We start from the raw sequence: 50,206 nt of genomic DNA on the forward strand, positions 1-50,206 counted from the left end.
GTGAGGGGTATTCACCGACGTCATGAGCTTGCGCGCTACCTGAAGGGGGACGCACAATGCGCCGAATGTTGCGCAGTATACTGCCCAACCCCACCGAGTGAGCAATATAGTGCACAAAGATTCCACGCCGCGGGCTTCGGTCCTCCAGCACGTCAGCCAGAACGTTCGACGCTTGCGCCACGCCGCCGACATGAGCCAGGCGACGCTGGCGGAAAAATCCGGCGTCAGCCGCCGGATGTTGGTGGCCATCGAGGCCGGCGAGAAGAATGTCAGCCTGACCACCCTCGACCGCGTGGCCGAAGCGCTCGACGTCGCATTCAGCGACCTGATCCAGGCCCCGGATGCCCGCGACCCGAGCCGCATCAACGAAGTGGCCTGGGCCGGGAAGATTCCTGGCAGCAAAGCCGTCTTATTGTCCAAAGCCACCGCCACCCGTGAAGTGGAACAATGGGAATGGTGCCTGCAGCCGGGGGAAATTTACCCGTCGCAACCGGATGCTGAGGGTTGGAGTGAGCAGATCTACGTGTTCGAAGGCTGCCTGACGCTGATGCTGGGTGATACACCCCATGAGATCGCTGCCGGCGAGTTCTACATGTTCGCCAGCAACCAACCCCACGCCTATCGCAACGATGGGGTGGTGGCGGCGCGGTTTGTGCGGAATGTGGTGATTTAGTCCTGATACCACTGGTCGGAAACGGTGTGGTACCTGTTATTTCTGACAGTAGACGTTGGCTGTGAGTCGGTTTTAGATGAAGTGCGAGACGATACCGCCCAAATGAGCCCATCGATTGATGGGCTATTTACAATGTCTACTGAAAGGATTCTTACAATGACAGACGTAAACGCAGCACCACTTAGCATCAAAGAAGCGAAAGACGGGGCAATCAAACTGACGGACGTCCCGACTGAAGGCGCAACGGCCCTTATTCCCGAGCCCTTGGCTCACACGCCGAGAGACCTTATCGACATTTATATCTCGGGTCAGGCAGTCGTGGTGAGACAACCCGTGGGGGAGTTGGTCGGCGGTTTCTTTGAAGTACGGGTGCCAAAAACGGCGTTGCTGGATCACACAGGTCCGAAGAGGGAATTCAAATACGTATGCTATTACGGCGGTGCAAATCCTGGGTTTGGTGACCCAATTGTCTATGACATCCTCCATTCCTGATTGAGTTGCTTAAAGAGAATGCCCAACTTCCCTGAGGAAGTTGGGCATTTTTTTCAGTGATGTCGCTCCTGCTGAGGGTTGGAGTGAGCAGATCTATGTGTTTGAAGGCTGCCTGACCCTGACGTTGGGTGACGAGCCGCAGGAAATTGCTGCCGGCGAGTTCTTTATGTTTGCCAGTAACCAGCCGCATTCCTATCGCAACGATGGGCCGGTGACGGCTCGGTTTGTGCGAAATTTGGTGATCTAACTGTTTGCGGGTCAACACTGGATCGACACTTTGCTGTTTTAAAGCTCCTAGCGTCTCTAGAATTATTAATCAACCTATTGAAATTAAACGAATTTAGTTTCAGGCACGACTCCTGCAAAAGCTCTGGCTATTCACCCGGAACCAAGGAGTCGGCCCATGACAGCCTCAACCCACCCCCCTCGCACCGCCCACGTCATTCACTCTGATGCCGAAGCCATCGCCGTCGCCCACAAGCTCGCTGCACGCTTTGCCATCGAGGCCAGCGTGCGGGATCGCGAGCGACGCCTGCCAATCGCCGAGCTCGATGAGTTTTCCGCCAGCGGCCTCTGGGGCATCACCGTTCCCAAGGAGTACGGCGGCGCTGGCGTTTCCTATGTGACCGTCGCTGAGGTGATCAAGATCATTTCCTCTGCCGATTCGTCCCTGGGTCAGATCCCGCAAAACCACCTCGGCGTGCTCGACATCCTGCTGCAAACCGCCACCGAAGAGCAGAAGCGTTACTACTTTGGCAAAGTCCTGAAGGGCTACCGTTTCGGCAATGCTTTCTCCGAATCCAAAAGCAAAAACGCCGGGGCCTTCGAAACCCGAATCCGTTTCGATAAAGACACCGCGCAAATCAATGGCGAAAAGTTCTACTGCACCGGCGCTCTGTTCGCGCACATCGTGCCAGCGGTGGCGGTCAATGAAGAGAACAAGGCCTTCATCGCCTTCATCGAACGCGACACTCCCGGCTTGACCGTTATCGACAGCTGGGACGGTTTCGGCCAACGCACCACAGCCAGCGGTGGTGTCACCCTGAACGAGGTGAAGGTCCCGCTCAGTGCTGTGATCCCAGCCCACAAGGCTTTTGATGAACCCACCGCCGACGGCCCGATTTCACAAATCATTCAGGCGGCCGTGGACACCGGCATTGCCGTCGGCGCCCTGGAAGAAACCAAACGCTACGCCCGTGAAGCCCGGCCATGGATCGACAGCGGACAGGATCATGGCTGGCAGGACCCATTCAGCATCGCTGCGATCGGCGACCTCGAATGGCGGGTCCACGGCACCGAAGCGATCCTCAAAAAGGCCGGCCGCGCAATCGACCACGCCTTGCTCGACCCCAACGAAGACACGGTGGCCCGCGCTTCGGTGGTGGTCGCCCAGGCCAAAGTGTTGTCTGCCGAGATCGCCTTGCTTGCCAGCAGCAAACTCTTCGAACTGGCCGGTACTCGCTCGGTGCTCGGCAAGTACAACCTCGACCGCCACTGGCGCAACGCCCGGACGCACACCCTGCACGACCCGGCACGCTGGAAATACCACCTGATCGGCAACTACCTGCTCAACGGCGTGAAGCCTGCGCGCCACGCCTGGAACTGAGGAACCCACCATGAACGCTTTGACCCAACCGATTGTTGCCGGGCAGCCCCTGGCCAAAAGTCAGCACGACCTGCACAACGCTCGCAGCGTGCTTGATGCGACGTTGCGTTTCGTCCGCCAGCAGACTCAAGCCACGGATGATCCTTTCGTCATCAGCCGCTTCGGCGACTTGCACATCCGCATCGAAGTCGCCGCTGCGCTGCTCGAACGCGCCGAAGACGTTCTGAACAGCGTTGATGACGACACGGAAATCAGCGTCGCCATCGCCGAATCGCACCTGGCCAGCGCCGACGCGTTAAATGCCGTCAGCAATGCCGAGTTCGAACTCACCGGCCAACGCACCGCGTTGCCCGGATCACTGGATGATCCGCTGCGCTGGAAACTCCACCTCATCGGCAACTTCCGCCTCAACGGCATCCATCCCCCAAGCGTTCGGAGTGTCGTTTGATGGCCCGTGAAATTCGTCTCAACGCCTTTGACATGAACTGCGTCGGTCACCAGTCGCCGGGTCTGTGGGCGCATCCGCGGGATCGCTCCTGGCAGTACAAGGATCTGGAGTACTGGACCGATCTGGCGAAAATCCTCGAGCGCGGCAAGTTCGACGGCTTGTTCATTGCCGATGTACTGGGCATCTACGACGTCTACAACGGCAATGGTGATGCGGCGATCCGTCAGGCGGCGCAGGTGCCGGTCAACGATCCGCTGCAATTGATTCCGCCGATGGCGCTGGTCACCGAGCATTTGGGTTTCGGCCTGACCGCCTCGCTGTCGTTCGAACACCCGTATCCATTCGCCCGACGCCTGTCGACGCTCGACCATCTGACCAAGGGCCGCGCTGGCTGGAACATCGTCACCTCTTATCTGGAAAGCGGTGCGAAAAACCTCGGCCAGAAAAACCAGACCGAACACGACGCCCGTTACGACTTCGCCGAAGAGTACCTGGAGGTTTGCTACAAACTCTGGGAAGGCAGTTGGGAAGAGGGGGCGATTCTGCGGGATCGCGAGCGGCGGATCTTCAGCGACCCGAGCAAAATCCACGAAATCCAGCATGTCGGTAAGCACTTCCAGGTGCCGGGTATTCACCTCTGCGAACCCTCGCCGCAACGCACTCCGGTTCTCTATCAGGCTGGCGCATCGAGTCGCGGCAAGCAGTTTGCCGCTGAGCATGCCGAGTGTGTGTTCGTTGCTGCACCGTCGAAAGTGCTGCTGAAGAAAACCGTTGCCGACATCCGCCGTCGGGCTGCCGAAGCCGGGCGAGATCCGTCGAAGATCCTGATCTTCAACCTGCAAACCGTGATCCTTGGCGAGACCGACGCCAAGGCCAAGGCCAAGTTTGAGGAATACAAAACCTGGGTCAGTTACGAAGGCGCGATGGCGTTAATCTCTGGCTGGACCGGGATTGATTTCAGCCAGTTCAAGCCTGATGAGCCGCTCAAGCATGTGCACACCAATGCTATTCAATCGGCGGTGGAAGCGTTCTCCACGGCGGACCCGAACAAGGTCTGGACCCCCAACGAATTGGCTGACTGGGTGGGCATCGGCGGTTTTGGTCCGTTGTTTGTCGGCAGCCCCGAGACCGTCGCCGACTTGTTGCAGGAGTGGGTCGAGGAGACCGACGTGGACGGCTTTAACCTGGCCTATGCATTGACTCACGAGACCTTCATCGACGCTGTGGAATTGCTGGTGCCGGAGTTGCAGAAGCGCGGGGTGTACAAGACCGAATACGCGCCGGGGACCTTGCGCGAGAAGTTGTTTGGGGAAGGGCCGCGATTGCCGGAGATTCATCCGGGTGCAGGTTATCGAGACCTGGCGGCGTTGCGGCAGCAAGAGAAGAAAGTGGCGTCCGCATAGAAGACTCAAACACCACACAAATCCCCTGTGGGAGCGGGCTTGCTCGCGAAGAGGCCAGAACCTCCAACATCAATGTCACCTGTAAGACCGCTTTCGTCGGAGCGCCGCCCGGAGCAAGCCCGCTCCCACAGAGGGCGGTGCCAACCCTTCAGCCCAGCGGACCACCGCACGCTTTTTGCCCATGGATAGGAGGTATGCCAATGAGCGTGCACGAACTCAAACGTCCACCAATCGCGGACACCACAGAGTGGCGGGTCGATCTGCCCAAGGCTTTGGAGCAATTGCGCCACTGGGCTCAGGTCAGCCCCTTGCAACCGGCCTTGCGGCACAAGCGCCATGGCCAGTGGTTCGTCTGGCGCTGGATCGATGCCTTGCGCGATGTCGAGCGTTTGGCCGACGGCTTGCGACAGCACGGATTCACCGAAGCATCGCGTCTGGCGTTGAACGGCGCCTTCGAGCCGAATCTATTGCTGCTGGCACTGGCTGCGCAGCACATCGGCGGTGAACTGCTGACGCTACCGGACAACCTCGATGCAGAAGCTCTGCACAAAACCCTATGGCGCAGTCGCCCCACTCACGCGTTTGTCCAGGCACGACAGACGCAACAGCTCTGGCTCAGCCAAGGCCAATCGCTGCTGGATTTCCCCGAACTGCTCGGCCCGGTCGAACCTGCGCAACGCCTCAGCCGTTGGTGGCAACGCCCGCAACTGTGGAGCGAAGAGGGCACCCAATGGCAGGCCGGTCTCAGCGTTTTGCTCGAACAATGGCTGACCAGCGGCCACGCCCTGGCGTTCCCGGAAAGCCCTGGCAGCGCCAGCCGCGACCGTCGTGAAGTGGCACCCTCGGGATTGCTGTTATCCGGTGAGCGCCTGCATCTACTGGCCGCAGAAATTGAAAGTCGTCTCGCGCCGCTTGGCACCTGGCGCCGACGCCTCTGCGACTGGGCCATCGCCCACCCGGAAAAAGGCCTGCAACGCCTGATCAAAAACCGCGTTCGTCGACTGCTGGGCTTTCACAACCTGCATTTTATCTGGCAAGCCACGCGCGCCCCCGACGCTCAACCAACGCCTGCCTGGTTATCCGAATTCAAACGAGACATCGCATGAACTCGACCGATTCCATCCTGCAAGTCAGCGGTATTTCCCTGTCCTTCAAAGGCGTAAAGGCGATCCACGAACTCTCGTTCGACGTACGTCGTGGCGAGATCTGCGCACTGATCGGCCCCAACGGCGCGGGCAAGAGTTCGCTGCTCAATGTGCTGAACGGTGTGTACCGCTTCGATGCCGGCTCGATTGTCTTTGAGCAGCAACCGTTTAAACGTATCGATCCGCTGACCGCCGCACGACGCGGCATCGGCCGCACCTTCCAGAACAACGCGCTGTTCAAGAAGATGAGTGTGATCGACAACATCCTCACGGGCCTGTCCCGGCACCTGCGCAGCAGTTTCATCGAACAGGCGCTGGGCTTGCCAAGAGCCCGCCGTGAGGCTGATGACTTTCGCCAACAGGCTCAGGGCATTCTCGAATTCCTCGAACTTCAGGCTCACCGCGATGTGCCGGTGGGCAATCTGTCTTACGGCCTGCAAAAGCGCGTAGAGCTCGGTCGTGCCTTGATCGCGGGGCCGCGCCTGTTGCTGCTGGACGAGCCGATGGCCGGGATGAATGCCGAAGAGAAGCAGGAAATGGCGCGCTTCATTGCCGACGTCAACCGCGACCTCGGTACCACGGTGGTGCTGATCGAGCACGACATGAGCGTGGTGATGGGCCTGTCCGACCACGTGGTCGTGCTCGATTACGGACGCAAAGTCGGCGACGGCACACCGGCCGAAGTGCAGGCCAATCCCGACGTGATCGCGGCGTATCTGGGAGTGGTTCACTGATGACGTTCTTCTTGGAAACTCTGCTCGGCGGCCTGCTCGCCGGGACCATGTATTCGCTGGTCGCGATTGGCTTCGTGCTGATCTACAAGGCCAGCGGGGTGTTCAATTTCGCCCAAGGCGCGATGTTGCTGTTCGCCGCGCTGACCTTCGTCAGCCTGCACGATCAGGGCGTGCCGTTTGCTCTGGCGTTGTTGCTGACGGTGGCGGTGATGATCATCGGCGCGTTGCTGATCGAACGGCTGGTGCTGCGGCCCTTGGTCAATCGCTCGCAGATCACCTTGTTCATGGCCACCCTCGGGCTGTCGTTCATCATCGAAGGCCTGGCTCAGGGTTTGATGGGCTCGCAGGTGCGGGCGCTGGACTTGGGCATCGACGACGTGCCGCTGTTTATCGGCGGGCTGATGGTCAGCCAGTTCGACCTGATCGCTGCCGCCGCGGCCATCGTGTTGGTGACGGTATTGGCGCTGCTGTTCAACAAAACCCGCATCGGCGTGTCCCTGCGCGCCGTGGCCGATGACACCACGGCTGCGTTGTCGATCGGTATCAACCTCAACCGCATCTGGCAGATCGTCTGGGCGGTGGCCGGTGTAGTCGGGTTGGTGGCGGGATTGCTCTGGGGCGCGCGGCAAGGTGTGCAGTTTTCCTTGTCGCTGGTGGTGCTCAAGGCCTTGCCGGTGTTGATCATTGGCGGTTTCACCTCGATTGGCGGGGCGATTGTCGGCGGCCTGATTGTCGGCGCGGCGGAGAACCTCGCCGAGGTTTACATCGGCCCGCTGATCGGCGGCGGCATCACACCGTGGTTCGCTTACGTCCTGGCTTTGGCCTTCTTGTACATCCGTCCCGCCGGCCTGTTCGGCGAACGCGCCATCGAGCGAGTCTGAAACCATGTCAATTTCCCTTACCCGCGAAACCGCACCGTCGGTGTTGATCCAGCGCCGTGTGCCACTTGGACTGCTCGGCCTGTTGTTGATCGCTTTCGTCGTCGTGCCGCTGACCGGTAACGACTACTGGCTGAACGCGATTCTGATCCCGTTTCTGGTGCTGTCCCTGGCCGGGCTCGGCCTGAATTTGCTCACGGGTTACACCGGCCAGACCTCGGTCGGTGCGGCCGGGTTCATGGCGGTCGGGGCGTTTGCCACCTATGGATTTTTGCTCCGGTTGCCTGAACTTGGCCTGCCGGTCGCCTTGCTCGGTGGCGGGCTGATCAGCGCCGTGGTGGGCTTTGTCTTCGGCCTGCCGAGTTCGCGGATCAAAGGCTTCTACTTGATGGTCACCACGCTGGCCGCACAGTTCTTTCTGGAGTGGTTGTTCGTCAAATTCCCCTGGTTTTACAACTACGGATCGTCCGGGACCATTTCCGCACCCAAACTGGCGCTGTTCGGCCATGACCTGAACACGCCGTTGGGGCGTTATCTGCTGACCCTGACCACTGTTCTGCTATTGACCTGGGTCGCGGTGAACCTGGTGAAAAGCCAGATTGGTCGCAACTGGATGGCGATCCGCGACATGGACACCGCCGCCGCTGTGATCGGCATTCCGGTGGTGCGCTACAAGCACCTGGCGTTCGCCGTCAGCTCGTTTTACCTCGGCATCGCCGGGGCACTGTGGGCCTTCGCCTATCTGGGCACCGCCAGCGCCAGCAGCTTCGATATCAATCGATCGTTCCAGATCCTCTTCATCATCATTATTGGTGGCATGGGCAGCATCGCCGGCAACTTCGTGGGCGCTGCGTTTATCAGCCTGCTGCCGATCCTGCTCAGCCACGCCGGGCAAGCGTTGTTCGGCGGTTCGGTGGACGCCGGCCAATTGCAGAACCTGCAAAAAATCATTTTCGGCGTGCTGATCATCCTGTTCCTGATCAAGGAACCGGAAGGCCTGATCCGCCTGTTGAGCAACCTTCGTGAGCGGCTGAGCCACTGGCCGCTGCGCTTCTGAATTCCCCAACGATTAGAGAGACAACATGCGTGCATCCTTGAAACGTTCCCTGGCCGGCGCCGCCCTGACGCTGTCGTTTTTCGGCAGTGCGGTGCCGATGGTTCAGGCTTCGCCGGACCAGCAATTCTTCCCGTTGGCCACTTACCGTGTCGGCGCTTACGCCTCCAGCGGTGTGCAAGTGTGGGCCGGCATGCTCGATTACCTGAACTACATCAACGATGTGGAAGGCGGGATCAACGGCGTGAAACTGGTCTGGCAGGAATGCGAAACCGAGTGGACGGCGGAGAAGGGCATCGAATGCTACGAGCGCTTCAAAAAAGGTTTGGATAGCGCCCCGGTGGCGATCTATTCACCCAACGGCGCGCCGGCAGCCTATGCGCTGAGCGAGCGGGCGGAAGTCGACAAAATCCCGCTGATTACCCTCGGTTACGGTCGCACCGAAGCTACTGACGGCACGGTGTTCCCGTACAACTTCCCGGTGATGCTGACCTTCTATAGCGAGGCCTCCAGCCTGATCAACTACATCGCCCAGCGCGAGGGCGGCTTCGACAAACTCAAGGGCAAGAAGATCGCCACGGTCTATCACGACTCGGCGTATGGGCGTGAAACCCTCGGCCCGCTGAAGCTGCTGGCCGAGAAGTACGGCTTCGAAAACATCCAGATTCCGGTGGCCGATCCGGGCAACGAACAATCGGCGCAATGGCGACAGATTCGCCAGGTCAACCCGGACTGGGTGTTCCTGCGCACCTGGGGCGTGTCGACGCCGGTGGCGGTCAAGACGGCCGCGCGTTTCGGCTTCCCGGTGGACCATATCGTCGGCGACATCTGGGCCAGTTCCAGCGAAGACGTATTGCCCGCAGGCGCCGCTGCCAAAGGTTATCTGGCGCTGACGCCGTACCCGGCCGGCACTGATTTCGAGATCCACAAACGCCTCAAGCAGTCCATCCTCGACAAGGGCAAAAGCGACCTCAAGGACCTGAAGAATTTTGGCAGCGTCTACTACAACTCCGGGCTGGTGAACGCGGCAGTGATGGTGGAAGCGATTCGCACGGCCCAAGGCAAATTCGGCAAGCGTCCTTTGAATGGCGAAGAGGGACGCTGGGGTCTGGAACATCTGAATATCGACGACGCGCGCCTCAAGGACATGGGCTACCTCGGCCTGATGCAGAACCTCAAGCTGTCCTGCCGTGACCACGAAGGTGGCGGTTCAGCGCGGGTGCAGCAATGGCACGGCGCCAACTGGACGTTGATCAGCGACTGGATTGCGGCGGATCGCGCATTGCTGCGTCCCTTGATCGATGAAAAATCCGCGGCCTTCGCCAAGGAAAAAGGCCTGAAGCCACGCACCTGCAACGGGGACGAATAACCCATGAGCCAAGCCGCCAGTGACATTGCTGCCAATGACCTGTTGCAAGTCAGCGACATTGAAGTGATCTACGACGGCGCGATCCTGGCCGTCGCTGGAGTGTCGCTGTCGGTGCCCAAGGGCGGCATCGTCGCGTTGCTCGGCGCCAACGGCGCGGGCAAAAGCACCACGCTCAAGGCGATTTCCGGGTTAGTTCGGGCCGAGCGGGCGGAGGTCAGTCGCGGGACGATCAAGTTTCTCGGGCATGACACGGCTGGCGTCGATCCGAGCCTGCGAGTGCGCCAAGGGATGGTGCATGTGCTGGAAGGTCGGCATGTGTTCCCGCAACTGACGGTCGAGGACAACCTGCGCAGCGGCGGGTTTGTCCGGCGCTTGAGTCGTCAGGACATGGCCCGTGATCTGGAGCGAATCTATGCCTGGTTCCCACGCCTGAAAACCAAGCGTAAAACCCAGGCCGGGCTGACGTCCGGGGGCGAGCAGCAGATGGTCGCCATAGGCCGGGCCTTAATGACGCGTCCTACTTTGGTACTGCTTGATGAGCCTTCCATGGGTTTGGCGCCTATTATCGTCCAGGAGATTTTCGAGATCGTCGCCCAGCTCAATCGCGAGGAGCAGGTGAGCTTCCTGATTGCCGAGCAAAACATTAATGTGGCGCTCAAGTACGCAACGACGGCCTACGTTCTCGACACCGGCCGAGTGGTGCTGTCCGGGGAGAGCGAGGCGCTGTTGGCGCGGGGCGATCTGCATGACTTCTATTTAGGTAAACACTGAGCAGTGAGAACGCCATGACTGAAACCCAAAGCGGACAGGCAACCGACGCCATCCGCCACGCGGACATCCTGATCGTCGGCGGCGGCCTCAGCGGCGCAATGCTGGCGGCGCAGTTGTTGCGCCTGCCGGGCAAACGCCAGGTGCTGGTGATCGAACCCCGCGCCGAATTGGGACGGGGCGAGGCGTACAGCGCGGTCGAACTGGGCCATACGCTCAACGGCAATGCGGCGCGGATGAGCGTCGACCCGGACAACGCCGATGACCTGACCCAATGGCTGACCGAGTACATCGCGGCCGGGGGCTGGCCGGAGTGTGACGAGCAACATGTGCCGGTCAGCGAATTGTTCCCGCCCCGGGGGATTTTCGGCCTGTACGTGCAGCAGCGCCTGGCCGAAGCGCAAGCGGTGGGGGCGTTGAACGGGTCAACGGTCGAGCATGTGCGGGCCGAGGTGGTTGACCTGCAGACTCGGGACGATTCTGTGTTGCTGACGTTGAGCGATGGGCAACACTTGCAGGGCGCTTATGCGGTGTTGGCCACGGGGATGTTTCCCGCGGCGCGTACACCACAGACCGAGTCCAGCGGCTTGAACGCGGCGGCGCTTGATCCGTGGGACGTCGCGGCCATGCAGCAACTCGATCCGCAGTCGACCGTGCTGATCATCGGTTCGGGCCTGACCATGGTCGATGCCGTGGTGTCGCTGGAACAGGCCGGGCATCGCGGGCCGATCGAAGTGTTTTCCCGGCATGGCTTGCTGCCTCATGTGCGTCGTCAGCCACCGGCCTGGGCAGATTTTCTCGCCGAGGATCAGAGCATTCGTACACCGCGACAGTTGATGCGCGAGCTGCGTCGGCATTGCCGGGACGCCATCGCTCAAGGCATCGACTGGCAGGCACCGCTCGACACCGTGCGCGCGCATATTGGCCGTTTGTGGAATCAGGCAACGGATGTGCAGCGTCGACAGTTTGTGCGGTATGTGCGGCCGTGGTGGGAAAGTCATCACCATCGCTCGCCGCCGTTGAGTGCCGAGTTGGTGGAGCGATTGCACAAGGAAGGGCGGTTGCGGATTCAGGCCGCGTCGTTCAAAGGGCTGGAGCCTTCAGCGGACAGCGCAGTGAGTATCCGCATTCGGCGTCGGGGTGAAGCAGAAACCAGCATTGTCAGCGGCGCGGCATTGATCAATTCCAGCGGCATCGAATACGACTGGAGGCGAGTGGCTCGACCGCTGCCACAGCAACTGCTGGCCCGCGGACTTGTCCGGCCGGGGCCGTTGGCGCTGGGGATTGCGGCGGCAGTCGATGGCGCGGTGTTGGGCGCCGATGAGCAAGCCGCCAGCCGTCTGTTCGCCATGGGCCCACCGTTGCGCGGCATGTGGTGGGAAAGCACCGCAGTGACCGACGTCGCGAGCCAGGCCAAGGCACTCGCCGCTCGCCTGACAACAACGCCGCCCCTGTAGCAGCTGTCGGTGATCTGCTACTACGAAGAAACCCCGGGGAGATCGGATCTCCCCGGGGTTTGTTGTTTCAAACGGCGCTGATCAATACCGCTGATACTTCGAACCGAACTCAGGGCGGTTTTCCGCGACAACCACACCACCGCGCAGGGCATTGCTCGGGCTGACCGATGCCACACGTTCGCGCAGTTCTTGCAGACGGTCGGCACCGCCTTCGGCCACGCGATTCTCGATCAGACGATCGGAGCCGCCTTCCACCAACAGTTGTTGAACCTGGCCAGGGGACGCAGCATGGCCGGTGTGGGCCGACGCCAGGCTCGACAGGCCGAGCCCACCAACCAGTGCCAGACCGAGTGCCAGGGACGAGACTTTCGAGAAGTTGAACATGGGTAATTCTCCGTGCGTTTAGTTTGAGTGGGTCGGTAGCGGCTGCTATCCGGTGATCACAGTTAAACGCTCGGGTGTATCGGTGATGTGTGCTCGAACAAGCCGAAATCGGTGTCTGCGTATCTGTCGCGGGTTCTTATACAGACGGATACAAAACCCTATGAAAAAGTCTCCTCAGGTGCTGCTGGGGAAGCGCTTCATGATTCTGCGCCGAGCAATTCCACCGGGTAGGAGAACACGTAGCCTTCGCTGCGCACGGTTTTGATGTAGGTCGAGTCCCGTGAGTCATCCATCAATCGCTGGCGCAGACGGCTCACCAGCAAATCAATCGAGCGGTCGAACAGGTCGGCGTCGCGACCCTGGGTCAGGTTGAGCAACTGGTCACGGCTGAGCACCCGTTGCGGGTGATCGAGGAACACCCGCAGCAGACGGTATTCGGCGCCACTGAGGGCCACCATCGTGCCGTCTTCGTCGAGCAAGTGCCGGGCGGTGGTGTCCAGGCGCCAGCGACCGAAACCCAGCAATCGGCCCGTTTCGGTGATCAGCAGGTTGGGCGGCAGCATCCGCGTACGGCGCAACACGGCATTGATCCGCGCCAACAGTTCGCGGGCGGCGAAGGGTTTGGTCAGGTAGTCGTCGGCACCCATTTCCAGGCCGAGGATGCGATCGGTTTCGTCGTTACGTGCGGTGAGCATCAGGATCGGTGTGGCTTTGTGTTTGCCCGAGCGCAATTCGCGGCACAGCAGCAGGCCGTCATCGCCGGGCATCATGATGTCCAGCACGATCAGGTCCACCTGATTGGCTTCGAGAAAGCTGCGCATTTGCCGGCCATCGGCGACGACGGTGGTGCGCAGCCCGTTCTTTTTCAGGTAATTGCCGACCAGCTCGCGAATCTCCCGGTCGTCGTCGACGATCAGGATGTGGTTCAAATGTTCCATCGCTCAAGCCTCTTGTTGTTCGCTTTGTATCGCACTGTATCGGGTGCCCCCGCAGACACCTTACGCCTTATTAATTCCGGTTCTACGACACATGGCAGATACCTCGGGCCGATTAAATGGGTTCCACCGAGACAAGACGACTTGCCTCACAACCACTGCCCATTGCAACCCTGAGGAAATCACCATGAACTGGAACACACTGATTGCCGCCAGCTTCTTCGCGGTCCTGAACGTTGCAGCGTTTTCGGCCCATGCCGATGTTCAAGCGCCGTCGCAGACAACTTCTCACGGCACCCACCTGGATATCAAGAAAGTGGTTTCCGTCGTCGACAACGGCGACGGCCATTGCGGCATTGTCGATGCCCGCCTGACCTATCTCGATTCCAGCGGCACGCAGAAAGTCCTCGATTACAGCAAATTCGCAGAGTGCGGCAATCAGGGTAGCTGATCTTTCCACTACGCTGATCGCTATCAAAACCGATGAACGCGCAGTCTGCTCATCAACCCGCGATGGCTGACTCACGACGTCCAGAACACCAGGTCAATGACTTCCAGGGAAATCACCATGAAGATGAATGTGTTGAGCAAAAAAAACGACTCACGTCGTCGTTTCTTTGGCCCATCGGTCCTCGCTTTCGCGCTGATGCAGTTAGGTGCCCTTGGTGCTGCCAATGCGCAAACCACGACGCCAGAGCCAGTGGTGGCCAGCGCCGGCACTCTCAAGGCGGACGCCTTCGGCCCTCTGAAGCATGTCAACGCTGGGTTGCTGAACGTGGCCTACGCCGAAGTCGGCCCCGCCGATGGTCCGGTGGTGATTCTTCTGCACGGTTGGCCCTACGACATTCACAGCTATAGCGAAGTGGCGCCCTTGTTGGCGGCCAAGGGTTACCGGGTACTGATCCCGTATGCACGGGGCTACGGCGACACACATTTCCTGTCTGACAAGACGGTTCGCAACGGCCAGCCCGCCGCGTTAGCCAGTGACGTCATCGACTTTATGGATGCGCTCAAGATCAAGAAGGCGGTGCTCGGTGGCTACGACTGGGGCGCGCGCTCGGCGGACATCGTTTCGGCGCTCTGGCCGGAGCGGGTGGAGGCGCTGGTTTCGGTGAGCGGCTACCTCATCGGCAATCAGGCCGCCGGCAAGAATCCGTTGCCGCCCAAGGCCGAGCTGCAATGGTGGTACCAGTTCTACTTCGCTACCGAACGTGGCCAGGCCGGATACGAAAAAAATCGCCACGACTTCGCCAGGTTGATCTGGGAGCTGGCCTCCCCGAAATGGACGTTCGACGACGCGACTTTCGACCGCAGCGCGGTGGCTCTGGACAACCCCGATCATGTGGCTATTACGATCTTCAACTATCGCTGGCGGTTGGGCATGATTCAGGGCGAACCTCAATATGAAGCGCTGGAGCAGCGGCTGGCCAAGGCCCCGGTGATTACGGTGCCGACCATCACCATGGAAGGTGATGCCAACGGGGCGCCACATCCGGCTGCCGAGGATTATGCCAAGCGTTTCACTGGCAAATATGAGTACCGACTCATCAACGGCGGCATCGGCCACAACTTGCCGCAGGAAGATCCGCAGGCCTTTGCCAAGGCAGTGATCGACGCCGATCACCTCTAAATGTGGGAGCGGGCTTGCTCGCGAAGGGGGTGTGTCAGTCGACATTCATAGTGACTGACACACCGCCTTCGTCGGAACGCCGCCCGGAGCAAGCCCGCTCCCACAGGGGGGGATGGCCTGCTACGCGACCACTTGATAACACGGTACATACGCCGCGCCACCCGGCAGTTTCATCCGGTGTTGGGCAACGAAGGCCTTTAGCAGTTGATCCAGCGGTTGCATCACCGCCGCGTCGCCACGGATCTGGTACGGCCCGTGCTCTTCGATCAGGCGGATGCCCTTGTCCTTGACGTTGCCGGCGACGATGCCGGAGAACGCGCGGCGCAGGTTGGCGGCCAGTTCGTGGGCCGGCAGGTTGCGGCTCAGTTTCAGGTTGGCCATGTTTTCGTGGGTTGGATCGAACGGGCGCTGGAAGCCTTCGTCGATCTTCAGCAGCCAGTTGAAATGGAACGCGTCATTGCGCTCGCGGCGGAACTGTTTGACCGCTTTCAGACCTTCAGTCATTTGACGCGCGACTTCAGCCGGGTCGTCGATGATGATCTCGTAGTGTTGCTTCGCAGCTTCACCCAAAGTGGCGCCGACAAACGCATCCAGTTGCTCCAGATACGGCGCGGCATGTTTCGGTCCGGTGAGGACCACCGGGAAGGGCAGGCCTGCGTTGTCCGGGTGCATCAGGATGCCGAGCAGGTACAGGAACTCTTCGGCCGTGCCGGCGCCGCCCGGGAAAATGATGATGCCGTGGCCGACGCGGACGAAGGCTTCCAGACGTTTTTCGATGTCCGGCAGGATCACCAGTTCGTTGACGATCGGGTTGGGCGCTTCGGCGGCGATGATGCCCGGCTCGGTCAGGCCGAGGTAGCGGCCGCCGTGGATTCGCTGTTTGGCGTGGGCGATGGTCGCGCCTTTCATCGGACCTTTCATCACGCCAGGACCGCAACCGGTGCAGATGTCGAGGCTGCGCAGGCCCAGTTCGTGGCCGACTTTCTTGGTGTATTTGTATTCTTCGGTGTTGATCGAGTGGCCGCCCCAGCACACCACGATCTTCGGCTCTACGCCGGGGCGCAGGGTGCGGGCGTTGCGCAGCAGGTGGAACACGTAGTCGCTGATGCCCTGGGAGGTGCTCAGGTCGATGCGTTGGGCGTCGAGTTCGTTTTCGGTGTAGACGATGTCGCGCAGGGCGCTGAAGAGCATTTCCCGGGTGCTGGCGATCATTTCGCCATCGACGAAGGCGTCGGCCGGGGCGTTCAGCAGTTCCAGGCGTACGCCGCGGTCCTGCTGGTGAATGCGGATTTCGAAGTCCTTGTAGGCTTCGAGGATGGTTTTGGCGTTATCGACATGGGCGCCGGTATTGAGGATGGCCAGGGCGCACTGGCGGAACAAGGTGTAGGTGCTGCCGGATCCGGCTTCGCTCAGTTGCTGTACTTCACGTTGAGAAAGGGTTTCCAGGCTGCCTTTTGGGCTGACCGAGGCATTGATTACTTGTCGTTGGGTCATTCAATGATCCTTAAAACGATGCCATTCATACAGGCAAATGGCATCCGAATAGTATGTATCCATGAAAGAAGATGGCACGAACTGCGCTGTATCGCCATTTCCCCGTTTGACGATGAAAAGATGAAAAGGAGCCCCAGCATAGCTAAATCCCCTGCAGAGGCGATAATGCCCCGCAGTCTTTTTACCCATGCCCTGAAGGAACCCCGTCGCGATGTTCGAAATCCAGCCGCAGAACCCCGAACGCTATCGAAGCCAGACGCGACGCAGCACGATAATCATAGCCTTGATTTTCCTGGCCCTGGCGATGGTGTTGTCCACCACGGCGGTGGCGCTGTTCGGCGAACCCGGTGGCGACAATCTGCGATTTAACGTCGGCGGCGTGTTTGTGTCGGTGCTGCTGATGGCAGCGCTGATGCGCGGCATGTTCTGGACCCAGCCATGGATGGCCCCGGCGGTTTACGGTTGGCGGCTCAAGCGCAGCCTGATGAGCATCACCAACGTTATGCATCAGGTGACGGCGGCGGTGGAGAAGGAGGATCCGACGGCCATGAAGCTGCTGCGTTTCTACCATCTGGGCTTGAGCCAGATGCACGAGCTGGACGGCAACTCCAGTGATCACAGCCAATTGACCCGCGAGATGGATCAGCACAAGGCGCGGATGGAAGCGCTGGGCATCGGGACTGATCAGATGCAATTGAATCCGGCCTGGATCGAGGCTGTGAAGCAGACGCCTCGATAAGACCTGTGGGCAGAAACCTGATGCCGATCAGCTAAGCCATTTCGGGCCGGACGATGGTGGTGGTCACCCATGAAATGGCGTTTGCCCGGCAGGTGTCGAACCATGTGATGTTTTTGCATCAGGGGCGGGTTGAAGAACAAGGGGCACCGTCTACTGTTCTGGATAAGCCTGAAAGCGAGCGGTTGCAGCAGTTTCTGTCGGGAAGCCTCAAGTAACGACAAACGCTGAACCGCAGCCTGGGCGAGCCGGAGGTGAGATTAGTCTCGCGCAAATCACCTATCGGGTGTTTGATGAGGCATAGTCGCCTGCCACCAGGCGGCTCATACCCGTCAGGGGTCATAAAAAGGGCGAACGGGAAGATTCGCCCTGTGATCAATATTCAGGGAGCGTCATGGGTCATCCGTCCGTTAACAATCGAATTGAACAATCCCGCCATGGCGTGCCTTGGGTCGCCGAGCAAACCGGGGCCACACTCAAGGTTCGCTCAGCGGTGATTCTGCTGGTCGCGGTGTGCCTGTCCATGACGGCTATCGTGATTTGGGAAGCCTGGAACTCGCGCCAGTACCATCTGCATGACACGGAAGTGGTGATGTCCAACCTGGCGCAGACGTTGGCCTCGCAGGCACAGGCGTCGATCAAGCAGGCCGACACGCTGCTGTTTACCGTGGTGGATCGCCTCGAAAACGACGGCATCGACCAGGCCCGGCTGCCTGAGCTGGAGCGATTGCTCAGGGTCCAGCGCAGCGAGTTGAGCCAGCTCCATGGCTTGTTCGTTTATGACGAAAAAGGTGACTGGGTCGCCAATTCCAATGGCGCCGTCGTGCCCAATGCAAACAATGCCGACCGCGAATATTTCATCTTCCATCGCGATCATCCCGATCGTGGACCTCACATTGGCCCGTCGATCAAGAGCCGTTCGAGCGGCGAATGGATCATGACGGTTTCCCGCCGTATCAATCATCCGGATGGCAGCTTTGCCGGCGTGGCGCTGGCCACGATCTATCTCAACCACTTCCTGGTGCTCTACAACAGCATCGATATGGGCAGTAACGGCGTGATCAACCTGATCGCCGACGACGCCACTATCGTCGTTCGCCGGCCATTCAAAGAAGCGGACATCGGCACCAGCGTCGCCAAGGGACCGCTGTTTACGCAACTGTTGCCCAAGGGTGATTCAGGCACGGCAACGGTCCCGTCCTATGTGGATGGGGTCGAGCGTGTGGTCGGGTTTCGAAGGGTCGCCGGTTATCCTCTGATCATCTTTGCAGCGTTGGATAAAGAAGAAGTCCTGGCAGGCTGGCGTGAGGAGGCACTGCGCAGTGCCGGGATCGTCTCGTTATTCCTGGGGTTCCTGGGCGTCCTCGGTTATCGCCTCATTCGCCTCATGAAGCAGCAAAATCACGTGCAAGGCGTATTGCTGGATGCGCAGGAAAAACTCATCGAGGTCAACCGCAGTCTTGAGTTGCTGGCGCTGGAGGACGCACTGACCGGGCTGTCCAACCGGCGTCAGTTCGATCTGTTTATCCTCGCCGAAATGGGCCGCGCCAGGCGCAACCAGACCCACCTCGCGCTGCTGATGATCGATGTCGATCACTTCAAAAGCTTCAATGATCTTTACGGCCATGTGGCCGGCGATGAGTGTTTACGCAACATCAGCACGATCATCAGGGACAACATCAAGCGCCCCGGCGACCTGGCTGCCCGCTATGGCGGCGAAGAGTTTGCGGTGGTACTGCCGGGGACCGACTACGTGGGAGCGTTTCTGGTGGCGGAAAAAATCCGTCGCGCGGTTCAGCAGGCCGGCATCCTACACAGTGAAGGGGCTGAAGGTACGGTGACGGTCAGCCTGGGGGTCGCCGCTTACAATCCGGCGTCACAAGCCCAGCCCAACGACCTGGTGGGCGCCGCCGACAAGGCGCTCTACGTGGCCAAGGCCAGTGGCCGGAACATGAGCGTCATTGCCAATTGAATTCAAACAAGGCTGCCAACTGCCCGGATGGCTTCCAGCCAGGTGAGACCTTCAATCGTTAACATGGGCGCAATCCTTGAATCGGGTTCAGGTGGCCCGACGTAACTTCCACAGCCTGATCAATCTAAAGTAGACCAGCACGTTGATCGCCAGCACCACGCTGCCCAGTCCCAGCTGAATTGCCGGCGTCAGGCCTGCCGGGTAAATGACCGGCCACACGTAATGTTCGATGAAACCGCCGCTGTAACCGGTTTGCCCGGCCGCGTCGCGCATGAGGTTTTCCCACTGTGTCAGCGGGCAGTTCAGGTGGAAGACTTCCACCGACACGCCCCACACAGCCGCAGGCAGGTGCCACCAGATCAGGGGGCGCCATTTGAGCACCAGCAGCCCGCCGAACAGCACGAACAGAATGAACAACAGGTGGAACAGGACCAGCCCGTCGGCGGCGATTCGGTAAAGCATGTCGACTCCCTGACGCGTTATGCGAATGGCTCCATGGTACTCGGGCGGGCCGCTGGTGCTCTATCGATTGCTGCTGTTCGGCGCTGCGACACGCCTTTCGTCAATCGCGAAAATCAGCGAGCTCCGCACGCATCCTGCCGTTGTGCTTGGCCTTGTAGAGCAACTTGTCCACCTGCTCGACGAATTCCAGCGCCGTCGCGTGCAGCGATGCCGTGGTGGTGCCGACACCCAGGCTCAGGCTCAGCCGCTTCGATACCGCAGAAAACTCGTGGGGGATGTGCTGCTGGCGAACCAGGTGCAGGCATTTATTTGCCACCAGCCTTGCGGATTCGGCGTCGGTTTCCGGCAGCAGCCAGACGAACTCTTCACCGCCGATCCGCGCGATGAAATCCCGTGGCCGGTTGGCCGCCAGGGACAAGGTCTGAGCGACACGCCGCAAGCATTCATCACCCTTGATGTGCCCGTAGTGGTCGTTGAACTGTTTGAAGTAATCAATATCCAGAATCAGCAGCGACAACGGTGATCCCGTGCGTTGAGCGTTGCTCCATTCCCGTTCCAGTACGGTGTCGAACATGCGCCGGTTGGCGATGCCGGTCAGTCCGTCCTGGAACGAATATTCTTCGAGTTGCTTTTGCAGGCGACTCAAGTGTTCTTCGGTTTTCTTGCGCTCGCTGATGTCGAACATGAAACCCACCAGCGCTTCCACTTCACCGTCCTTGCGCACCACGTGCACCACATCGCGAATCCACACGTATTCGCCGTCGCGGGTCAGCGCCCGATAGTCTGCCTCGTGATCCACCCCCGCCCGCGATTGCGAAACGCAGAACTCCACCACGTAGTCGCGATCATCCGGGTGCATGCGCTCGACCCAGTCATTGACCCCCACCCAACTGTCCTGCTTCCAGCCAAGCAAGCGCTCGATCTGCGGACCGATGTAGCTGAAAGTCATGGTCTTCCAGTCGATCCGCCATGGGATTGCTTTGGTCGACTCAAGCAGGGTTTTGTAGACGTCGCTGTCGCTGTCGCTTTCGATTGAGCTCATGAGGGGGGCCGGATCTCAAAGATGAAAAAACTGCGCCATCATGTTGCTACTACTGTAGTGAATCAAGCGTGCAGCCGATGAATGGAACAAGTTCGCGGCATAAGTTCGCGGCACAAGTGCGCAAGATTGTTCAAGCCAGCGGCCGCGACTGCTGGCACAGTCTGAGGTCTTTCCCTGGTTGTAGAGCGTTATGTCCAATTCACTCATGCCGCGCAATGCCTTTCTTCGCGGCGCTGTGGCGATCATGCCGTTGTCCCTGGCGACCGCGCCCTGGGGACTTCTGGCCGGTTCCATGGCCATCGAGGCCAATCTCACGCCCCTGCAAGGCCAGGGGTTGTCGAGCATCGTATTCGCCGGAGCCGCGCAACTGGTGGCGATCGGCATGCTCAAGGGCGGTGCGGGGATCTTTTCGATTCTGCTGACCACGCTGCTGCTGACCTCCCAGCATTTGCTCTACGGGATGAGCATGCGTTCGGTGATTTCGCCTTTGCCGGGGCGCTGGCGTGTGGGTCTCGGTTTTTTGCTCACCGACGAGCTGTTCGCCCTGACCAGTGCGCATGACAAACAACAGTTCAACCGCTGGTACGCGTTGGGTGTCGGCCTGACGTTCTACATCGCCTGGAACCTCTTCACCCTGGCCGGCATCGTGCTGGGCAGCAGCATTCCGGGGCTGGAACATCTGGGACTGGACTTCTCCATTGCGGCGACGTTTATCGCCCTGATCACTCCGGTGGTGCGGAACGTGCCGACCGTGGTGTGCGTGGCGGTCTCGTTGTTCTGTTCGGTGCTGTTCAGCTATTGGCAATGGGGCTCGGCGCTGGTGCTGTCGGGGTTGGCGGGCATGACCGCAGGCTTTATCTGCAACAAATTCTACGGTGGACGCACATGATGGTCTGGGCGGTGATTGTCGGCATGGGGCTATTGGTATTCCTCAACCGTTATGTGTTTCTGGAGCCGCGGCTGCCCGTGCGCTTGAGCAGCAATGCGCGGCAGTTCCTGGGGTTTGCGGTGCCGGGCATGTTGACGGCGATCTGTGGGCCGATCGTGTTCATGCCGGACAAGCAGCTGAATCTGCAGTGGGATAACCCGTACCTGATCAGTTCGCTGGTGGCGGTGGGGCTGGTGCTTTACACCCGTAATACGTTGCTCAGCATGTTGTTGAGCATGGGGTTCTTCTTTTTGCTGCGTTGGTGGCTCTAAGTCGTTCCCGTTGAAATTGTTCTACGCTTAAAGAGGACCCCTACAGGAAGAGAGGTGAGCATGGCTAATGATCCAAAGCGTCCGTACCCGGATGAAGATGTGGATGACGAACCCACGGAAGAAGAGATTGAGCGGCAACGGCGTTCGACGCCGGACTGGAAGCACCCCGACGACGGTAAAGAGCTGTCAGATCGCGACCAGGAACGTCCGCTGAAACCTTGACCGCGCTGCACATACAAAAAGCCCCGCGCTATCAAAGCGGGGCTTTTTCATTGGACGCTTATTAAATCAGATCGCTTCATTCCAGCGAATGTGCGTAATACCCAATTGCTGCGCTTTGATGCGCGCAGTTTCGAGGTTGGCGTGTGCGGCGATTTGACGATCGCAGTCGGGATAGGGGTTCGTTCAGTTATCTGCGACAGGCGCCCGTACATAGGCTGATGCCCTGCTTGAAGCGTTGCTCAGATCTCTGTTCAGGAGGAAACAGTCTGTTCAGTCCCTGTTACCAGGCAAACACTGTTCGCTGCGGGTCATGAGCTTATGCATTAATCGAATTTCAAAAGCTTCTTGTAAGAGCGTTATGGTCTATCGCAATGACCCTCAAGGAGCCTCCGATGAACCTGTCCCGATTCGTGCGTAGTCTGCTGACCAGCGCACTGTTCGCCGCCCCATTGGCGTACGCCGCCGAGCCCGTTGTTTTGCATGTCGGTGATCAGAACTACTACAACGTTCGCGCTTCGGTGGAGGCATCGGGCGTGCTGAAAGACGCGCCGTATACCGTCGACTGGAAGCACTTCCAGGCCGCCGCGCCGCTGGCTGAAGCGCTGAATACCGGTGCGCTGGATCTGGGTTTTCTCGGCGATTCGGGTTTTCTGTTCCTCGCCGCCAAACAGGCGCCGGTGAAACTGATCGGCGTGTCGCGACAGAACCCCAACACCATCGCCTTACTGGTGCCCAAGGATTCGCCGGTCAAAACCATCGCCGATCTGAAGGGTAAGAAAGTCGCTTATTGGCCCGGTGCCTGGAGCCAGCAACTGACCCTGCGCGCCCTGGAAAAAGCCGACCTGCCGGAAGACTATGTCGACTTCATCAAACTGATGCCGATCGATGCCGCCGCCGCGTTGCCGCAGGGCAGCATCGACGCATTCCCGGTCTGGGAACCTTACATCTCCCAGCAGATTCTGTTCTCCGGCGCCCGGCCGATCCTCACCGCCAAGAACCTGATGCCCGGCCTGAGCGCCATCGCGGCCTCGACGCCGTCGATCGACAGCAAACGCGAAGCCATTGCCGACTTTCTGGTGCGCCTGAAAAAGGCCCGGGCCTGGGTCGACAACCACACCGACGAGTACGCCGATCTCTGGGCGAAGAGAGCCAACCTTGACCAGAACGTTTCTCGCCATTGGTTGCGCCAGGCCCACATGACCGTTGGCCCGGTGGATGCGCAGGCAGCAAAGGATCTGCAAAGCACTGCGGACTTCCTGTTCAAGGTAAAAGCGCTGCCGGCCGCGTTGGCGACTGCGCCGATGATCGACAGCTCGTTTCAGCAGGCGTTTGCCCAGTAACCCACGATGCCGGGCAGCACTGGAACCAAACCCTGTGTACCCTGATCCAACCTCGGCCCGCAGCGACCTGCGGGGCCGACGAAGGATAAATGGGCAAAACATGAAACGGCTGGTCAAGGTTCTCTCTGCACTCATCATCGCCACGGGGCTGGTGGGGTGCATCGCTTCTCCCATCGAAATGACGCCGCAGACCGAACAGCGTCTGAGCGCGCAAGCACCGATCCGTTTTCTGCTGACCTTCGACGACGGTCCCAGCGCCTCGAGTTTCTGGAATCCGACGATGACGGTGCTCGACAGTCTGGCGACGAACCCGGTGCAGCCGAACCTCAAGGCGGTGTTCTTCGTGCAGACCCGCGCCTCACGAGCGGGCGGCAGTGAAATAGGGCGCCAGGTCATGCACCGCGAACAGGTCGAAGGTCAGATCCTGGGCTTCCACACGGCCACGCCCGGGCACACCAATCATCGATCCCTGGATCCGCAAGAACTGGAACAGTCCCTCGCCAACGGCAGCGCCGACATCGCTGCGATCACTGGCGAGCCACCGACCTTGGTGCGCCCGCCATTCTGGAACTACGACAAGCGCACCTTCGCGGCCTATCAGCAACACGGTCTGCATGTGCTGCTGACCGACCTGAGCGCCAATGACGGCAAGATCTGGGGCTTCAACGCCAGCCCCCGGCGGCGGGCCCACTTCTTGCGCACAATGTCCGAAGTGCGTGAGCGCATCGCCCGTGGCGAGTTACCGGTGGTGGACGGGGTGATTCCGGTGGTGGTGACGTTCCACGATCTCAATCGCTATACCGCCCGGCATACGCGGGAGTACCTGCAAATCCTTCTCGACAGCGCACAGGCGACCGGTGTGAAAACCGCAGAAAAGCCGTTTTACGACGACACGGCAGCGCTGCAACGGGCCGCCATGGCGCGTACCGTACGCGACAGTTCACAGCCGGTTGAGTTACCGGGGCTCTGGAATTGGATCTGGGGTGCGGATTCTCACTGAAAGGTCGCCAAAGTGAGAAACAGCTAACACTTATTTTGAGCATTGGCAGGCGCAGGATGGGAAAAGCCCATCTATGCTGAGCAAGTTGGATCCGATTACCAGCCACGGAGGCTCCAGTCATGGTTTCAGTTCCTGAGCTTTGCCGCATTGTCGAGTCCGGTTTTCAACCGCTTTCCTGCGCCTGCACAGTGAATCCCGACGGAACGTTACGGATCAAAGTCTACGAACCCGCCACCGGGCGCATTGTTCTGTTGATTACCGGTGTATCACCCGAACGGCTGACCAGCATTCGCGCTATCGCCAATCTGATAGGCGAGTTGCGCATCGAGATGCGCGCTGGTCGCCGGGCCTTTGCCGGCTGAAGCAGGTCACATTGCGGATCAGGCCCGCGGTTGCAGTTCATCAATCATCTGCAAGCAATGATTCAACCCCGGCGATACGTCGCCCACGCGTCTGCTGAGAATGATCGGCGAGGTCGCGTTGTCTTCCAGCAACGGCGTGAAACCAATGTCGTCGCGGTGCAGCAACTGCACCGAGGCCGGCACCAGGGTGACGCCGATTCCCGCTCCCACCAGACCGATGGCTGTTTGCAGCTCGTTGGTCCATTGCGCCACATGGATGCTCACGCCATAGGACTCGAACAACGCGATCACATGGTCGGCGTAGCTCGGGCGCGGGTTGCCGGGGTACAGCACGAAGGGTTCTTTCGCCAATTCGCGAAGGCTGATCGGCCCGGCCAGTAATGGGTGACCGGCGGGGAGGGCGGCGACCAGTCGGTCTTCGGTCAATACAGTCTGGATGATCGCCGGGTCGTCGATGCGAATTCGGCCGAAACCGATATCGATACGCCCGGCCTTGAGCGCCTGCACTTGTTGCAGCGTGGTCATTTCCGAGAGCCCCAGTTCAAGCTCCAGGGGCTCGCCGCTGCGCAAACGGCGAATCAGCTCCGGCAGCACGCCGTAGAGCGTCGACGGGGCAAAACCGATGCCCAGCCAGGTCTTTTCGCCCAGACCGATCCGTCGCGTGTTGTCGCACACCTTGCTCAATTGCTCGAGCAGGGCGGTGGAGTGCTCATGGAAAAACCGTCCGGCATCGGTCAGCTTCAGCGGCCGCCCGCGTTCCAGCAACAACACCCCGAGTTCATCCTCCAATTGCTGCATCTGCCGGCTCAGTGGCGGCTGGGCGATGTGCAGCAGTTCGGCGGCACGGGTGAAATTGAGGGTTTGAGCCAACACCTGAAAATACCGCAGGTGACGCAGTTCCATGGGGCCTCCAGTCGCAAGTCGGTTGCATACCTTAAAGGTATCAAGTCAGACCAATTCTATATTGGCTTCCCGAAAAAAGCCGTACCAGAATCGGTTCCAGAACTTTAAGAACCTGACAGGTATCGACATGCTTGCAACAGCCATTGAATCGATCGAGACGATCATCGTCGATCTGCCGACCATCCGCCCGCACAAGCTGGCGATGCACACCATGCAGAACCAGACCCTGGTGATCATTCGCGTGCGCTGTGCCGACGGCATTGAAGGTATTGGCGAATCCACCACCATCGGTGGCCTGGCCTACGGCAACGAAAGCCCTGACAGCATCAAGACCAACATCGACAAACACTTCGCGCCGCTGCTGCTGGGCCAGGACAGCGCCAACGTGAATGCCGCGATGTTGCGCCTGGAGCGCAGCATCCGGGGCAACACGTTCGCTAAATCAGGTATCGAAACCGCTTTGCTCGACGCTCAGGGCAAACGCCTTGGGCTGCCGGTCAGCGAGTTGCTGGGCGGCCGCGTTCGCGATGCCCTGCCAGTGGCGTGGACCCTGGCCAGTGGCGACACCGGCAAGGACATCGCCGAAGCGGAAAAAATGCTCGACCTGCGCCGCCATCGGATCTTCAAACTGAAAATCGGTGCCGGTGAAGTCAACCGCGACCTGGCCCACGTCATTGCAATCAAGAAAGCCTTGGGCGACCGCGCCAGTGTGCGGGTCGATGTCAATCAGGCCTGGGATGAAGCGGTCGCGTTGCGCGCCTGCCGGATCCTGGGAACCAACGGTATCGACCTGATCGAACAGCCGATCTCGCGCAACAACCGCTCCGGCATGGCGCGCCTGAATGCCATGAGCCCGGCGCCGATCATGGCCGACGAATCCATCGAATGCGTGGAGGATGCGTTCAACCTGGCTCGTGAAGGTGCAGCCTCGGTGTTCGCCCTGAAAATCGCCAAGAACGGCGGCCCGCGCGCCGTGTTGCGAACCGCTGCGATTGCCGAAGCGGCCGGTATCGGCCTGTATGGCGGCACCATGCTCGAAGGTGGCATCGGCACCCTGGCCTCGGCCCATGCTTTTGTCACGCTGAATAAGCTGGCGTGGGATACCGAGTTGTTCGGTCCATTGCTGCTGACTGAAGACATTCTCAGCGAGCCGCTGGTCTATCGCGATTTTGAGCTGCACGTGCCGAAAACACCGGGGCTGGGCCTGAACCTCGATGAAGAACGTCTGGCGTTCTTCCGTCGAGACAAAACGTCCACTGCCATTTATCAAGCCTGAGGAGAGCATCATGCTGTTCCACGTAAAAATGACCGTGAACCTGCCGGTCGATATGAATCCCGAAGCAGCCGCGAAGCTGAAGGCTGACGAAAAAGCCCTGGCCCAGCGCCTGCAAGAGCAAGGCAAGTGGCGTCACCTGTGGCGCATCGCCGGGCACTATGCCAATTACAGCGTTTTCGACGTCGACAGCGTGCAGGAACTGCACGACCTGCTCATGCAATTGCCACTGTTTCCGTACATGGCGATCGAGGTCGAGGCGATGTGCCGGCATCCTTCTTCCATTCGCGAGGATGACCGCTGAACCCAGCCTGTTCAGTTCGCTACGCTAATAATTACAAGATGAGGAACCCACCAAAATGAACGTTAAAATTTCCCACACTGCCAGCGTCCAAAAGTTTCTCGAAGAGGCCAGCGGTCTGCACAACGACGCCGGCGACCCGCGGGTCAAGGCCTTGGTCTACCGCATCCTGCGTGATTCGGTGAACATCATCGAAGACCTGGCCGTGACCCCGGAAGAGTTCTGGAAAGCCGTCAACTACCTCAACGTGCTGGGTGCGCGTCAAGAGGCCGGGTTGGTGGTGGCCGGGCTCGGTCTCGAACATTATCTCGATCTGTTGATGGACGCTGAAGATGAACAGGCCGGCAAGGCTGGCGGCACACCGCGGACCATCGAAGGCCCGCTGTACGTGGCGGGTGCGCCGCTGTCGGAAGGCGAAGCGCGACTGGATGACGGCATCGATCCGGGTGTGGTGCTGTTCATGCAGGGCCAGGTCAAGAACACCGCCGGCGAACCGTTGGCCGGTGCGGTGGTGGATGTCTGGCACGCCAACACCGGCGGCACTTACTCCTACTTCGATACCGCTCAATCGGAATTCAACCTGCGTCGCCGTATCGTCACCGATGCCGAGGGTCGTTATCGCTTTCGCAGCATCGTGCCGTCGGGCTATGGCTGCCCGCCGGACGGTCCGACCCAGCAACTGCTCGATCAACTGGGCCGTCATGGTCAACGGCCGGCGCACATTCACTTCTTCATCTCCGCGCCGGATCATCGTCACCTGACCACCCAGATCAACCTCGATGGCGATCAATACCTGCACGACGATTTCGCCTATGCCACCCGTGACGAGCTGATTGCCAAAATCACCTTCAGCGACGATCCACAGCGCGCAGCGGCGCACGGTGTCAGCGGTCGTTTTGCCGAAATCGACTTCGATTTCACCTTGCAGACCTCCGCGCAACCCGACGAGCAACAACGCCACGAACGGGTCCGCGCACTAGAGGACTGACAGTCCGCTTTCGCGAGCAAGTCGAATCGTCGCACCGCCGCTCCCACATTTGACCGGATTTCTTCAGGGTGAACGCGGTTGAATGTGGGAGCGGGCTTGCTCGCGAAGAGGTCAGAATATTCCACAGGTCAGTACACTGACACACTGCTGCAAGTACTGCCTTAGAATGAGCCCGACGCAACCTATAACAACAATGAGAGTGACCCGATGATGCAAGCGCAACTGTTGAGTCAGCGCAGCACCGTATTCGACCACGCCGACCCTTACGCGGTGTCGGGGTACGTCAATCAGCATGTCGGTAACCATTGCATTCTGATGCCCCGGGCCGGGCGACCGTTGGCCAGCCTCAATCACCGCAAGTTTGCCAGCCTCGACCTGTGCCGCATCAGTTACGGCGGCAGCGTGCGCGTCACGTCGGGCGCGCTGGAAAGCATCTATCACTTGCAAGTGCTGCTGCGTGGCAACTGCCTGTGGCGCGGCCATGGCCAGGAACACTACTTCGCACCCGGCGAGTTGCTGCTGATCAATCCCAATGATCCGGTGGACCTGACGTATTCCGACGATTGCGAAAAATTCATCCTCAAAGTCCCCACCCAGTTGCTGGAATCCGTATGCGATGAACAGCGCTGGCGGTATCCGGGGCAGGGCGTGCGGTTTCTGGAGAACCGTTATCAGCTCAATGAACTGGAAGGCTTTGTCGCTCTGCTGGCGATGATTTGCCAGGAAGCCGAGGCCACCGAGCAGATTCCCAAGGTGCAGGAGCACTACGCGCAGATCATCGTCAGCAAGATGCTCAGCCTGATGAAGACCAACGTCAGCCGGATCAGTCTCGGCTCACAGACGGCCACGTTCGAGGTGATTGCTGACTACATCGCGGGCCACCTCAAACAGGACATCGACAGCGAAGAACTGGCGCGCCAGGCGCGGATGAGTCTGCGGTCGCTGTATGGATTGTTCGAACGCAACGCCGGCACCACACCGAAAAACTACATCCGGCAAAAACGCCTTGAGCGCATCAACGCCTGCCTGAGTGACCCGACGTGCAACGTGCGTAATGTCACGGAAGTGGCGATGGATTATGGATTTCTGCATTTGGGACGGTTTTCCGATAACTACCGTAAGCAGTTTGGGGAGTTGCCGTCGGATACACTGAAGCGGCGGGTTTGATTCGCCTGCAAAAGGTTCTCTCGCGACAGCGATTTTTTTTCAGACAAGCTCAAGTTCGGCAACGGCGGCAAGGCCGACCATCACAAGTAACAACCCCCAACCTGTCCACTGCAAAATAACCAGCTTTCGCTTAAGGTCGGCAGGAAAGTTCTCTAGGTCTTCAGCGCAGGCACCTCCATCGCGTAGGTAGAGCCGAGGTGTAGTCATCACGCCCATTATGGCGCCCAGTAAAAACATATTTCCCCAAGGCCCACCGTTTCTGAAAGGTGCCCGAATCATAACCGCTGGGCAGTTTTGCAGGTGATTCAACATCACGTCCATTTTTGTATAGGCGAGGTGAAGTGATATGCCAATTATTATGAATGTGCCTCCAAAGTCGATTAAACCAACACAAAGAAATATTTTGTCAGCGGTGCTTATGCTCATTTAATGGTCTCGTAGATTTTTTTTTCTGCCGGAGTGGGCTCGCCGATCAATAGAACAGTCCGGAATTTCCGATCAATACAAGTGAAATTAGTGCTGCGAAAAGCCCCAGTGCGCTCCAGTGCATAATTATTAACTTACGTTTTAGTAAGCGAGGGAAGGCTTGCAAGTCTTCTGGGCTTAGTTCGCCCCTTTTGAGATAGAATCCGGGGGACGTGATAATTCCTGAAATTCCTCCTACAAGCATCAAGTTCCCCCACGGACCACCGTGCCTGAGCGGAGTACGAACCGTGATGGCTGAGCAGTTTTTCAAATGATCCAGAATAAAATCCATTTTTGTGTATGCCACATGTAGCATTACGACGATCCAAATAAACATCGCGATAATCACCACCCCGGATGAATAATCGATACCTATTTCAATGCTGTCCATTTGTATTCTCATATATTAATTCGCCTAATGCTTCTCCCCTATTCCACCTAAAAACCCACCTGCAAAAGAACCTGTCCCGACTACTATCAGGCCGCATGCGAGAGTTGCCGTTCCTCCAGTCGGGATTGCTAAGCCCGCGCAGACCCAATCGTATGTTCAAGCAAGGTCGAATATAGCTATGATCGCGAATCCCGACATTACTAATAAAAGACCCCATGCGCTCCACTGCAAAATGGCCAGTTTACGCTTCAAGCTAGTCGGAGTGTTTTTCAAATCTTCTAAACTTAACTCTCCTCTTTTTAGATAAAAGTTTGGGAAGGTTACAATTCCAGAAATACCTCCTATGAGCATTAGATTTCCCCATGGGCCACCGTGTCTGAGAGGTGCTCGAACCATGATGGCCTTACAGTTTTTATAAAGATCTAGCATCATGTCCATCTTGGTATAGGCCATATGCAATGCGACAGTGATCCAAACTAATGCCGATGCAAAATAAATCAGACCGATGCCGACGATCAATGCGTCAGCAGTTTCTTTGCTCATTTAGCGACTCCTAAATTTTTATCCGGTTACTTTTCTTTAATTGCGCTGGTACTTTCGGCAGGGAGCGTTAATGGAGTAGCCCAGACTTGCCGATAAAATAAAGTGCAAACATCGCAACTACGAGTGCTACGAGAATCCATTGCATTAATGCCAGTTTACGTCTCAGTGAATTCGGAATAGCTTGTAGGTCTTCCCTGCTTAACTGCCCATTTTTCAGATAAGGTCCTGGAAAGGCAACGTAACTTGTTATTCCTCCAATCAACATTAATTTTCCCCAGATCCCTCCATGTCTTAAAGGTGCCAATGTTTTGACCCCTGCGCTATTCGGGAATAGTCCTAAAAGCATATCCATTTTAGTGTGAGCCAAATGCAGCATGACTAAAAGGCAGGCAAACATGGAAATGACTACCAAGCCGCCTAGGTAACCGATTACAAGTTGACTAGTGCTCATCTTGTATTCTCGTAGATTATTTCTCCTATCTGCTCGAAAATTTTCCCTCCAGTCGAACCGCCAGCATAAGCTCCCGCCCCAACGACTGCTACACCGCATACTAGAGCAGCTGTGCCCCCGGTCGGTACGGAGAGCGCTATGCATATACTGCTTACAACAGGCACCGATAAAACTGTTGTCATACCTGCACCACCAATAATCCCGCCTATAAAACTTCCGGTTTCAGTAAATTTCACCTTCTCACAGGCCTCCACATTCCCTTCCGCACAAACTCCCTGAACCTTGATAACTGACGCTCCACCACCCACCGCAGTACCAATCCAACCGCCATATTTGACATACTTCGCCGCTTTAGAAACGCCTTCAATATGCGTGGCATAACCAGGGATCTGCCCAACAGCCCCAGCTTTTCTCCAGCGATGAACAAGACTTTTAGTCGATATACCCAATACGGCTTTCAGATTGGGATGATCCGGAAAGCCAATGCTCTTTTTTGTCAGTTTGGTGAGCTGGGTATTCAACTGAGCCAGCAGGCGTTTGCGTTCCGCATAAAACTCGGCGGAGTTGAGGTGGCCATTGGCTTGAAAAGTTCGTGTATGCAAACTCTCGATGTCACGCAGAATGACCTTCACGTCGTTCAGGTTCTTCGCGAACATGGACAGTCCGAAGCTGGCACCGACTGAACCCTTGGAAAGAAAGAAGGCTATTTCGTCATGGTGACGCGCCATGAAATCGGCTTCTTCTGAACTGAGAGGCTCCAAGGCTTTATTTACATTACCCGCCGCTTGCATCAACTGCGCTTCTTCGAAGGTACATAGATGATTGTTCGGATCGCTGAGAACAATCATTGTCCCGGCTTTCACCTGATCCAGATTCGGATTCAGGGCCTTGAATTTGGCGATGACGGCGGGGGAGGCTGAAGTGAAAAGCTGAGCTTCCAGTTTGTCAGCGGTCGTGCTCCTGGGGACGACGTAGAACCCTGGTTCTTCTTGTGGGACGGCCGCAGGCCATTGCTCTTGAGGAAAAAACTTCAAGTCCGAGACTGGATGTGGCGAGGAGGTTGCCCTCAATGCGTCGGGCGAATTCGCGGTCGTCGACTCGAGGCTTTGAGCATGGACAAAGCGCAATAAGCGTTCCGGGTCGGGTTTTAATGAAGGCTGTGTGAGCGTTGAGTTCGGGATTCTTTTAACCCGTTCATTGATCGCGCCCTGAGCTTTTCGCCTAACGGCTTGCGATTGGCTAAGCAGGTCTCGTTGTTCTTGCACAAGCGCCTGCAAGCCTTGCTCCGGCGTTTTGTTGCCCTGCGCAACATCGTCCGCAACGCGCTTTGCATAAAAGGCGACTTCCCGATTGAACCGCTCACGCAACATACCTTGCGCAAGATGACGAGTAGCAAGAGTGCGAGCTTGCCCCACCAGTTTGCCCGCGGCACTGTTGACGTCCCAATACTCATGACGATTCGGACTCATCCTTCATCGCCCCACGAACTGTAACCCGCGGTTTTTGCCAAGTGGTGGGTCCAGGTAATGTCGCGGTAACGAATAGCCACCTGTTCCTGAGGCTCGGCGTCGTTTTGAAAAATGGCATGAGGCATTTCAAGCGTCAGGTCGGCAATAACTCCGCCATTGATCGAAACGGTATAAAACTTTTCCTGCATGCCAAGAGCCGACACGCGATAGAAACTGATCGTGCAGTTGATTTCTTCTCTGTTTGAAAGCGCTTGAGCGAGCAGCGGTGATGATTTATCGACGGCCTTTGTGATGATGATCGGGCTATGCGTCGACTTTTTGATGTTCCCGATATTAGTGATGTTGTGGCTGTAGGACAGCACCATGATTTCATCGGTGTGCGCTACCTGATACTTGTTGCCGATAGAGTCCTGGGTTGAGCAACCCGCTGAAATCAAGCCTTGAGCTTTTCCGTTTAGGGTCATGTAACCGTGATTAGCCATAGAAACCACTCCTTGTAGTCAGGCGGGCAGTCTATGGCAGAAGTTGTAAGCAGTTATGTAGTCCGATTCCGAAAATGCGTTCTGCACTAAACGGATAAAGGTCTGCACCCAGCGGATAGTCCACCCCATTGCCCCGTCCTAGCATGAGCCTTGCCTGAACAATAACAATGGAGGCGGCGGCCATGACCCTGCGACCCGAATATCTTCAATCCCTGCTTGAGGACGATCCAGTACAAGGCATCTACCGCTGCAAGCGCGAGATGTTCACCGACCCGCGGCTGTTCGATCTCGAGATGCAGCACATCTTCGAAGGCAACTGGCTGTACCTGGCCCACGAAAGCCAGATCCCCAACAAAAACGACTTCTACACCACCACCATGGGGCGCCAGTCGATCTTCATCGCGCGCAACAAGGACGGTGAGCTCAATGCGTTCCTCAATGCCTGCAGCCATCGCGGCGCGATGCTGTGCCGGCACAAGTCCGGCAACAAGAGCTCGTACACTTGCCCATTCCACGGCTGGACCTTCAACAATTCCGGCAAGCTGCTGAAGGTCAAGGATCCGGCCGAAGCGGGCTACCCGGCGAGCTTCAACTGCGAAGGCTCCCACGACCTGACTAAAGTCGCGCGTTTCGAGTCATATCGCGGTTTCCTGTTTGGCAGCCTCAAGGCCGACGTAGTCCCACTGGTTGAACACCTGGGCGAGTCGGCGAAGATCATCGACATGATCGTCGACCAGTCCGCCGATGGCCTGGAAGTGCTGCGCGGTTCCTCCAGCTACATCTACGAAGGCAACTGGAAGCTCACCGCCGAAAACGGCGCCGACGGTTATCACGTCAGCTCCGTGCACTGGAACTACGCCGCCACCCAGAACCAGCGCAAGCAGCGCGAGGCCGGCGATTGCAACCCGACCATGAGTGCCGGCAGTTGGGCTAAGCAGGGCGGTGGTTTCTACTCCTTCGACAAGGGCCATATGCTGCTCTGGACCCGTTGGGCCAACCCTGAAGATCGCCCGCTGTACGAGCGTCGTGATGAATTGGCCCAGGACTTCGGCAAGGCCCGCGCCGACTGGATGATCGAGAACTCGCGCAACCTGTGCCTGTACCCGAACGTGTACTTGATGGACCAGTTCAGTTCGCAGATCCGTATCGCCAGGCCGATCTCGGTCAACCGCACGGAAATCACCATTTACTGCATCGCCCCCAAAGGCGAAAGCGACCACGCCCGTTCGAGCCGGATTCGTCAGTACGAAGACTTCTTCAACGTCAGCGGCATGGCTACCCCGGATGATTTGGAAGAGTTTCGTTCCTGCCAGGCCAGTTATCAGGGCAGCGTCACGACGTGGAACGACATGTCCCGTGGCGCTGAACACTGGATCGAAGGCGCTGATGAGGCGGCCAAGGACATAGACCTGCATCCGCTGCTCAGCGGAGTGCGCACCGAAGACGAAGGCCTGTTCGTGCTGCAACACAAGTATTGGCAGCAGACCATGCTCAAGGCCTTGGCCGCCGAGCAGTCCGAACTGATTCCTGTGGAGGCCGTGCAATGACCATCACCTATGACGCCGTGCGTGATTTTCTCTACCGCGAAGCGCGCTACCTCGACGACCGGCAGTGGGACGAGTGGCTGGAGTTGTACGCCCCGGACGCGACGTACTGGATGCCATCCTGGGACGACAACGACGAGTTGACCGAAGACCCGCAACGGGAAATCTCGCTGATCTGGTACGGCAACCGCACCGGCCTGGAAGACCGCGTCTTCCGCATCAAGACCGAGCGTTCCAGCGCCACCATGCCGGACACCCGCACCTCGCACAACATCAGCAACATCGAGCTGCTTGAACAGGCCGATGGCTTGTGCAACGTGCGCTTCAACTGGCACACCCTGAGCTTTCGCTACAAGACCGTCGACAGCTATTTCGGCAGCAGTTTCTACACCCTCGATGTGCGCGGTGAAAACCCGCTGATCAAGGCCAAGAAAGTGATCCTGAAGAACGATTACGTTCGCCAGGTCATCGATGTCTACCACCTGTGAGGCAGCGGTCATGACTCATTCCATCGCATTCAATTTCGAAGACGGCGTCACCCGATTCATCGACGCCAATGTCGGCGAAACCGTGGCCGATGCCGCGTATCGCCAAGGCATCAATATTCCACTGGATTGCCGCGACGGCGCTTGCGGTACCTGCAAATGCTTCGCCGAGGCCGGCCGTTATGATTTGGGCGAGGAGTACATCGAAGATGCGCTCAGCGCGGAAGAGGCCGAGCAAGGTTTTGTCTTGACCTGCCAGATGCGCGCCCAGAGCGATTGCGTGGTGCGCGTGCCGACCTCATCCGAGGTGTGCCGTACCCGTCAGGCCAGTTACGACGCGACCATCAGTGCCGTGCGCCAGTTGTCCGACAGCACCATCGCGCTGTCGATCAAGGGCGAAGCCCTGAGCAAACTGGCGTTCCTGCCGGGGCAATACGTGAACCTGGGGATTCCCGGCAGCGAGCAGACCCGCGCCTATTCGTTCAGCTCGTTGCAGCGCGATGGCGAAGTCAGTTTCTTGATCCGCAACGTGCCCGGCGGCTTGATGAGCAGCTTCCTCACCGGCATGGCCAAAGCCGGTGACAGCATGAGCCTGGCCGGGCCGTTGGGCAGTTTCTACCTGCGCGACATTCGCCGTCCGTTGTTGCTGCTGGCCGGCGGTACGGGGCTGGCACCGTTCACGGCAATGCTGGAAAAAATCGCCGAGCAGGGCAGTGAACATCCGCTGCATTTGATCTACGGCGTGACCAACGATTTCGATCTGGTGGAAATGGATCGACTCGAAGCCTTTGCCGCGCGAATCCCGAACTTCAGCTTCAGTGCCTGCGTCGCCAACCCGGACAGTCAGCACCCGCTCAAGGGCTACGTGACCCAGCACATCGAGCCGCAGCATTTGAACGAAGGTGACGTCGATGTCTACCTGTGCGGCCCGCCGCCGATGGTCGAAGCGGTCAGCCAGTTCATCCGCGAAAAAGGCATCGCGCCGACAAACTTTTACTACGAGAAATTTGCCGCGAGCGCGGCCTGAGCCGCGCTGTTGTGGGAGAGAGACATGAACAGGTTCCACGAAAAAGTCGCGCTGATCACCGGCGCAGCCCAAGGCATCGGTCGGCGCGTTGCCGAGCGCATGGCGGCGGAAGGTGCGCGGTTGATTCTGGTCGATCGCTCCGAGCTGGTGTTCGAAGTTCAGCAGCAATTGGGGCAGGGCAGCCAGGTACTCGCGCTGACCGCCGATCTTGAGCAATACAGCGAGTGCAGCCGCGTCATGCAAACTGCCGTCGAGCGTTTCGGGCGTCTGGATGTGCTGGTCAATAATGTCGGCGGGACGATCTGGACCAAGCCTTTTGAGCATTACGAAACGTCGCAGATCGAGGCCGAAGTGCGCCGTTCGCTGTTCCCGACGCTGTGGTGCTGTCATGCCGTGCTGCCGTTCATGCTTGAGCAGGGCAGCGGCGCCATCGTCAACGTTTCGTCCATCGCCACGCGCAGTGTCAATCGTGTGCCGTACGGTGCGGCGAAGGGTGGGGTCAACGCGCTGACCGCGTGCCTGGCCTTCGAAACCGCCGGTCGCGGGATTCGGGTCAATGCCACTGCACCCGGTGGTACCGAAGCGCCGCCGCGGGTCATTCCACGCAACAGCGCCGAGCAGAGCGAGCAAGAGAAGGTCTGGTATCAGCAGATTGTCGACCAGACGCTCGACAGCAGTTTGATGAAACGCTATGGCACGCTGGATGAGCAGGCAAGCGCTATCCTGTTTCTGGCCAGCGACGAAGCGTCTTATATCACCGGCATGATCATGCCGGTCGGTGGCGGCGATCAGGGCTGATCAGCTTACAGGCGACGCTGAAACGCTTTGATGATTCTGAGCGTCGCGTCGCTGGTGTTCAGGTTCTGGACCGCGTCCAGCGGATACCAGATGCAATCGAAAATTTCGTTTTGCGGGCGGGCCTCATCCGCGTTCGCCACTGAGGCCTCGTACACATGGTGTCGGGTGCTGCCCGATTGCAACTCCATCAGGTACAGCAACCCGTCGACCCCAAGCCCAGTCTCTTCCTCAAGCTCTCGCGTGGCGGCGTCGGCAATGGCTTCACCACGCTCAACCTTTCCGCCGGGCAGCATCCAGCGACTCCTTGGCTTGCGCACCAGGAGAATGTGCCGGTCCTGCTCGCAAATGACGGTCGCGCGTACTTTCATTGTGTTACCTGATTGCTGTTTGTCATAAATCAGTCATAAAAATGCAATATTCGAGCCGGAGCGTCTGTCTCAATGGTTGGAGTGATGGACGAGGCTGAAAGTGCAACCGGATGCCGAAATCCTGGCGCGACGTCTGGTTGGCACTTCATGGAAGGTCGGGTGTAAGGTATTCAAGTGAATTCAGGATCATCACTGCCGAAATGGAGGTGACTATGAGCGTTCCGATGCTGACCAAAATGCACATGAATGGTTATGACGTACTCAGCGTGAACAACGGCCCGTGGCGGGTGTGCACCAAAGGTGACCGGCTTGGAGCCTTTGGCAGTAGAGAGGAAGCACTGGCTTTTGCGGCTGCGCTTCCCGGCTACAAGGCCAGGGCAAGTCGGCCTGCACGCAGCCAGAAATCAGATAAATAACGCGCTTGAAGCCCCGGTTCGCCGGGGCTTTCCTAGTTGGGCGCCAAGGTCCCTGGCTAATAACCGCCACCACTACCGGTGCTGCGGGAGGGTTCTCGGGCTTTTTGCTGCGCGTTGCTCCATTCCGCGCAGGTCATGAAGCTTTTATGGTCGACCTTGCCCCTGCCATCGAAACTGACGTTGTACGTTTGCTGATGGCCAGCATGCTTCAGCTTGTAATCAAAGCAAGTGCCAGGCTCAACGGTACGATCCGTTATGGATAAAGGCTGGCCGCCAATCTGCTGGACTTGATCCTTGGTCATGCCGGTCTCGACCTTTGCGACCAGCGGCTGATCCCTATAGACACGCGATTCGGTGCTGCAGCCACCCGACGCGGCCAGTACAACGACCAGCGCGCATAGAGGCTTGTGCATGGCAGTGCTCCTGCTATTGAGCTTTCGTTCGAGTGATGATTTTGGCTTTCACTTCCTCGGCATACCCCTTCAGTCGTTCTTCATCTCCCTGAAACAACTCGCACAGCTTCAGGGTCGCTTGCGCATCCACGTCATTGCCAGCCAGGCGTAGTTGCTCTGCGATGCGTAAAAGTTCTACGGCTGACCATCTCAAATCCGACGCAAGACCTTGCAGGTCACGCCGAAGTTCATTTTCAGATTCGTTAAGCCACATGATGACCTCCTGCCAATCTCCGCTACGAAATTTTAGTCCCATTTCCCGGGCCAGGGCGTTTTGTTCGTCTGACCGTTGACGCAACCTTTTGTCGGGAAAATGAATGCGAACCCGCAGATTTGATGTCGTAGTGAGGTAGTGAATTTTTGCTAGGGCGAGGCAACTTCAAATGACGGCGACTGATGACTTTAGATTTCATGCCCATGAGCTGATCGTTGATCTGGACGCGGCCACCACGGAAATGATGAAACTGATTTCTGCACATCAGTTGAGCGGCCCGGAATGGGAGCGGGTCACTCAATGGCAGCATGAAGCGTACGAAAGATGGATGACTTATCTGAATGAGAGGTCGTATCCCAATCCCGGCGATCAAAACGCCCCTTGCTGAGTTCAGTGCGACGGATGGATGTCGGGGCAGCGACACGCTACATTCCCCTTTTTTCGGGATAAGGACGCGTTATGCGCAAATTGATTGGGGGCGTAGGGTTGGCGTTGCTGGCGGGTTGTTCGTTGCCCGCGTCCCTGGTGCCAGGTGAACCCAATGTCAGCAAGTACAGCGACAAGGCGCCGAAAGACTACGCCGCGTGCGTTCTGCCGGCGTGGCAGCGGGAGATACCCAAGACGACCCAATCGGCGATTTCCAATGGCTACAGAGTCACCGCGCCGAGCATCATCACGGCCGACGAGATTGTAGATATCGTGAAATCGAAGGATGGCAGTCACGTATCGCTTTATCAGGGGCCGCCCTGGGCGAAATCCGGGGCGTTGCGTCAGGCAGTGCGTGATTGTCTGTAGCGTTCAGTCGGTGATATCGGTCACCTGGATGATCGGGTCGTCGCTTGCCTGAGTGCTCGCACTGATTTTCTTTCCCTACGATCACTTATCCAGTTGTCCACCTGCGCATAATTACGCTGGCGCTTTTCGTCCGACCGATGATTCCTGTCGCCTGAAACCCAGGGTAGTGCTGCTTTGATAACGCTGCCGATGAGAACAAATCCCGCCAGGGTTTCCTGGGCGGGATTTTTTTTGTGCCTTGAGCGGTTGTCGTCGTGAAATTTAACGTGTACTTTTTCATGAAATTATAAATATAAAATTTCATGAGGCCGTATGTTTCAGCAATCTACCCAGCACGTTGCCAGCTATTACGCCCACACCTGCGCGGATCGCTTGGTGGATCGAGCTGTCCTTGAGGGCGAGCAGGACACCGAGGTGTTGATCATCGGGGCCGGCTTCAGTGGGTTGCATACGGCGTTGCGTCTGGCCCTGGCCGGTAAGCGTGTGACGTTGCTGGAAGCCAGTCGGGTGGCCTGGGCTGCCTCGGGGCGCAATGGCGGTCAGGCCATTCTCGGTTGGTCGTGTGACATGCCGCCGTTGGAGGCGGCGCTGGGTTATGAGCGTGCGCGCCGGTTATGGGACAGCATGCGTTGGGCTGCCCGGGAGTTGCGAGACTTGCCTGGCCGCCATGGTTTCGATTGTGACTATCGGCCCGGCCACCTCTGGACGTCGGTGATGCCGCGTCGGGTGAGTCTGCTGACAGAATGGCAACACGAGGCCAGCCACAAGTGGGGCCACGATGGTTTGCAGTTCATTTCGCGCGAGGCGTTGCCTGATTGGGTCGCCAGTGAGCGTTACCAGGCAGGCCTGTTCGATCCTGAAGGCGGGCATTTGAATCCGCTGAAACTGGCGCTCGGCCTGGCCGCCGCGATTGAACAGGCCGGTGGACGTATTCATGAACAGAGCAAGGCATTGAGTTATCGCGAAGACGGTGATCGTTACGTGGTCACCACTGAACGCGGTCGCATTCGCGCCGATGTGCTGGTGCTGGCGTGCAACGCCTACCTTGATCGGCTTGATCCGAAGTTGTCGAGTTGTGTGTTACCGGTTGGCACTTATCAGGTGGCCACCGCGCCACTTTCCGTGCAACAGGCGACCGCGCTGCTACCGAGCAATGTGTGCGTCACCGACAACCAGTTTGTCCTCGATTATTTCCGCCGTACGCCGGACAACCGCCTGCTGTTCGGCGGTGGTTGCACTTATCTGGGCGGCATGCCGAAGGACATCGCTGCTGCGACACGGCCCTATCTGGAGCGCGTGTTTCCCCAGCTCAGGGGCGTCGAACTGGACTTTGCCTGGGGAGGACACATCGATCTGACCCTCAAGCGCACACCTGACATCGGTCGACGTGGCGATCTCTACTGGTTACAGGGTTACTCAGGGCATGGCGTGCTGCCGACATTGGCCGGGGCGCGCGCCGTGTCCGACGCGATCCTCGGCCAGCCGGATGAGCTGGCGTTGTACCAGGGTTTGACCAACGGCAGTTTTCCCGGTGGAAAGTATTTGGCCGCCCCACTGGAAGCCATCGGCAAGGCCTGGTATCGGCTGCGCGACAGCCTTTGAAACATCAATTTCTGGAAACCTTCAGATGGACATGCAAGAAGAAATCTCGGCGCTGGCGATCCTGATCCAGGACCTGCGCAAACACAAAAAATACACGCTCAAAGAGCTGGCGGACAAAATCGGTCGTTCGGTCGGGTTTCTCTCGCAAGTCGAGCGGGGGTTGTCACGTCCCACGGTGGCGGACTTGACCGCCATCAGCGAAACACTCGGCGTGCCGACCACCTACTTCTACAGCTTGCCCAAGCCCATGGCATTGCCTTGGGTGACCCGTCCAGATGAGCGACGCACGCTGTATTACGCCGACGGGATCACCGACATCCTCGTCTCTCCGAAGATGAGGGCGTCCTTCTCAATGCTTGAAAGCCAACTGGAACCCGGCGCCAGCAGTGGTGACCGGCACATGAACGACAGCTCGGAGCAAGGTGGCTATGTCCTCGAGGGTGAGCTGACGCTGTGGCTGGATGACGATAAACCGGTGACATTGCGCACCGGCGACAGTTTTCAACTGGCCAGTCATACGCATTGTCGCTACGGCAACCTCTCGGATCAGCTCGCCCGGGTACTTTGGGTTTACACCTGATAAAAACAACAAGGAACACTAACGATGGATGCTGTCTGCTCTGATCTGGTTGCCGAGGTTCGCGCGTTTCGCCAGCGCTTCCCGCAGGTGCGTTACGTTGACCTGATTTCCCTGGATATTCCCGGGCATTTTTACGGCAAACGCTACCCGATAGAAATGCTCGAGAAGGTCGCCGCCGGCAGCGCGCTCAAGCTGCCGCAAAACTGTGTGTTGCTGGGTACGCAGGGCGGTCTGTTCAAAATCGGTGACTACTGTTTCAACGACGGCGACCCGGATGCTCCACGCCGCCTGGTGCCCGGCACGCTCAAGCCCGTGAGTTGGGAAAAACAACCGCTGGGGCAGATGCTGATTACCTCAAGCGGTACTGAAAAGCCTATTGTTTTCGAGCCGCGTGAAGTGTTGGCGCAGGTGCTCGAGCGCCTCGGCCGAAAAGGGATTTTCCCCGTGGTCGCGTTCGAGCTGGAGTTCTATTTGTTCGATCGCCAACTGCGTGACGGCTTGCCACAGTTCCCTCGCGATCAGCTGACGGACGATGCCGATGATCAGCCGAATATGCACATCGAACGGCTGTCGAGATTTTCACCGGTACTCGATGACATGGTCGAGACAGCGCGGGCGCAAGGCATCGATGCCACGGTGATCACGGCGGAGTTGGGCCCTGGCCAGTTCGAGATCAATTTCGGTCACCTTGACGACGGCCTGCGGGCGGCCGACTGGGCAGCCCTGTTCTGCCGCAGCACACGAGGGGTGGCCCTCAAGCACAACCACCGCGCCAGCTTCATGGCAAAACCCTACTTGCAGCATCCCGGTAGCGGCATGCATGTGCATGTGAGCCTTTACGACGAGGCGGGCACCAACCTGTTGGCGGCTAACAATCAGCAGGCGCTGCGCCATGCGGTGGCCGGTTGCCTTGAAGTGTTGCCGCATTGCATGCCGATCTTTGCACCGAATCACAACGCAATGCGGCGCTTGAGCGGTACGGTGAATGTCGCGACGCGCGCCAGTTGGGGCTTTGAAGATCGTGACGCCTGCCTGCGGGTGCCGGAGTCGGACGCGAAGAATCTGCGCATCGAACATCGCCTGGCGGGCGCGGATGCCAATCCATATCTGGTATTGGCGGCGATTCTGGTCGGGCTTGAGCAAGGGCTGGAAGTGGGGCGTGAACCGATTGCATCCCTCAACGAAGATCGTGGCAGCGGAATCGACTTCCCGCTGGAGATGCTGGAGGCCGTGCGTTCGATGCAAAACAACGTGCAGCTGCGCGAGGGTTTGGGGGCAGAGTTTGTCGATGTCTACTGCGAAAACAAGCGCCAGGACCATTTGGCATTCCTGCACGACATCAGTGCGCGGGAGTATCGCTGGTACCTCTAAATCAGTCCTTGTCGCTACTCGCCCATAAAAAATGTGTGGATATTGAATGAGTTAGAAGCTTTAGTAACTGGATGGTGAATCAAAATATCTTGTTACAGGCAGAAATGTTCAGTAATATTCGCCCCGCGTTCACCACCACGGTTTATGCATTTTGAGTCCCAGGCGTCCATCAGCTGCCTGGGATTTTTTTTGCCTGAAATTCGCGACAACTGTATATCCGCTACCGCGAGATGATCCCGTGATCGATCGCGTATTTGACCAGGGCCGCCGGTTTGTCGATGTTGAGTTTGCGACGGATGCTCAGGCGATGGGTTTCTACCGTGCGAACGCTGATGTCCAGTTCGCGGGCCATTTCCTTGTTGTTCAGCCCTTGAGCCATCTTGTACAACACTTGGCTCTCGCGCGGTGTCAGCTCGTTGTCGGTGTTTTTATCGGCGATGAGCCGCTGGGCGATCTCGGCGCTGTAGAACGTGCCGCCACTGGCGATGGCTTCGATCGCCGCGATGATTTCCCGCGACGGTGAGTTCTTCAGTACATAGCCGCTGGCCCCCGCGCGCACGGACTCACTCACGTATTCATTGTTGTCGTACATGCTGAGCACCAGCACCTTGAGCGACGGGTACTGGCTGCGCAACACCCGGGTCAGTTCGAGCCCGTTCATGTCCCGCAGGCTGATGTCGACCAGCAACAGGTCCGGCTGGCAGCGTCCGACCATTTCAATGGCATCCGCGCCACTCTCTGCTTCGCCCACCACTTCCAGGGGGGCCATGACCGCCAGCAGCGCTTTGATCCCGTCGCGGACCAGGGCGTGATCGTCGACCAGGGCGACGCGGATCGGGTAGGGCAGGTTCATCGCGGGTATTCACTCTTGTTGTCTGGGGGCGAGTCAGCGTGTTGTACCGGGCATTTTCATTGGCAGCCAAACGTCCAGCTCGCTTCTTCCCGGCATCGAGATCAGGTCGAATCGTCCACCAAAATGCTCGACACGCTCGCGGATGTTACGCAGGCCAATGCCCGCATGACGACGTTCGACCTGGGCGACGTTGAAACCGATACCGTCATCGACCACCGTCAACCGTATGGAATCTTCGGACCCGTGCAGGGTAATGGAGACGTTTTTAGCCTGGGCGTGTCGTTCAATATTAGTCAGGCCTTCTTGCACGATGCGAAACAGCGAGACCGCTGCCCCATCGACCAGGTGACAGTCGAATTCGTTGTCGTTAAAAGTCACCACCAGGCCGCTGCGTTGCTCGAATTCTGCGGCGAGTTGACCAATTGCGGCCGGCAGGCCCAGGGTGTCGAGCAGCGAGGAACGCAAGTCGTGGGAGAGGCTGCGAACTTCGCCAATCGCTTCCCCCAGACGTTCCGTAGCGTCCCTCAGCGTACTCAAACCCTTGTCGTGTGCTTGCCCATTTTCGAGCAGGTGGCTGGCCAGCTCGAACTGAAACTTGATCGAGACCAGTAGCTGGCTGATGCCGTCGTGCAGTTCACGGGAAACCCGTGAGCGCTCTTCCTCTTGCAAGCTGACGATACGCTGGGTCAGGCGCTGCAGCTTTTTGTCGGCCAGACGATGCTCGCTGACGTTCAGCGTCATGCCGCTGGCGAAGACAAACAGGACCGCCACGAGGGCCACTGCGGCAATCGCCAGCATGGTTTTACGAATGCCCTGGGCCACTTCGTCACGCGCCTGCTGGGTCGCGCGTTCAACGTCTTCAAGGTAGATGCCGGTGCCGAGCATCCAGCCCCAACGATCCAGCATCACCACATAGGCGAGCTTGTCGGTTACCTGGCCGGAGGAGGGTTTGTTCCAGGCGTAGCGCTGAAAGCCTTCGCCTGATTGCGCACTTTTGAGCAACGCCTGGATCACGGGCAAACCGTGAGGGTCTTTCATGTCCCACAGGTATTTGCCCACCAGCTCCGACTGGCGCGCGTGCATCAGGCTGCGTCCTTCGTGGTCGTAGACGAAGAAGTAGCCATTGATGCCAAAGCTGAGTTTGCGCAGTTCTTCCAGCACTTGTTGCTGGGCGTGTTCGTCACCGTGGCCGTCGTCGTACAGTGGCTCAATCAGGCTTTGTGCCATTTCGACGTAGTTTTTAAGTTCTGCGCGTTTGCTGGCCAGGATGCTGTCTTCGATCAGTTGCGCCTGTTGTTCACCCAGTTGGCGGTTCATGGATATCACCAGCGCGCAGATGACGGCGATGGCCAATACCAGCGGCAGAATCCCGAGCGCGACGATTTTGTGTTTGAGCTGCATCTCTGCTCCTGTCCGGACCGAGGGAAGGCGAAGGCCCGGCATCATATGCCAAAGATACGCGCGTCCAGTAGCGGTGCTGGACGGAATGACTTGTAGGAGCTGAGCTTGCTCGCGATGGCGGCCTGACAGCCGACCAATCACCCGCAGGTGTACACCATTCCCCTGTGCGGGCTTGCTCGCGATGGCGGTCTATCAACCGGCCCATCCTGGCGGGTGAATACCGATCCCCTGTGGGAGCGGGCTTGCTCGCGAAGGCGGTATATCAGACGACATCAACGTTGAATGACGAATTGCATTTGCGACCCAGTCGAATCGCTGAACCGTCGCTCCAACAAGAAGCTCACCGTCATCTACGTAGAACTACGTAGAAGCCACGTACGTAGTAACGCGGATTTATTTGTAGACGGCATGCGGGGATATTGGGCCAGCTCCGCACAGCGGACACAATTATAAAAATTACCGCCGCAGTCCACTGGCTGTCGGCAGGAGACACGCTATGCCCCGTCTGGCTAAACACCTCGCCTGGTTTGCCGTGGCTGTTCTGGGAGCGTTTGCGCTAAGTGTCGTGGCCCTGCGCCGCGGCGAAGCGATCAATGCCCTCTGGATCGTAGTCGCAGCAGTCGCTATCTATCTCGTAGCATACCGCTACTACAGCCTGTTCATCGCTACCAAAGTGATGCAACTCGACCCCAATCGTGCCACGCCCGCTGTCGTTAACAATGACGGTCTGGACTACGTGCCGACCAACAAACACGTCCTCTTCGGTCACCACTTCGCAGCCATTGCTGGCGCGGGGCCGCTGGTCGGTCCGGTCCTGGCGGCGCAGATGGGCTATCTGCCCGGTACGCTGTGGCTGATTGCCGGCGTGGTGCTGGCCGGTGCCGTTCAGGACTTCATGGTCCTGTTCATGTCCACCCGCCGCAACGGCCGTTCCCTGGGCGACATGGTTCGTGAGGAAATGGGCCGCATCCCCGGGACCATCGCGCTGTTTGGCTGCTTCCTGATCATGATCATCATCCTCGCGGTGCTGGCGTTGATCGTTGTGAAAGCCCTGGCCGAAAGCCCATGGGGCATTTTCACGGTGATGGCGACCATCCCGATCGCGATGTTCATGGGCATTTACATGCGCTACATCCGCCCGGGCCGCATCGGTGAAATCTCCGTGGTCGGCGTGCTGTTGCTGCTCGGTTCGATCTGGCTGGGCGGGCAGATTGCTGCTGATCCGGTCTGGGCCAAGGCCTTTACCTTCACCGGGATCCAGATCACCTGGATGCTGATCGGCTATGGTTTCGTCGCCGCCTCGTTACCGGTGTGGCTGATTCTGGCGCCACGTGACTACCTGTCGACCTTCCTCAAAATCGGCACCATCGTGGCCTTGGCGATCGGCATCCTGATCACCATGCCCGACCTGAAAATGCCCGCACTCACCCAGTTCATCGATGGCACCGGCCCGGTGTGGAAGGGCGGTCTGTTCCCGTTCCTGTTCATCACTATCGCCTGTGGTGCGGTCTCCGGTTTCCACGCGCTGATTGCTTCGGGCACTACGCCGAAGTTGTTGGCCAGCGAAGGCCATGCCCGTTACATCGGTTATGGCGGCATGCTGATGGAATCCTTCGTCGCCATCATGGCCATGGTTGCTGCGTCGGTGATCGAGCCGGGCGTGTATTTCGCCATGAACAGCCCGGCGGCGCTTGTCGGCTCTGACGCTGTTACGGTTGCTCAGACCGTCAGCAGCTGGGGCTTTGCGATTACTCCGGAAGCCCTGCAAGCGGTGGCCAAGGACATCGGTGAAACCACCATCCTGGCCCGTGCCGGCGGTGCACCGACCCTGGCGGTCGGTATCGCGCAGATCCTGCACCACCTTCTGCCGGGTGAGAACACCATGGCATTCTGGTACCACTTCGCGATCCTGTTTGAGGCGCTGTTCATTCTGACGGCAGTCGACGCCGGTACCCGTGCCGGACGGTTCATGCTGCAGGACTTGCTGGGTTCCTTCGTGCCGGCGCTGAAACGCACCGAATCCTGGACCGCCAACCTGATCGCAACCGCCGGGTGTGTGGCGATGTGGGGTTACTTGTTGTACCAGGGCGTGATCGATCCGCTGGGTGGCATCAATACCTTGTGGCCGCTGTTCGGTATCTCCAACCAGATGCTGGCCGGTATCGCGTTGATGTTGGCGACCGTTGTGCTGATCAAAATGAAACGCCAGCGCTACGTCTGGGTCACCATGTTACCCGCCGTGTGGCTGCTGATCTGCACCACCACTGCAGGCTTCATCAAGCTGTTCGATGCCAACCCGGCGATCGGTTTCCTGGCCCTGGCCAAGAAGTACAGCGATGCGCTGGCCAACGGTCAGATCCTCGCCCCGGCGAAGAGCATCGATCAGATGCAACACGTGATCTACAACGCCTACACCAACGCAACGCTGACGGCGCTGTTCTTGCTGGTGGTCTTCAGCATCCTGTTCTTTGCGCTCAAGGTCGGTATCGCCGCCTGGGGCACTAAAGAACGTACGGATAAAGAAGCGCCATTCCAGGCTCTGCCGGACGCTTGATCGAGGATTGCAGCATGTTCAATGACCTGAGTCGCCTCGGTAAATACCTCGGTCAGGCCGCGCGCCTGATGGTCGGGATGCCCGACTACGATACCTACGTCGAGCACATGCAGACCAAGCACCCGGACAAGCCGGTGATGAGTTACGAGGTGTTCTTTCGGGAACGCCAGGAAGCTCGTTACGGAAGCAAGGCCGGGCCGAAGTGCTGTTGATGATCGGTGGCAGTGATGCCACCTGAATAGATAATAAAGAACCCGGCTGATGAGGCCGGGTTTTTTTTTGAGTGGCCGAACTGTGTTGAGTCAGCTTGCGGGGATGGTTTCGAGCGTTTCGAGATCCAGCAGGGTGAAATAACCACGGTCCGGCCTCCAGCCACCCGTATCGATGTGAATCACATTGCCAAGGCTGAGGGGCATATAAAGCGGCGTATGCCCTACGACCAGTGCGCGCAGGCCTTCAACGCCATGCGCCTCCTGCTGATCGATCCGTCTTCGTGACCACATGCAGTAGTGCTGCACCTCCTGCAGACGCCTGTTGCTTTCCGGCGACTCCAGTTCGTTTCGCAGTTGCTGCCATGATGGAAATGGACAATCGGCATGCACGATGCCGATCAGGCCGTAGGCCGTTTCGACTTCGATCGCGATAGGGAGCTTGGCGAACTGCGCCGCGAATGCTTGCTTCTCGAGCGGCGACAGGCCCAAGAACCATGAGCCGCCATTGTCGATCCAGCTGTCGACGTCGCAGGTATCGAAGTACACCACGTAGTCGTCATGGTTGCCTCGCACCGGGTGGAACCATGCTTTGTCCAGCCAATCGAGCGCATCGTGACACTCGGGCCCACGGTCAATCAGATCGCCAACACTGAACAGGCGATCTACCAAGCGGTTGAATCCGGCTGCATCCAGAGCATCCTGCAACCGGGTGAAATGGCCATGAATGTCACCGACCGCGAAATCTCGACCGACAACGTTTGCGGCGAAGTGCTTGACACGTGACATCTCTAAATTTTCGAGCATGGGAATGCCACTCCGGCAGCTCCCCAACGGGCTAGTCAGTTGAGTTTAGGCCAAGAAGTGGTATTCGACCGTTACCGCCTGCCCAACAGGCTGCCCGGATCAAGCGCGGTTAGAGTCAGTAACTCGTTGCTTGCCCAAAATGGTTGTCCTGCACGCCGGCGATAAGGTGCAGAGGCACGTGTTGCGCATCGGTGGATGGCACTTCGAAACTGTCCACAATCTGGGTGTGGCGCTCACTCAGCCCGGTCGACTCTTCGACAAGAGCCTTAGCCATTCTCGCGTGGTTCGCTGCGATTTCATTGAGAGTTGACACGTTACATCTCCCGGTGACTGACCAAGCGCATCGCTGGCGTCCTAAGCGTTAATTAAAGTGCTGCCGCGTCAGAATTACGTCGTTCTGGGGCTGCTACGAGCGTCTTTTGCAAACCTTGAGCCAGGCGTTGTCAAAAAAATCGCGCAGCGTTTCTGATGCGACGAATGGTGGTTACTGGCTTCTAAGGGGGATATTTCCTGAGCCTATAAGGAGCCTATACGGCTGGGGAAAAGGTGATTAGACGTGCAGAAGTTGTTTTGTTAAAAAAATAGTGCATGGTCGCTGTTGACGCACCAATGCATCTCCATTCGGTTAGATGGATATCGCCCAACATTGAGCTGGGCAATGATCAATGAGTCTGATGCCGATACAGGGATAAGTAACTGCGACTTTGGCCAACTGCTCGCGCACAGAGGCATTGGGCTCATTGATCCCCTTTCTCTTCCTCAGGTTGATCCTTTCGAACAAAAGAACATCGCGCCGGGGAGTGCGTGCAGACTGGCCGAGCGCTGGCTGCCCGGGCGATGCCGCGCTACAGTCTTCGTTTTCAGGACAGGGAAGTATCATGTGGATTTTGAAAGTAGTGGTGATTCGACCCATTATCCGCCGATGGCTGATCGCTGTTTCTATCGGTCTTTTTGCAGTGGCGGGCGGTGTACAGGCTCAAACCTCGCCACAGGCGAACCAGGAGATAAAGGGCTTGCTGGATTTTGTGGAGCGCAGTGAGTGTAAGTTCGTGCGCAACGGCAGTGAGTACCCTGGGACCCAGGCTCGGGCACATCTCGAAAAGAAGCTGAATTATCTTGAAGGCAAGAATCTGGTGAGCAGTGCAGAAGACTTCATCGATCTTGCTGCCACTAAAAGCAGCATGAGTGGCAAAGCCTATGAAGTGCGTTGCCCGACAGGCATCCAGCCTACGAGCACCTGGCTGAAGATGGAGTTACAGAGACAACGTCAGCTCCATTGAGCCTATCCCCTGAAACGAGAAAGGCCGGCCGACTTGCCATAATGCTGTTCACTTAGGGGGGGTAGCCATTTCATTAGCGAGTCCCTTTTTCAAACGCCAAAAAGGAACCAAAAGGCTTTGCCCCTCCATTCGGTGCCTCGCCTAGGCTCGGCATGCCCTCACTCCGGCATTGCTCCGGGGGCCCGCCGCCATCGGCCATCCATGGCCGGGG

The 50,206-nt window shown here is 58.4% G+C and carries 58 protein-coding genes and 3 pseudogenes (1 of these 61 running past the window's edge); 41 read left to right on the forward strand and 20 right to left on the reverse strand.

All coding sequences use genetic code 11. The annotated features are described in order from the left end of the window. Positions 1-115: pseudogene (locus tag DFS28_RS26595) on the reverse strand (DMT family transporter); it reaches 912 nt to the left of the window's first position. On the opposite strand from DFS28_RS26595, the gene DFS28_RS26600 reads away from it, so the two are divergent. The 13 genes and pseudogenes from DFS28_RS26600 to DFS28_RS26660 all read left to right on the forward strand — a co-directional run bounded on the left by DFS28_RS26600 (position 110) and on the right by DFS28_RS26660 (position 12,027). Beyond that, a complete protein-coding gene (locus DFS28_RS26600) occupies positions 110-673 on the forward strand; it encodes a helix-turn-helix domain-containing protein (protein ID WP_111452128.1) in 564 nt (187 codons plus the stop codon). The pseudogene DFS28_RS26595 and the gene DFS28_RS26600 sit on opposite strands and share 6 nt — an antisense overlap. A 156-nt stretch (positions 674-829) precedes the next feature. Then, positions 830-1,165 (forward strand): hypothetical protein, encoded by a 336-nt coding sequence (locus DFS28_RS26605; RefSeq protein WP_111452129.1) that lies wholly within the window; start codon positions 830-832, stop codon positions 1,163-1,165. 64 nt (positions 1,166-1,229) lie between these two features. Further along, positions 1,230-1,412: pseudogene (locus tag DFS28_RS26610) on the forward strand (cupin domain-containing protein); the annotation flags it as partial. Between the two features lie 156 nt (positions 1,413-1,568). After that, the gene (locus DFS28_RS26615; protein WP_111452130.1) at positions 1,569-2,771 is read left to right on the forward strand and encodes an SfnB family sulfur acquisition oxidoreductase; all 1,203 of its coding nucleotides are present in this window, start codon (positions 1,569-1,571) and stop codon (positions 2,769-2,771) included. A 10-nt stretch (positions 2,772-2,781) separates the two neighbouring features. Further along, entirely contained in the window at positions 2,782-3,219 is a 438-nt protein-coding gene (locus DFS28_RS26620) for an acyl-CoA dehydrogenase (protein WP_111452132.1), read from the forward strand. After that, on the forward strand, positions 3,219-4,622 hold the full coding sequence (locus tag DFS28_RS26625; protein ID WP_111452133.1) for an LLM class flavin-dependent oxidoreductase: 1,404 nt from the start codon (positions 3,219-3,221) through the stop codon (positions 4,620-4,622). The genes DFS28_RS26620 and DFS28_RS26625 overlap by 1 nt, the downstream gene beginning before the upstream one ends. Positions 4,623-4,822: 200 nt before the next feature. Continuing rightward, positions 4,823-5,728, forward strand: coding sequence for an AMP-binding protein (locus tag DFS28_RS26630; RefSeq protein WP_111452135.1), 906 nt, complete (start codon positions 4,823-4,825; stop codon positions 5,726-5,728). After that, positions 5,725-6,501, forward strand: a complete 777-nt coding sequence (locus DFS28_RS26635; protein ID WP_111452136.1) for an ABC transporter ATP-binding protein — start codon at positions 5,725-5,727, stop codon at positions 6,499-6,501. The genes DFS28_RS26630 and DFS28_RS26635 overlap by 4 nt, the downstream gene beginning before the upstream one ends. Beyond that, the gene (locus DFS28_RS26640; RefSeq protein WP_111452137.1) at positions 6,501-7,382 is read left to right on the forward strand and encodes a branched-chain amino acid ABC transporter permease; all 882 of its coding nucleotides are present in this window, start codon (positions 6,501-6,503) and stop codon (positions 7,380-7,382) included. The genes DFS28_RS26635 and DFS28_RS26640 overlap by 1 nt, the downstream gene beginning before the upstream one ends. A gap of 4 nt (positions 7,383-7,386) precedes the next feature. Further along, positions 7,387-8,436, forward strand: a complete 1,050-nt coding sequence (locus DFS28_RS26645) for a branched-chain amino acid ABC transporter permease (protein WP_076030611.1) — start codon at positions 7,387-7,389, stop codon at positions 8,434-8,436. Between the two features lie 25 nt (positions 8,437-8,461). Then, positions 8,462-9,802 (forward strand): ABC transporter substrate-binding protein, encoded by a 1,341-nt coding sequence (locus DFS28_RS26650; RefSeq protein ID WP_111452139.1) that lies wholly within the window; start codon positions 8,462-8,464, stop codon positions 9,800-9,802. Between the two features lie 3 nt (positions 9,803-9,805). Further along, positions 9,806-10,573, forward strand: a complete 768-nt coding sequence (locus DFS28_RS26655) for an ABC transporter ATP-binding protein (RefSeq protein ID WP_111452140.1) — start codon at positions 9,806-9,808, stop codon at positions 10,571-10,573. 14 nt (positions 10,574-10,587) lie between these two features. Then, positions 10,588-12,027: an FAD/NAD(P)-binding protein gene (locus tag DFS28_RS26660; RefSeq protein WP_111452141.1), complete on the forward strand. Its 1,440-nt coding sequence runs from the start codon at positions 10,588-10,590 to the stop codon at positions 12,025-12,027. Positions 12,028-12,108: 81 nt separating this feature from the next. On the opposite strand, the gene DFS28_RS26665 is transcribed toward DFS28_RS26660, so the two are convergent. Beyond that, complete coding sequence (locus DFS28_RS26665; RefSeq protein ID WP_111452142.1) at positions 12,109-12,411, reverse strand: phage infection protein; 303 nt, start codon at positions 12,409-12,411, stop codon at positions 12,109-12,111. A gap of 197 nt (positions 12,412-12,608) precedes the next feature. Then, on the reverse strand, positions 12,609-13,349 hold the full coding sequence (locus tag DFS28_RS26670) for a response regulator (protein ID WP_111452143.1): 741 nt from the start codon (positions 13,347-13,349) through the stop codon (positions 12,609-12,611). 184 nt (positions 13,350-13,533) lie between these two features. Here DFS28_RS26670 and DFS28_RS26675 point away from each other — a divergent pair, with 184 nt between their 5' ends. Both DFS28_RS26675 and DFS28_RS26680 read left to right on the forward strand, forming a co-directional pair. Continuing rightward, positions 13,534-13,797, forward strand: coding sequence for a DUF2790 domain-containing protein (locus DFS28_RS26675; protein ID WP_111452144.1), 264 nt, complete (start codon positions 13,534-13,536; stop codon positions 13,795-13,797). Between the two features lie 117 nt (positions 13,798-13,914). After that, a complete protein-coding gene (locus DFS28_RS26680; protein ID WP_111452146.1) occupies positions 13,915-14,976 on the forward strand; it encodes an alpha/beta fold hydrolase in 1,062 nt (353 codons plus the stop codon). 120 nt (positions 14,977-15,096) lie between these two features. On the opposite strand, the gene ppnN is transcribed toward DFS28_RS26680, so the two are convergent. Continuing rightward, positions 15,097-16,470 carry a nucleotide 5'-monophosphate nucleosidase PpnN gene (gene ppnN / locus DFS28_RS26685; RefSeq protein ID WP_111452147.1) on the reverse strand — a complete coding sequence of 458 codons (1,374 nt, stop codon included), beginning with the start codon at positions 16,468-16,470 and terminating at the stop codon, positions 15,097-15,099. Between the two features lie 211 nt (positions 16,471-16,681). On the opposite strand from ppnN, the gene DFS28_RS26690 reads away from it, so the two are divergent. From DFS28_RS26690 to DFS28_RS26700, 3 genes and pseudogenes are all read left to right on the forward strand, one after another. Then, the gene (locus tag DFS28_RS26690; protein ID WP_111452149.1) at positions 16,682-17,209 is read left to right on the forward strand and encodes a DUF3087 domain-containing protein; all 528 of its coding nucleotides are present in this window, start codon (positions 16,682-16,684) and stop codon (positions 17,207-17,209) included. A 35-nt stretch (positions 17,210-17,244) separates the two neighbouring features. Further along, a pseudogene (locus DFS28_RS26695) lies at positions 17,245-17,424 on the forward strand (histidine/lysine/arginine/ornithine ABC transporter ATP-binding protein); the annotation flags it as partial. 176 nt (positions 17,425-17,600) lie between these two features. Then, on the forward strand, positions 17,601-19,178 hold the full coding sequence (locus DFS28_RS26700) for a sensor domain-containing diguanylate cyclase (protein WP_111452150.1): 1,578 nt from the start codon (positions 17,601-17,603) through the stop codon (positions 19,176-19,178). Positions 19,179-19,265: 87 nt separating this feature from the next. Here the strand turns inward: DFS28_RS26700 and DFS28_RS26705 are convergent, their stop codons facing one another. Then, the gene (locus DFS28_RS26705) at positions 19,266-19,640 is read right to left on the reverse strand and encodes a DUF2784 domain-containing protein (RefSeq protein ID WP_111452152.1); all 375 of its coding nucleotides are present in this window, start codon (positions 19,638-19,640) and stop codon (positions 19,266-19,268) included. Between the two features lie 100 nt (positions 19,641-19,740). After that, positions 19,741-20,682 carry a sensor domain-containing diguanylate cyclase gene (locus tag DFS28_RS26710; protein WP_111452154.1) on the reverse strand — a complete coding sequence of 314 codons (942 nt, stop codon included), beginning with the start codon at positions 20,680-20,682 and terminating at the stop codon, positions 19,741-19,743. A 190-nt stretch (positions 20,683-20,872) separates the two neighbouring features. On the opposite strand from DFS28_RS26710, the gene DFS28_RS26715 reads away from it, so the two are divergent. The 6 genes from DFS28_RS26715 (at position 20,873) to DFS28_RS26735 (ending at position 24,806) form a co-directional block, all read left to right on the forward strand. Beyond that, positions 20,873-21,571, forward strand: coding sequence for an AzlC family ABC transporter permease (locus DFS28_RS26715; RefSeq protein ID WP_111452156.1), 699 nt, complete (start codon positions 20,873-20,875; stop codon positions 21,569-21,571). Continuing rightward, positions 21,571-21,882 (forward strand): AzlD domain-containing protein, encoded by a 312-nt coding sequence (locus DFS28_RS26720; protein WP_165934021.1) that lies wholly within the window; start codon positions 21,571-21,573, stop codon positions 21,880-21,882. The genes DFS28_RS26715 and DFS28_RS26720 overlap by 1 nt, the downstream gene beginning before the upstream one ends. A gap of 60 nt (positions 21,883-21,942) precedes the next feature. After that, on the forward strand, positions 21,943-22,104 hold the full coding sequence (locus tag DFS28_RS30655) for a hypothetical protein (protein WP_008157331.1): 162 nt from the start codon (positions 21,943-21,945) through the stop codon (positions 22,102-22,104). 392 nt (positions 22,105-22,496) lie between these two features. Next, complete coding sequence (locus tag DFS28_RS26725; protein WP_111452158.1) at positions 22,497-23,444, forward strand: ABC transporter substrate-binding protein; 948 nt, start codon at positions 22,497-22,499, stop codon at positions 23,442-23,444. Between the two features lie 100 nt (positions 23,445-23,544). Beyond that, a complete protein-coding gene (locus DFS28_RS26730; protein WP_111452159.1) occupies positions 23,545-24,444 on the forward strand; it encodes a polysaccharide deacetylase family protein in 900 nt (299 codons plus the stop codon). Positions 24,445-24,563: 119 nt separating this feature from the next. Next, positions 24,564-24,806 (forward strand): DUF1652 domain-containing protein, encoded by a 243-nt coding sequence (locus DFS28_RS26735; RefSeq protein ID WP_111452160.1) that lies wholly within the window; start codon positions 24,564-24,566, stop codon positions 24,804-24,806. Positions 24,807-24,824: 18 nt separating this feature from the next. On the opposite strand, the gene DFS28_RS26740 is transcribed toward DFS28_RS26735, so the two are convergent. Next, positions 24,825-25,709 (reverse strand): LysR family transcriptional regulator, encoded by an 885-nt coding sequence (locus tag DFS28_RS26740; protein ID WP_008154539.1) that lies wholly within the window; start codon positions 25,707-25,709, stop codon positions 24,825-24,827. Between the two features lie 127 nt (positions 25,710-25,836). On the opposite strand from DFS28_RS26740, the gene DFS28_RS26745 reads away from it, so the two are divergent. The 4 genes from DFS28_RS26745 to DFS28_RS26760 all read left to right on the forward strand — a co-directional run bounded on the left by DFS28_RS26745 (position 25,837) and on the right by DFS28_RS26760 (position 29,438). After that, positions 25,837-26,985, forward strand: a complete 1,149-nt coding sequence (locus DFS28_RS26745; RefSeq protein ID WP_111452161.1) for a muconate cycloisomerase family protein — start codon at positions 25,837-25,839, stop codon at positions 26,983-26,985. A gap of 10 nt (positions 26,986-26,995) precedes the next feature. Then, complete coding sequence (catC, locus tag DFS28_RS26750) at positions 26,996-27,286, forward strand: muconolactone Delta-isomerase (RefSeq protein WP_111452162.1); 291 nt, start codon at positions 26,996-26,998, stop codon at positions 27,284-27,286. Positions 27,287-27,341: 55 nt separating this feature from the next. Beyond that, the gene (gene catA / locus DFS28_RS26755; protein ID WP_111452163.1) at positions 27,342-28,271 is read left to right on the forward strand and encodes a catechol 1,2-dioxygenase; all 930 of its coding nucleotides are present in this window, start codon (positions 27,342-27,344) and stop codon (positions 28,269-28,271) included. Positions 28,272-28,478: 207 nt separating this feature from the next. Further along, positions 28,479-29,438, forward strand: a complete 960-nt coding sequence (locus DFS28_RS26760; RefSeq protein ID WP_111452164.1) for an AraC family transcriptional regulator — start codon at positions 28,479-28,481, stop codon at positions 29,436-29,438. Between the two features lie 39 nt (positions 29,439-29,477). Here DFS28_RS26760 and DFS28_RS26765 read toward each other — a convergent pair whose 3' ends face one another. The 6 genes from DFS28_RS26765 to DFS28_RS26790 form a co-directional block, all read right to left on the reverse strand. Further along, the gene (locus DFS28_RS26765; RefSeq protein WP_111452165.1) at positions 29,478-29,864 is read right to left on the reverse strand and encodes a hypothetical protein; all 387 of its coding nucleotides are present in this window, start codon (positions 29,862-29,864) and stop codon (positions 29,478-29,480) included. A gap of 46 nt (positions 29,865-29,910) precedes the next feature. Then, on the reverse strand, positions 29,911-30,294 hold the full coding sequence (locus DFS28_RS26770) for a hypothetical protein (RefSeq protein ID WP_111452166.1): 384 nt from the start codon (positions 30,292-30,294) through the stop codon (positions 29,911-29,913). Between the two features lie 156 nt (positions 30,295-30,450). Then, a complete protein-coding gene (locus DFS28_RS26775) occupies positions 30,451-30,837 on the reverse strand; it encodes a hypothetical protein (RefSeq protein WP_111452167.1) in 387 nt (128 codons plus the stop codon). A gap of 67 nt (positions 30,838-30,904) precedes the next feature. Then, positions 30,905-31,288 carry a hypothetical protein gene (locus tag DFS28_RS26780; RefSeq protein WP_111452168.1) on the reverse strand — a complete coding sequence of 128 codons (384 nt, stop codon included), beginning with the start codon at positions 31,286-31,288 and terminating at the stop codon, positions 30,905-30,907. Further along, positions 31,285-32,757, reverse strand: coding sequence for a hypothetical protein (locus tag DFS28_RS26785; RefSeq protein WP_111452169.1), 1,473 nt, complete (start codon positions 32,755-32,757; stop codon positions 31,285-31,287). The genes DFS28_RS26780 and DFS28_RS26785 overlap by 4 nt, the downstream gene beginning before the upstream one ends. After that, positions 32,754-33,239 carry an Hcp family type VI secretion system effector gene (locus DFS28_RS26790; protein ID WP_111452170.1) on the reverse strand — a complete coding sequence of 162 codons (486 nt, stop codon included), beginning with the start codon at positions 33,237-33,239 and terminating at the stop codon, positions 32,754-32,756. Before DFS28_RS26790 ends, DFS28_RS26785 begins: the two co-directional genes overlap by 4 nt. 182 nt (positions 33,240-33,421) lie before the next feature. On the opposite strand from DFS28_RS26790, the gene benA reads away from it, so the two are divergent. The 4 genes from benA to DFS28_RS26810 are packed head-to-tail and all read left to right on the forward strand — an operon-like array spanning position 33,422 to position 37,093. Next, positions 33,422-34,786 (forward strand): benzoate 1,2-dioxygenase large subunit, encoded by a 1,365-nt coding sequence (gene benA / locus DFS28_RS26795; RefSeq protein ID WP_111452171.1) that lies wholly within the window; start codon positions 33,422-33,424, stop codon positions 34,784-34,786. Continuing rightward, the gene (benB, locus tag DFS28_RS26800; protein WP_111452172.1) at positions 34,783-35,271 is read left to right on the forward strand and encodes a benzoate 1,2-dioxygenase small subunit; all 489 of its coding nucleotides are present in this window, start codon (positions 34,783-34,785) and stop codon (positions 35,269-35,271) included. The genes benA and benB overlap by 4 nt, the downstream gene beginning before the upstream one ends. 10 nt (positions 35,272-35,281) lie before the next feature. Continuing rightward, positions 35,282-36,295: a benzoate 1,2-dioxygenase electron transfer component BenC gene (benC, locus tag DFS28_RS26805; protein ID WP_033057713.1), complete on the forward strand. Its 1,014-nt coding sequence runs from the start codon at positions 35,282-35,284 to the stop codon at positions 36,293-36,295. 24 nt (positions 36,296-36,319) lie between these two features. Beyond that, the gene (locus DFS28_RS26810) at positions 36,320-37,093 is read left to right on the forward strand and encodes a 1,6-dihydroxycyclohexa-2,4-diene-1-carboxylate dehydrogenase (RefSeq protein WP_111452173.1); all 774 of its coding nucleotides are present in this window, start codon (positions 36,320-36,322) and stop codon (positions 37,091-37,093) included. A 5-nt stretch (positions 37,094-37,098) separates the two neighbouring features. Here DFS28_RS26810 and DFS28_RS26815 read toward each other — a convergent pair whose 3' ends face one another. Continuing rightward, entirely contained in the window at positions 37,099-37,461 is a 363-nt protein-coding gene (locus DFS28_RS26815) for an NUDIX hydrolase (RefSeq protein WP_111452174.1), read from the reverse strand. 212 nt (positions 37,462-37,673) lie between these two features. Here DFS28_RS26815 and DFS28_RS26820 point away from each other — a divergent pair, with 212 nt between their 5' ends. After that, the gene (locus tag DFS28_RS26820) at positions 37,674-37,877 is read left to right on the forward strand and encodes a DUF2188 domain-containing protein (protein WP_111452175.1); all 204 of its coding nucleotides are present in this window, start codon (positions 37,674-37,676) and stop codon (positions 37,875-37,877) included. Between the two features lie 56 nt (positions 37,878-37,933). Here the strand turns inward: DFS28_RS26820 and osmE are convergent, their stop codons facing one another. Both osmE and DFS28_RS26830 read right to left on the reverse strand, forming a co-directional pair. Further along, the gene (osmE, locus tag DFS28_RS26825) at positions 37,934-38,290 is read right to left on the reverse strand and encodes an osmotically-inducible lipoprotein OsmE (RefSeq protein WP_111452176.1); all 357 of its coding nucleotides are present in this window, start codon (positions 38,288-38,290) and stop codon (positions 37,934-37,936) included. 13 nt (positions 38,291-38,303) lie between these two features. After that, entirely contained in the window at positions 38,304-38,543 is a 240-nt protein-coding gene (locus DFS28_RS26830; RefSeq protein WP_033057722.1) for a hypothetical protein, read from the reverse strand. Positions 38,544-38,712: 169 nt separating this feature from the next. Between DFS28_RS26830 and DFS28_RS26835 the strand changes: the two genes are divergently transcribed. The 5 genes from DFS28_RS26835 (at position 38,713) to DFS28_RS26855 (ending at position 42,891) form a co-directional block, all read left to right on the forward strand. Beyond that, positions 38,713-38,931, forward strand: a complete 219-nt coding sequence (locus tag DFS28_RS26835; protein WP_008154569.1) for a hypothetical protein — start codon at positions 38,713-38,715, stop codon at positions 38,929-38,931. 71 nt (positions 38,932-39,002) lie between these two features. Next, the gene (locus DFS28_RS26840; RefSeq protein ID WP_111452177.1) at positions 39,003-39,338 is read left to right on the forward strand and encodes a hypothetical protein; all 336 of its coding nucleotides are present in this window, start codon (positions 39,003-39,005) and stop codon (positions 39,336-39,338) included. Positions 39,339-39,650: 312 nt separating this feature from the next. Further along, positions 39,651-40,940 (forward strand): FAD-binding oxidoreductase, encoded by a 1,290-nt coding sequence (locus DFS28_RS26845; protein ID WP_111452178.1) that lies wholly within the window; start codon positions 39,651-39,653, stop codon positions 40,938-40,940. 25 nt (positions 40,941-40,965) lie between these two features. Beyond that, positions 40,966-41,520 carry a helix-turn-helix domain-containing protein gene (locus DFS28_RS26850; RefSeq protein WP_008154577.1) on the forward strand — a complete coding sequence of 185 codons (555 nt, stop codon included), beginning with the start codon at positions 40,966-40,968 and terminating at the stop codon, positions 41,518-41,520. A 24-nt stretch (positions 41,521-41,544) separates the two neighbouring features. Beyond that, on the forward strand, positions 41,545-42,891 hold the full coding sequence (locus DFS28_RS26855) for a glutamine synthetase family protein (protein WP_111452179.1): 1,347 nt from the start codon (positions 41,545-41,547) through the stop codon (positions 42,889-42,891). 220 nt (positions 42,892-43,111) lie between these two features. On the opposite strand, the gene DFS28_RS26860 is transcribed toward DFS28_RS26855, so the two are convergent. Then, a complete protein-coding gene (locus DFS28_RS26860) occupies positions 43,112-43,744 on the reverse strand; it encodes a response regulator transcription factor (RefSeq protein ID WP_033057767.1) in 633 nt (210 codons plus the stop codon). A gap of 33 nt (positions 43,745-43,777) precedes the next feature. Then, positions 43,778-45,145 carry a cache domain-containing protein gene (locus tag DFS28_RS26865; protein ID WP_111452180.1) on the reverse strand — a complete coding sequence of 456 codons (1,368 nt, stop codon included), beginning with the start codon at positions 45,143-45,145 and terminating at the stop codon, positions 43,778-43,780. A gap of 496 nt (positions 45,146-45,641) precedes the next feature. On the opposite strand from DFS28_RS26865, the gene DFS28_RS26870 reads away from it, so the two are divergent. Both DFS28_RS26870 and DFS28_RS26875 read left to right on the forward strand, forming a co-directional pair. After that, the gene (locus DFS28_RS26870) at positions 45,642-47,699 is read left to right on the forward strand and encodes a carbon starvation CstA family protein (protein WP_111452181.1); all 2,058 of its coding nucleotides are present in this window, start codon (positions 45,642-45,644) and stop codon (positions 47,697-47,699) included. 14 nt (positions 47,700-47,713) lie between these two features. Next, on the forward strand, positions 47,714-47,911 hold the full coding sequence (locus tag DFS28_RS26875) for a YbdD/YjiX family protein (RefSeq protein WP_007900300.1): 198 nt from the start codon (positions 47,714-47,716) through the stop codon (positions 47,909-47,911). Positions 47,912-48,001: 90 nt separating this feature from the next. On the opposite strand, the gene DFS28_RS26880 is transcribed toward DFS28_RS26875, so the two are convergent. Beyond that, on the reverse strand, positions 48,002-48,715 hold the full coding sequence (locus DFS28_RS26880) for a metallophosphoesterase (protein ID WP_111452182.1): 714 nt from the start codon (positions 48,713-48,715) through the stop codon (positions 48,002-48,004). A gap of 115 nt (positions 48,716-48,830) precedes the next feature. Then, positions 48,831-49,028 carry a hypothetical protein gene (locus DFS28_RS26885; RefSeq protein WP_111452183.1) on the reverse strand — a complete coding sequence of 66 codons (198 nt, stop codon included), beginning with the start codon at positions 49,026-49,028 and terminating at the stop codon, positions 48,831-48,833. 565 nt (positions 49,029-49,593) lie between these two features. On the opposite strand from DFS28_RS26885, the gene DFS28_RS26890 reads away from it, so the two are divergent. Beyond that, a complete protein-coding gene (locus DFS28_RS26890) occupies positions 49,594-49,995 on the forward strand; it encodes a DUF5329 domain-containing protein (protein ID WP_111452184.1) in 402 nt (133 codons plus the stop codon). Positions 49,996-50,206 lie beyond the last annotated feature (211 nt).

This window comes from Pseudomonas sp. 478 (genome assembly GCF_003254125.1).
GTDB lineage: Bacteria > Pseudomonadota > Gammaproteobacteria > Pseudomonadales > Pseudomonadaceae > Aquipseudomonas.

Excerpts from the sequence above, each read along its gene's own strand:
- DFS28_RS26765 (WP_111452165.1), bottom strand. The coding sequence starts at position 29,864 with ATGAGCATAAGCACCGCTGACAAAATATTTCTTTGTGTTGGTTTAATC.
- DFS28_RS26820 (WP_111452175.1), top strand. The coding sequence starts at position 37,674 with ATGAGCGTTCCGATGCTGACCAAAATGCACATGAATGGTTATGACGTA.
- DFS28_RS26870 (WP_111452181.1), top strand. The coding sequence starts at position 45,642 with ATGCCCCGTCTGGCTAAACACCTCGCCTGGTTTGCCGTGGCTGTTCTG.
- DFS28_RS26705 (WP_111452152.1), bottom strand. The coding sequence starts at position 19,640 with ATGCTTTACCGAATCGCCGCCGACGGGCTGGTCCTGTTCCACCTGTTG.
- DFS28_RS26645 (WP_076030611.1), top strand. The coding sequence starts at position 7,387 with ATGTCAATTTCCCTTACCCGCGAAACCGCACCGTCGGTGTTGATCCAG.
- DFS28_RS26735 (WP_111452160.1), top strand. The coding sequence starts at position 24,564 with ATGGTTTCAGTTCCTGAGCTTTGCCGCATTGTCGAGTCCGGTTTTCAA.
- catA (WP_111452163.1), top strand. The coding sequence starts at position 27,342 with ATGAACGTTAAAATTTCCCACACTGCCAGCGTCCAAAAGTTTCTCGAA.
- benB (WP_111452172.1), top strand. The coding sequence starts at position 34,783 with ATGACCATCACCTATGACGCCGTGCGTGATTTTCTCTACCGCGAAGCG.
- DFS28_RS26780 (WP_111452168.1), bottom strand. The coding sequence starts at position 31,288 with ATGAGCACTAGTCAACTTGTAATCGGTTACCTAGGCGGCTTGGTAGTC.
- DFS28_RS26760 (WP_111452164.1), top strand. The coding sequence starts at position 28,479 with ATGATGCAAGCGCAACTGTTGAGTCAGCGCAGCACCGTATTCGACCAC.
- DFS28_RS26850 (WP_008154577.1), top strand. The coding sequence starts at position 40,966 with ATGGACATGCAAGAAGAAATCTCGGCGCTGGCGATCCTGATCCAGGAC.
- DFS28_RS26700 (WP_111452150.1), top strand. The coding sequence starts at position 17,601 with ATGGGTCATCCGTCCGTTAACAATCGAATTGAACAATCCCGCCATGGC.
- DFS28_RS26635 (WP_111452136.1), top strand. The coding sequence starts at position 5,725 with ATGAACTCGACCGATTCCATCCTGCAAGTCAGCGGTATTTCCCTGTCC.
- DFS28_RS26690 (WP_111452149.1), top strand. The coding sequence starts at position 16,682 with ATGTTCGAAATCCAGCCGCAGAACCCCGAACGCTATCGAAGCCAGACG.
- DFS28_RS26650 (WP_111452139.1), top strand. The coding sequence starts at position 8,462 with ATGCGTGCATCCTTGAAACGTTCCCTGGCCGGCGCCGCCCTGACGCTG.
- DFS28_RS26890 (WP_111452184.1), top strand. The coding sequence starts at position 49,594 with ATGTGGATTTTGAAAGTAGTGGTGATTCGACCCATTATCCGCCGATGG.
- DFS28_RS26605 (WP_111452129.1), top strand. The coding sequence starts at position 830 with ATGACAGACGTAAACGCAGCACCACTTAGCATCAAAGAAGCGAAAGAC.
- DFS28_RS26715 (WP_111452156.1), top strand. The coding sequence starts at position 20,873 with ATGTCCAATTCACTCATGCCGCGCAATGCCTTTCTTCGCGGCGCTGTG.
- DFS28_RS26810 (WP_111452173.1), top strand. The coding sequence starts at position 36,320 with ATGAACAGGTTCCACGAAAAAGTCGCGCTGATCACCGGCGCAGCCCAA.
- DFS28_RS26725 (WP_111452158.1), top strand. The coding sequence starts at position 22,497 with ATGAACCTGTCCCGATTCGTGCGTAGTCTGCTGACCAGCGCACTGTTC.
- DFS28_RS26790 (WP_111452170.1), bottom strand. The coding sequence starts at position 33,239 with ATGGCTAATCACGGTTACATGACCCTAAACGGAAAAGCTCAAGGCTTG.
- DFS28_RS26775 (WP_111452167.1), bottom strand. The coding sequence starts at position 30,837 with ATGAGCAAAGAAACTGCTGACGCATTGATCGTCGGCATCGGTCTGATT.
- DFS28_RS26740 (WP_008154539.1), bottom strand. The coding sequence starts at position 25,709 with ATGGAACTGCGTCACCTGCGGTATTTTCAGGTGTTGGCTCAAACCCTC.
- DFS28_RS26675 (WP_111452144.1), top strand. The coding sequence starts at position 13,534 with ATGAACTGGAACACACTGATTGCCGCCAGCTTCTTCGCGGTCCTGAAC.
- DFS28_RS26845 (WP_111452178.1), top strand. The coding sequence starts at position 39,651 with ATGTTTCAGCAATCTACCCAGCACGTTGCCAGCTATTACGCCCACACC.
- benC (WP_033057713.1), top strand. The coding sequence starts at position 35,282 with ATGACTCATTCCATCGCATTCAATTTCGAAGACGGCGTCACCCGATTC.
- DFS28_RS26665 (WP_111452142.1), bottom strand. The coding sequence starts at position 12,411 with ATGTTCAACTTCTCGAAAGTCTCGTCCCTGGCACTCGGTCTGGCACTG.
- osmE (WP_111452176.1), bottom strand. The coding sequence starts at position 38,290 with ATGCACAAGCCTCTATGCGCGCTGGTCGTTGTACTGGCCGCGTCGGGT.
- DFS28_RS26770 (WP_111452166.1), bottom strand. The coding sequence starts at position 30,294 with ATGGACAGCATTGAAATAGGTATCGATTATTCATCCGGGGTGGTGATT.
- DFS28_RS26720 (WP_165934021.1), top strand. The coding sequence starts at position 21,571 with ATGGTCTGGGCGGTGATTGTCGGCATGGGGCTATTGGTATTCCTCAAC.
- DFS28_RS30655 (WP_008157331.1), top strand. The coding sequence starts at position 21,943 with ATGGCTAATGATCCAAAGCGTCCGTACCCGGATGAAGATGTGGATGAC.
- DFS28_RS26880 (WP_111452182.1), bottom strand. The coding sequence starts at position 48,715 with ATGCTCGAAAATTTAGAGATGTCACGTGTCAAGCACTTCGCCGCAAAC.
- DFS28_RS26710 (WP_111452154.1), bottom strand. The coding sequence starts at position 20,682 with ATGAGCTCAATCGAAAGCGACAGCGACAGCGACGTCTACAAAACCCTG.
- DFS28_RS26625 (WP_111452133.1), top strand. The coding sequence starts at position 3,219 with ATGGCCCGTGAAATTCGTCTCAACGCCTTTGACATGAACTGCGTCGGT.
- DFS28_RS26655 (WP_111452140.1), top strand. The coding sequence starts at position 9,806 with ATGAGCCAAGCCGCCAGTGACATTGCTGCCAATGACCTGTTGCAAGTC.
- DFS28_RS26730 (WP_111452159.1), top strand. The coding sequence starts at position 23,545 with ATGAAACGGCTGGTCAAGGTTCTCTCTGCACTCATCATCGCCACGGGG.
- DFS28_RS26745 (WP_111452161.1), top strand. The coding sequence starts at position 25,837 with ATGCTTGCAACAGCCATTGAATCGATCGAGACGATCATCGTCGATCTG.
- ppnN (WP_111452147.1), bottom strand. The coding sequence starts at position 16,470 with ATGACCCAACGACAAGTAATCAATGCCTCGGTCAGCCCAAAAGGCAGC.
- catC (WP_111452162.1), top strand. The coding sequence starts at position 26,996 with ATGCTGTTCCACGTAAAAATGACCGTGAACCTGCCGGTCGATATGAAT.
- DFS28_RS26865 (WP_111452180.1), bottom strand. The coding sequence starts at position 45,145 with ATGCAGCTCAAACACAAAATCGTCGCGCTCGGGATTCTGCCGCTGGTA.
- DFS28_RS26835 (WP_008154569.1), top strand. The coding sequence starts at position 38,713 with ATGACGGCGACTGATGACTTTAGATTTCATGCCCATGAGCTGATCGTT.
- DFS28_RS26855 (WP_111452179.1), top strand. The coding sequence starts at position 41,545 with ATGGATGCTGTCTGCTCTGATCTGGTTGCCGAGGTTCGCGCGTTTCGC.
- DFS28_RS26680 (WP_111452146.1), top strand. The coding sequence starts at position 13,915 with ATGAAGATGAATGTGTTGAGCAAAAAAAACGACTCACGTCGTCGTTTC.
- DFS28_RS26830 (WP_033057722.1), bottom strand. The coding sequence starts at position 38,543 with ATGTGGCTTAACGAATCTGAAAATGAACTTCGGCGTGACCTGCAAGGT.
- DFS28_RS26660 (WP_111452141.1), top strand. The coding sequence starts at position 10,588 with ATGACTGAAACCCAAAGCGGACAGGCAACCGACGCCATCCGCCACGCG.
- DFS28_RS26615 (WP_111452130.1), top strand. The coding sequence starts at position 1,569 with ATGACAGCCTCAACCCACCCCCCTCGCACCGCCCACGTCATTCACTCT.
- DFS28_RS26640 (WP_111452137.1), top strand. The coding sequence starts at position 6,501 with ATGACGTTCTTCTTGGAAACTCTGCTCGGCGGCCTGCTCGCCGGGACC.
- DFS28_RS26670 (WP_111452143.1), bottom strand. The coding sequence starts at position 13,349 with ATGGAACATTTGAACCACATCCTGATCGTCGACGACGACCGGGAGATT.
- DFS28_RS26840 (WP_111452177.1), top strand. The coding sequence starts at position 39,003 with ATGCGCAAATTGATTGGGGGCGTAGGGTTGGCGTTGCTGGCGGGTTGT.
- DFS28_RS26630 (WP_111452135.1), top strand. The coding sequence starts at position 4,823 with ATGAGCGTGCACGAACTCAAACGTCCACCAATCGCGGACACCACAGAG.
- benA (WP_111452171.1), top strand. The coding sequence starts at position 33,422 with ATGACCCTGCGACCCGAATATCTTCAATCCCTGCTTGAGGACGATCCA.
- DFS28_RS26875 (WP_007900300.1), top strand. The coding sequence starts at position 47,714 with ATGTTCAATGACCTGAGTCGCCTCGGTAAATACCTCGGTCAGGCCGCG.
- DFS28_RS26815 (WP_111452174.1), bottom strand. The coding sequence starts at position 37,461 with ATGAAAGTACGCGCGACCGTCATTTGCGAGCAGGACCGGCACATTCTC.
- DFS28_RS26860 (WP_033057767.1), bottom strand. The coding sequence starts at position 43,744 with ATGAACCTGCCCTACCCGATCCGCGTCGCCCTGGTCGACGATCACGCC.
- DFS28_RS26785 (WP_111452169.1), bottom strand. The coding sequence starts at position 32,757 with ATGAGTCCGAATCGTCATGAGTATTGGGACGTCAACAGTGCCGCGGGC.
- DFS28_RS26620 (WP_111452132.1), top strand. The coding sequence starts at position 2,782 with ATGAACGCTTTGACCCAACCGATTGTTGCCGGGCAGCCCCTGGCCAAA.